The sequence below is a fragment of the Streptomyces sp. NPDC001093 genome (assembly GCF_040298985.1).
Classification (GTDB): domain Bacteria; phylum Actinomycetota; class Actinomycetes; order Streptomycetales; family Streptomycetaceae; genus Streptomyces.
In genome coordinates this window covers 1-46198 of sequence record NZ_JBEPBF010000080.1, presented here as the reverse complement: position 1 = coordinate 46198, position 46198 = coordinate 1, and the positions used below count along the sequence as shown (strand labels likewise).

44 protein-coding genes and 1 pseudogene are annotated in these 46198 nt (G+C 70.2%); 23 read left to right on the top strand and 22 right to left on the bottom strand.

Annotated elements, in window-relative coordinates:
* Positions 1-275 (bottom strand): annotated as a pseudogene (locus tag ABT288_RS31705) (crotonyl-CoA carboxylase/reductase); the annotation flags it as partial.
* A gap of 233 nt (positions 276-508) precedes the next feature.
* On the opposite strand from ABT288_RS31705, the gene ABT288_RS31700 reads away from it, so the two are divergent.
* The 6 genes from ABT288_RS31700 to ABT288_RS31675 all read left to right on the top strand — a co-directional run bounded on the left by ABT288_RS31700 (position 509) and on the right by ABT288_RS31675 (position 7125).
* Positions 509-1270 (top strand): thioesterase II family protein, encoded by a 762-nt coding sequence (locus ABT288_RS31700; protein WP_351615002.1) that lies wholly within the window; start codon positions 509-511, stop codon positions 1268-1270.
* Between the two features lie 99 nt (positions 1271-1369).
* Positions 1370-1630: a hypothetical protein gene (locus ABT288_RS31695; RefSeq protein WP_351614999.1), complete on the top strand. Its 261-nt coding sequence runs from the start codon at positions 1370-1372 to the stop codon at positions 1628-1630.
* Between the two features lie 377 nt (positions 1631-2007).
* Complete coding sequence (locus ABT288_RS31690; protein ID WP_351614996.1) at positions 2008-3228, top strand: cytochrome P450; 1221 nt, start codon at positions 2008-2010, stop codon at positions 3226-3228.
* 38 nt (positions 3229-3266) lie between these two features.
* The gene (locus ABT288_RS31685; RefSeq protein WP_351614993.1) at positions 3267-3455 is read left to right on the top strand and encodes a ferredoxin; all 189 of its coding nucleotides are present in this window, start codon (positions 3267-3269) and stop codon (positions 3453-3455) included.
* A gap of 69 nt (positions 3456-3524) precedes the next feature.
* Positions 3525-5360 carry an asparagine synthase (glutamine-hydrolyzing) gene (gene asnB, locus ABT288_RS31680; RefSeq protein ID WP_351614990.1) on the top strand — a complete coding sequence of 612 codons (1836 nt, stop codon included), beginning with the start codon at positions 3525-3527 and terminating at the stop codon, positions 5358-5360.
* Positions 5361-5538: 178 nt separating this feature from the next.
* Entirely contained in the window at positions 5539-7125 is a 1587-nt protein-coding gene (locus ABT288_RS31675) for an MFS transporter (protein ID WP_351614987.1), read from the top strand.
* A 196-nt stretch (positions 7126-7321) separates the two neighbouring features.
* Here ABT288_RS31675 and ABT288_RS31670 read toward each other — a convergent pair whose 3' ends face one another.
* The 5 genes from ABT288_RS31670 to ABT288_RS31650 all read right to left on the bottom strand — a co-directional run bounded on the left by ABT288_RS31670 (position 7322) and on the right by ABT288_RS31650 (position 11091).
* Entirely contained in the window at positions 7322-8011 is a 690-nt protein-coding gene (locus tag ABT288_RS31670) for a hypothetical protein (protein ID WP_351614984.1), read from the bottom strand.
* A gap of 471 nt (positions 8012-8482) precedes the next feature.
* Entirely contained in the window at positions 8483-9019 is a 537-nt protein-coding gene (locus tag ABT288_RS31665; RefSeq protein ID WP_351614982.1) for a hypothetical protein, read from the bottom strand.
* Entirely contained in the window at positions 8997-10295 is a 1299-nt protein-coding gene (locus ABT288_RS31660) for a hypothetical protein (protein WP_351614979.1), read from the bottom strand. The genes ABT288_RS31665 and ABT288_RS31660 overlap by 23 nt, the downstream gene beginning before the upstream one ends.
* Positions 10295-10600, bottom strand: coding sequence for a DUF6317 family protein (locus tag ABT288_RS31655; RefSeq protein WP_351614976.1), 306 nt, complete (start codon positions 10598-10600; stop codon positions 10295-10297). The genes ABT288_RS31660 and ABT288_RS31655 overlap by 1 nt, the downstream gene beginning before the upstream one ends.
* On the bottom strand, positions 10597-11091 hold the full coding sequence (locus tag ABT288_RS31650) for an SAV_915 family protein (RefSeq protein ID WP_351614973.1): 495 nt from the start codon (positions 11089-11091) through the stop codon (positions 10597-10599). Before ABT288_RS31650 ends, ABT288_RS31655 begins: the two co-directional genes overlap by 4 nt.
* Positions 11092-11447: 356 nt before the next feature.
* On the opposite strand from ABT288_RS31650, the gene ABT288_RS31645 reads away from it, so the two are divergent.
* The 4 genes from ABT288_RS31645 to ABT288_RS31630 all read left to right on the top strand — a co-directional run bounded on the left by ABT288_RS31645 (position 11448) and on the right by ABT288_RS31630 (position 16941).
* On the top strand, positions 11448-13265 hold the full coding sequence (locus ABT288_RS31645) for a gamma-glutamyltransferase family protein (RefSeq protein ID WP_351614971.1): 1818 nt from the start codon (positions 11448-11450) through the stop codon (positions 13263-13265).
* Positions 13266-13356: 91 nt separating this feature from the next.
* Positions 13357-14205: an inositol monophosphatase family protein gene (locus ABT288_RS31640; RefSeq protein WP_351614969.1), complete on the top strand. Its 849-nt coding sequence runs from the start codon at positions 13357-13359 to the stop codon at positions 14203-14205.
* An 805-nt stretch (positions 14206-15010) separates the two neighbouring features.
* Positions 15011-16432, top strand: coding sequence for a phytoene desaturase family protein (locus tag ABT288_RS31635; RefSeq protein ID WP_351614967.1), 1422 nt, complete (start codon positions 15011-15013; stop codon positions 16430-16432).
* On the top strand, positions 16429-16941 hold the full coding sequence (locus ABT288_RS31630) for an O-acetyl-ADP-ribose deacetylase (RefSeq protein ID WP_351614964.1): 513 nt from the start codon (positions 16429-16431) through the stop codon (positions 16939-16941). The genes ABT288_RS31635 and ABT288_RS31630 overlap by 4 nt, the downstream gene beginning before the upstream one ends.
* 36 nt (positions 16942-16977) lie before the next feature.
* Here ABT288_RS31630 and ABT288_RS31625 read toward each other — a convergent pair whose 3' ends face one another.
* Entirely contained in the window at positions 16978-18540 is a 1563-nt protein-coding gene (locus ABT288_RS31625) for an aminotransferase class I/II-fold pyridoxal phosphate-dependent enzyme (RefSeq protein WP_351615010.1), read from the bottom strand.
* Positions 18541-18651: 111 nt separating this feature from the next.
* Positions 18652-19362: a B3/B4 domain-containing protein gene (locus tag ABT288_RS31620; RefSeq protein WP_351614962.1), complete on the bottom strand. Its 711-nt coding sequence runs from the start codon at positions 19360-19362 to the stop codon at positions 18652-18654.
* A 300-nt stretch (positions 19363-19662) separates the two neighbouring features.
* Here ABT288_RS31620 and ABT288_RS31615 point away from each other — a divergent pair, with 300 nt between their 5' ends.
* Complete coding sequence (locus ABT288_RS31615) at positions 19663-20547, top strand: methylenetetrahydrofolate reductase (RefSeq protein ID WP_351614959.1); 885 nt, start codon at positions 19663-19665, stop codon at positions 20545-20547.
* A gap of 11 nt (positions 20548-20558) precedes the next feature.
* Here the strand turns inward: ABT288_RS31615 and ABT288_RS31610 are convergent, their stop codons facing one another.
* The gene (locus ABT288_RS31610; protein WP_351614956.1) at positions 20559-20720 is read right to left on the bottom strand and encodes a hypothetical protein; all 162 of its coding nucleotides are present in this window, start codon (positions 20718-20720) and stop codon (positions 20559-20561) included.
* Here ABT288_RS31610 and ABT288_RS31605 point away from each other — a divergent pair.
* Complete coding sequence (locus ABT288_RS31605; RefSeq protein ID WP_351614954.1) at positions 20719-22230, top strand: AlkA N-terminal domain-containing protein; 1512 nt, start codon at positions 20719-20721, stop codon at positions 22228-22230. The genes ABT288_RS31610 and ABT288_RS31605 overlap by 2 nt on opposite strands.
* A 15-nt stretch (positions 22231-22245) precedes the next feature.
* Positions 22246-22743, top strand: a complete 498-nt coding sequence (locus ABT288_RS31600) for a methylated-DNA--[protein]-cysteine S-methyltransferase (protein ID WP_502972869.1) — start codon at positions 22246-22248, stop codon at positions 22741-22743.
* On the opposite strand, the gene ABT288_RS31595 is transcribed toward ABT288_RS31600, so the two are convergent.
* Both ABT288_RS31595 and ABT288_RS31590 read right to left on the bottom strand, forming a co-directional pair.
* Positions 22740-23477: an SIR2 family NAD-dependent protein deacylase gene (locus ABT288_RS31595; RefSeq protein ID WP_351614951.1), complete on the bottom strand. Its 738-nt coding sequence runs from the start codon at positions 23475-23477 to the stop codon at positions 22740-22742. The genes ABT288_RS31600 and ABT288_RS31595 overlap by 4 nt on opposite strands.
* 663 nt (positions 23478-24140) lie before the next feature.
* Positions 24141-25397: an IS110 family RNA-guided transposase gene (locus ABT288_RS31590; protein WP_502972868.1), complete on the bottom strand. Its 1257-nt coding sequence runs from the start codon at positions 25395-25397 to the stop codon at positions 24141-24143.
* 327 nt (positions 25398-25724) lie between these two features.
* Between ABT288_RS31590 and ABT288_RS31585 the strand changes: the two genes are divergently transcribed.
* On the top strand, positions 25725-26369 hold the full coding sequence (locus ABT288_RS31585; protein ID WP_351614947.1) for a CBS domain-containing protein: 645 nt from the start codon (positions 25725-25727) through the stop codon (positions 26367-26369).
* Between the two features lie 81 nt (positions 26370-26450).
* Here ABT288_RS31585 and ABT288_RS31580 read toward each other — a convergent pair whose 3' ends face one another.
* On the bottom strand, positions 26451-26744 hold the full coding sequence (locus ABT288_RS31580) for a hypothetical protein (RefSeq protein ID WP_351614945.1): 294 nt from the start codon (positions 26742-26744) through the stop codon (positions 26451-26453).
* Between the two features lie 1152 nt (positions 26745-27896).
* Between ABT288_RS31580 and ABT288_RS31570 the strand changes: the two genes are divergently transcribed.
* From ABT288_RS31570 to ABT288_RS31545, 6 genes are all read left to right on the top strand, one after another.
* Positions 27897-28538 carry a trimeric intracellular cation channel family protein gene (locus tag ABT288_RS31570; protein ID WP_351614943.1) on the top strand — a complete coding sequence of 214 codons (642 nt, stop codon included), beginning with the start codon at positions 27897-27899 and terminating at the stop codon, positions 28536-28538.
* A gap of 52 nt (positions 28539-28590) precedes the next feature.
* Entirely contained in the window at positions 28591-29868 is a 1278-nt protein-coding gene (locus ABT288_RS31565; protein ID WP_351614941.1) for an amidohydrolase, read from the top strand.
* 271 nt (positions 29869-30139) lie between these two features.
* Positions 30140-30712 carry an NADPH-dependent FMN reductase gene (locus tag ABT288_RS31560; protein ID WP_055703566.1) on the top strand — a complete coding sequence of 191 codons (573 nt, stop codon included), beginning with the start codon at positions 30140-30142 and terminating at the stop codon, positions 30710-30712.
* A gap of 588 nt (positions 30713-31300) precedes the next feature.
* The gene (locus ABT288_RS31555) at positions 31301-31651 is read left to right on the top strand and encodes a PRC-barrel domain-containing protein (protein ID WP_351614938.1); all 351 of its coding nucleotides are present in this window, start codon (positions 31301-31303) and stop codon (positions 31649-31651) included.
* 74 nt (positions 31652-31725) lie between these two features.
* Complete coding sequence (locus ABT288_RS31550; protein WP_351614935.1) at positions 31726-31896, top strand: hypothetical protein; 171 nt, start codon at positions 31726-31728, stop codon at positions 31894-31896.
* Between the two features lie 399 nt (positions 31897-32295).
* A complete protein-coding gene (locus ABT288_RS31545; RefSeq protein WP_351614932.1) occupies positions 32296-32784 on the top strand; it encodes a YcxB family protein in 489 nt (162 codons plus the stop codon).
* A gap of 799 nt (positions 32785-33583) precedes the next feature.
* Here ABT288_RS31545 and ABT288_RS31540 read toward each other — a convergent pair.
* The gene (locus tag ABT288_RS31540) at positions 33584-34540 is read right to left on the bottom strand and encodes a recombinase family protein (RefSeq protein ID WP_351614926.1); all 957 of its coding nucleotides are present in this window, start codon (positions 34538-34540) and stop codon (positions 33584-33586) included.
* 248 nt (positions 34541-34788) lie between these two features.
* On the opposite strand from ABT288_RS31540, the gene ABT288_RS31535 reads away from it, so the two are divergent.
* Both ABT288_RS31535 and ABT288_RS31530 read left to right on the top strand, forming a co-directional pair.
* Entirely contained in the window at positions 34789-35427 is a 639-nt protein-coding gene (locus ABT288_RS31535) for an ATP-dependent Clp protease proteolytic subunit (protein WP_351614923.1), read from the top strand.
* 1 nt (position 35428) lies between these two features.
* Positions 35429-36031, top strand: a complete 603-nt coding sequence (locus tag ABT288_RS31530) for a ClpP family protease (protein ID WP_351614920.1) — start codon at positions 35429-35431, stop codon at positions 36029-36031.
* An 82-nt stretch (positions 36032-36113) separates the two neighbouring features.
* Here the strand turns inward: ABT288_RS31530 and ABT288_RS31525 are convergent, their stop codons facing one another.
* The 3 genes from ABT288_RS31525 to ABT288_RS31515 form a co-directional block, all read right to left on the bottom strand.
* The gene (locus tag ABT288_RS31525) at positions 36114-36545 is read right to left on the bottom strand and encodes a helix-turn-helix domain-containing protein (RefSeq protein ID WP_351614917.1); all 432 of its coding nucleotides are present in this window, start codon (positions 36543-36545) and stop codon (positions 36114-36116) included.
* 150 nt (positions 36546-36695) lie between these two features.
* Positions 36696-37190, bottom strand: coding sequence for an NUDIX domain-containing protein (locus tag ABT288_RS31520; RefSeq protein ID WP_351614914.1), 495 nt, complete (start codon positions 37188-37190; stop codon positions 36696-36698).
* 28 nt (positions 37191-37218) lie between these two features.
* Entirely contained in the window at positions 37219-38304 is a 1086-nt protein-coding gene (locus tag ABT288_RS31515) for an ADP-ribosylglycohydrolase family protein (protein WP_351614911.1), read from the bottom strand.
* A 183-nt stretch (positions 38305-38487) separates the two neighbouring features.
* Here ABT288_RS31515 and ABT288_RS31510 point away from each other — a divergent pair, with 183 nt between their 5' ends.
* Positions 38488-39606: a glycerate kinase gene (locus tag ABT288_RS31510; protein WP_351615007.1), complete on the top strand. Its 1119-nt coding sequence runs from the start codon at positions 38488-38490 to the stop codon at positions 39604-39606.
* 89 nt (positions 39607-39695) lie between these two features.
* Here ABT288_RS31510 and pssA read toward each other — a convergent pair whose 3' ends face one another.
* The 6 genes from pssA to ABT288_RS31480 form a co-directional block, all read right to left on the bottom strand.
* On the bottom strand, positions 39696-40517 hold the full coding sequence (pssA, locus tag ABT288_RS31505; protein WP_351615004.1) for a CDP-diacylglycerol--serine O-phosphatidyltransferase: 822 nt from the start codon (positions 40515-40517) through the stop codon (positions 39696-39698).
* 22 nt (positions 40518-40539) lie between these two features.
* Entirely contained in the window at positions 40540-41196 is a 657-nt protein-coding gene (locus ABT288_RS31500; protein ID WP_228620641.1) for a phosphatidylserine decarboxylase, read from the bottom strand.
* 169 nt (positions 41197-41365) lie between these two features.
* Positions 41366-42571, bottom strand: a complete 1206-nt coding sequence (locus tag ABT288_RS31495) for an acyl-CoA dehydrogenase family protein (protein ID WP_031168227.1) — start codon at positions 42569-42571, stop codon at positions 41366-41368.
* On the bottom strand, positions 42571-43083 hold the full coding sequence (locus tag ABT288_RS31490; protein ID WP_019757884.1) for a MaoC family dehydratase: 513 nt from the start codon (positions 43081-43083) through the stop codon (positions 42571-42573). The genes ABT288_RS31495 and ABT288_RS31490 overlap by 1 nt, the downstream gene beginning before the upstream one ends.
* Before the next feature lie 15 nt (positions 43084-43098).
* A complete protein-coding gene (locus ABT288_RS31485) occupies positions 43099-44061 on the bottom strand; it encodes an HpcH/HpaI aldolase/citrate lyase family protein (RefSeq protein ID WP_351614908.1) in 963 nt (320 codons plus the stop codon).
* The gene (locus ABT288_RS31480) at positions 44058-46085 is read right to left on the bottom strand and encodes an ethylmalonyl-CoA mutase (protein WP_351614905.1); all 2028 of its coding nucleotides are present in this window, start codon (positions 46083-46085) and stop codon (positions 44058-44060) included. The genes ABT288_RS31485 and ABT288_RS31480 overlap by 4 nt, the downstream gene beginning before the upstream one ends.
* Positions 46086-46198: the final 113 nt, after the last annotated feature.

The following is a 46198-nucleotide window of genomic DNA, read 5'->3' as shown; positions in this document are numbered from 1 at the left end:
GGCAGGGGCTCGAAGATCGAGGTCCACACCGAGTTGTAGTTGACCGAGGAGGCCATGACGGCCACCAGGGCCTCGCCCGGGCCGAGTTCCGGCACCGGGACTTCCATGAGGTGAAGGGACTTGCGCGGGTCCTTCACCTCCGAGTCCAGTCCATCGAACATCCCGATGTCGGCCTTGCGGACGGCGATGCCTCGATAGCTGTCCGGGAGTGGCAGCGCCGCGTAGTCGTTGGACGTCGCCTCCGTGGAGACGATGGCATCGACTATTTCCTTCACGTGGTTTCCTCCGGGGGCGAGTGCGAGGTGGGGCAGTGCACGCCCATCTGGCCAGAGATTAGGCGGGCTCCTCTCTCCCGGAAATCCCCTACCGCCGGCGACCGGATCACCTGTCCCCCCTACCGACCCACCCGGCGAAAGTAGGGGATTGCTGTCGATCCCCCATCCGGGCATCATGTGCAAACGCGAGACTTCGCCCGGTTCACTGTGCAGAACGATTTGGAGTAGGCGGCGTGGCTGGTAACCCCGTTAAAGAAACCGCTTGGGTGCGCAGGTTTCACCCTTCGCCTGAGGCGCGATACCAGCTGCTCTGTTTCCCGCATTCAGGCGGATCCGCCAGCTTCTTCTTTCCGTTCTCGCAGAGGCTGGCCCCGGAAATCGACGTGTGGTCCATGCAGTACCCAGGGCGTCAGGACCGCAGGTCCGAAGCCAATGTCCCGCACATCCACGAGCTGGCCGACCGCGTCGTCGGGGCGGTGGGCCCGCGACTCGACGGCCCCTTCGCCTTGTTCGGGCACAGCATGGGTGCAACGCTCGCCTACGAGGTCGCACTGAGGCTGCAGTCGGGCGGAAAAGGTGCCGAAGCCCTCTTCGTCTCGGGGCGACCCGCCCCCCACCGCAACGTCGACACGGGACTGCACCGGCTCTCGGACGAGGAGATAGCGGAGGACATCCGCGCACTCGACGGCACCGGCTCGGAGATGTTCGGCGACACGGACGTACTCAAGATGTTCCTCCCCGCGATCCGCAGCGACTACCACGCCGCGGAGACGTACGAATACGTACCCGGCCCCGTTCTGAAATGCCCCATCCGCGGCTTCACGGGATTCTCGGATCCACGGGTGGAAGTCGGTGAACTGCACCATTGGGGCGATCACACGGAGGGATCTTTCCGGCTGGATGTCTTCTCCGGAGGTCACTTCTATCTCGTTGACGCCCAGGAGGACATCGCCAGTGAAATCGAGCGCACCCTGTGCGGTGCCGGACACGGTTGAGGAAATGTGGGATTGAGCACGTCCGGGGCAGCCGCAGGGCGTGTCGGGATATTGGGCACGGGTTCGTTCCTGTCGAAGCGTACTGTCGGGAACCAGGAAATGGCGGCCTCAACCGGTGTCACCCCGGAGTGGATCGAACGCGAGACGGGCGTTGTTGAGCGCCGCTACGCGGAAGACGACCAGGCGGCGTCGGATCTGGCGGCAGAGGCCGGCCCCCACGCCCTGGAGAACGCGGGGGTCCGGCCCACCGAGCTGACCTGGATCATCGTCGCCTTCTCCACACCCGACCAGACCAACCCCCTGTCGCCGCCGTGGTTCAGCGTCTGCTCGGCGCCGACCGTGCCGCCGCCTTCGACGTGAACGCCGTGTGCGCGGGAGATTCCTCGGTGGAAGCGTGGCGACGGACAGCCGACTGCTCGACCTCATCGGCATCGAGGCAGGCGGGAGCCGTAAACCGCCCTCCTCCGACACCGTCGCCGGTGGCGGGCACTCTTTCCGCATGCGCGGGCGTGAGGTCCGTGACTACGTGACACGGGAACTCCCGCGCGCCGTTCACGGCTTGCTGACGGACCTGTCCGTCCCACCGGAAGGGATCCGCCGCTTCGTCCCGCCTCCCGCATCAGGCCGATGGAGCGATGCGCACCTGCACATGCCGGTCGCCCGGCACGGCAACACCGGGACGGCTTCCATTGGGCACTCGCTAGTTCGTGCCAGGACACAACGACGTAAGGACTGACGTGGATCGATCGAAGACACTCGCCCCCCTGCCCGCCGAACCCCCGCCGGGCTGCCCCTTCTCCCCGCCGCGGGAATACACGAAACTGCGCATCGAACATCCGGTCAGTCGTGTCTCGCTGCCCGACGGGAGCTGGGCCTGGCTGCTGACGCGCTATGCGGACATCCGCGGCGCTCTGTCGGATCCCCGGTTCAGTTCCGACGTGAACGCTCCGGGATTCCCCCGAAGCGGAATGGTGACCGCCGGCGAAGGCAGCAGCCTCATACGGACCGACCCTCCCGAGCACAGTCGCCGGCGCAGAATGCTGACGCACTCCTTCACCGTGAAGAGCGTGTCCGCGCTGCGCGCTCGCATCCAGCAGATCACCGACCACCTGTGCGACGAGATGGAGGAACAGAAACGCAAGGACGGACCCGACGGGTCCGTGGACCTGGTGAGGTTCCTGGCGCTCCCGCTTCCGTCCCTTGTCATCAGCCTGCTGCTCGGCGTGCCGTACGAAGACCGGGACCTCTTCCAGTCGATCACCGCCACCGTGCTCTCCCGGGTGAACACGGAGGACGAGCGCGCCACGGCCCGCAAGGAACTGCGCGCCTACCTGGGCCACCTCGTCGCCAGCAAGGAGGCGGACCCGGGCGACGACATCCTCAGTGAGCTGGTCCACGAGCGGATGCGCGAAGGCCAGTTGACCCGGGAAGAGGTGACGGGGACCGCCACGCTGCTCTTGATCGCCGGGCACGAGACCACCGCGAACATGATCGGGCTCGGCGCGCTGACACTGATCCGCAATCCCCACGCGGCCGACGAACTGCGCAAGGACCCCTCCTTGATGCCGGGAGCCGTCGAGGAACTGCTGCGTTTCCACAGCATCACGCGCAGCGGGCCGCGGCGGGCCGCGATCGCGGACGTCGAAGTGGGCGGCCAACTCATCAAGGCGGGCGAGGGAATCGTGTGTGCCGTCGCCTCGGCCAATCGCGACCCGGATCACTTCCCCGACGGCGATACGTTCGACATCCGACGCCGGAACGCCCAGCACCACATCGCCTTCGGGTACGGCGTGCACCAGTGCCTCGGCCAGTCCTTGGCGCGTGTCGAGCTGGAGATCTCCCTGAACACGCTGCTGGCCCGCTTTCCGGAGCTGCGTCTGGCGGTGGAATTCGCGGATGTTCCCTTCCGCAGCGACATGTTGGTCTACGGCTGCCACGCACTTCCGGTCACCTGGTGACCGATCAGCGACCAGGGCCTGACCCGAGGAGGAGAACCATGAAAATTTCGATCGAGACGGACAACTGCTGCGGCGCGGGACAGTGCGTCCTGGTCGCGCCGGAGATCTTCGACCAGGACGACGACGGGATCGTGATCCTTCTGGACCCCGCGCCCTCCGACGACGTGCGTGAGGCGGTCGAGGACGCCATCGCCATCTGCCCGGCGGATGTGATCCAGGTGGAATGACACCGGACGGCGGCACCGGTTACCGAGGTTGAACTTGATGCAACTATTTTCGAGGGAAGGTTTGATCCCATGTGCGGTATTGCCGGCTGGGTTTCGTACCGTCGGGATCTGACGCAGCACTCGCAGGTCCTCGACGCCATGACCGAGACCATGGCCTACCGCGGTCCCGACACACGAGGCACGTGGGTGGGCCGGCACGCCGCCCTCGGCCATCGGCGGCTCGCCGTCATCGACCTGCCCGGCGGCGCGCAGCCGATGCGGGTGGACACCGCGGACGGCGAAGTGGTGACGGTCTATTCAGGAGAGACCTACAACTACACCGAACTGCGCGACGAACTCCGCCGCCGCGGGCACCGTTTCACCACGGACTCGGACACCGAGGTCGTGCTTCGCGGCTATGTGGAGTGGGGCGAGGCGATCGGTGAGCACCTGAACGGCATGTTCGCCTTCGCGGTCTGGGACTCGCGCACCGAGAAGCTCGTCATGGTCAGGGACAGGCTGGGCGTCAAGCCGTTCTACTACTACGAGACCGAGGACGGCGTCCTCTTCGGCTCCGAGCCCAAGGCGATCCTGGCGAACCCGCTCTGCTCCGCCGTCGTCGGCCTGGACGGGCTGCGGGAGATGTTCTCCTTCGCCAAGACCCCGGGGCACGCGATCTGGGACGGGATGCGCGAGCTGCGTCCCGGCCATGTCGCCGTGACGGACGTCAACGGGCTGCGGGAGTACCCCTATTGGAGCCTGGAGGCCGGCGACCACACGGACGACCGACAGGCCACCGTCGCGCACGTCAGGGAGTTGCTGGAGGACATTGTCTCCCGGCAGCTCGTCGCGGACGTACCCCGCTGCACGCTGCTCTCCGGCGGTCTCGACTCCTCCGTCATCACCGCCCTGGCGGCCCAGCAGCTAAGGGAGCGGGGCGAGACGGTCCGCACCTTCGCCGTGGACTTCCCGAACCAGGAGGAGAACTTCAAGGCGATCGACCTCGCCCCCACCCGGGACACCCCGTTCGCGCACGCGGTGGCCGAGCACGTGGGGAGCGTCCACCGGGACATCGTGCTCCGCGGCAGCGCGCTGGCCGACCCGGAGGTACGGCGAGCAGCCGTCGGCGCACGGGACTTCCCCAACGGGATCGGCGACCGCGACAACTCCCTCCACCTCCTCTTCAAGGCCGTCCGCGAGCAGTCGACGGTGGCGCTCTCCGGGGAGTCGGCGGACGAGTTGTTCGGGGGCTACCCGTGGTTCCACGACGACAGGTTCCGCTACGCGGACACCTTCCCCTGGCTCGCGGGCAAGGGCTCCCTCTTCGAGGCGGGCGGCCTCCTGGACGACGACCTGTCACGCCGGCTCGACCTGCGCACCTACGTCCAGGACCACTATGTCGACGCCCTGAAGGAGGTCCCGCTGAAGGAGGGCGAGACCGGCCTGGAGAAGCGGATGCGCCAGGTCTCCTATCTGAACGTGACGCGGAAGATGCAGCCCCTGCTCGACCGCAAGGACCGGATGAGCATGGCGGCCGGGCTCGAGGTGCGTGTCCCGTTCTGTGACCACCGTCTCGTGCAGTACGTCTTCAACACCCCGTGGTCGCTGAAGGCGTTCGACGGCAGGGAGAAGAGCCTCCTGCGCGCGGCGACGCGCGACATGCTGCCGCGGTCGGTGGCCGACCGCAAGAAGAGCGGCTACCCCAGCAGCTTCGACCCGCAGTACCTCGCGGCGGTGCAGTCCCAGGTCTCCGACCTGCTCGACCGCGACGACCAGGCGCTGGCACTGTGCAGCCGGGACCGTCTGAGCGAGGCGGTGAAGGCGGACAAGGACACCATCACCCTCCAGCAGCGGACGGTGCTGGAACGCTCGCTCGACCTGGCGACGTGGTTCGATCTGCGGAACCCGACGCTGAAGCTCGACTGATCCGGCCGTCCTCGGGCTGGGCTTGCCCCCGCTGATGGGGTCGAGCCCCGCCTGAACCCTCCCCTTGCTCGTGTACATGCCTGCGACACCGCTTGAGCTCGTCGCGCTCCGCTGTAGTGGCTGGCCGGGAAGGCCGCGAAGCCTTGTTGCACGTTCGTTCACGCACATCCCCGAAGAGTTGCTGACCACACGTGCTTTCGCCGAGCCGGGCCGGTGGGCCATGGGGGTCAGCGCGGACGACGACCGTGCTCGCGACGTGACGTCGGACCTGGTACGCGACTGCGGATTCACGCCTGTGAGCCTCGTGCAGGTGGAAAAGGTGACGACATCGATCCGACAGAAGGAGACCATGCCCAGCGATGCGGCGAGCGCCAAGGCCACTGAAGACGCGGTCGGCCAGAAAACCGATCCAGGCGGCGGGCCCGGCCTGAAGCTCGCTGCTCTCGCGGCCGGGTTTGTCATGGCGACGGTCGACACCACCGTCGTAAACATAGCCGGTACGAAGATCCGGACTTTGTTGCACCTGAACTTTTCCGAGCTCACATGGGTAATCGACGGATATGTACTGACCTTTGCGTCGCTGCTGCTCCTCGCTGGTTCGCTGGCAAATCGCTTTGGGGCCAAGAAGATTTACCTTCAGGGCATGGTGGTATTCGTAGCGGCGTCAGCCGCGTGCGCGGTCGCCTCAAAGGGCCTGGCGCTGATCACCGCGAGAGTGATCCAGGGGGCGGGAGCCGCCCTGTTCATGCCGGCCTCACTGACGCTGCTCACGAACTCCTTCCCTGATCCCAAGCTGCGGACCCGCATGGTGGGTCTGTGGACGGCGATCGTGTCCACGTTCACGGCGCTGGGGCCGGTAATCGGGGGAGTCCTGGTTGGCACGCTCGGCTGGCGCAGCATCTTCGTGTTCAACCTGCCGATCGGTGTCGTAGGTATCTTTTTGACCAGGCGATACATCGCCGCGATCCCGGCGCAGCGGGTCCGGCCCCGGATTCTGGGCAATGCTCTGGGAGTTCTCGGGCTCGTGGCGCTGTCCTTCACGCTGATCGAGGGGCCCTCGTTCGGCTGGTCGTCGGTCCCCGTCCTCCTGTCGGGTGCAGCAGCCGTCGTGTTTCTCGTCGCGTTGGTGGTGCAACAGCGCCGCAGCTCAGCGCCTATCGTTCCGCTCGACCTCTTCCGCGAATCCCGCTTCACCGCAGCCAATCTCGTCGGGTTCCTCATCAACTTCGGGCTCATGGGAGGGATCTTCATGCTCGGTCTCTTCCTGCAGAACGCGCGAGGAGCCTCGCCCTTTCTGGCCGGAGTTCAGATGCTGCCCATGATGGCTGGACCGCTGGTCGGTAACCTGACATTCGCTCGGTACAGCCACCGCTGGGGCGTGCGCCGGCCACTGATCGCCGCCTTGTCCCTCGCGGGCGTGGCGTCCGCGGCGCTCCTCGGTATCAGCGACTCCACGCCGTACTGGATGCTGGCCGCGGCCGTTGGTATCGCCAACTTCGGTATCGGTGTCAGCGCGCCGGCCATGACCTTCGTGCTGATGGAGTCCGCGGGCGCGGAGCACGCGAACATCGCCAGCTCGATGCTCAACACGAACCGTCAGTTCGGTGGACTGGTCGGCGTCGCTGTAATCGGCATCGCTCTGGCACATCCCGACAACTGGTACGTGGGAGCGCGCTCCTCCTTCCTCATAACAGCCGTTTGTTACGGTGCGGCCGCGCTGCTCACACTGAAGTACGTCTCGGCGGCTGGCCGTCGGACGGTGTGACCTGTCTTGGAGCCCAGTCACTCTCGATTCGTCAGCGGGGCCACGTATATGCGCGAAGGAACGGACGTCCGCGACGGCACGAAACAGATCGCGCAGCGCCGGCCCCGAAGCCCAGGGCCGGCACTCCGCACCAGGGCCTGGCCCTCACCCTGCTGGCCGGCCGCGCGGAGGCGAGGGCGCAAGGGAGCCGGGGCCGTCAGCCGGACTGCGACTGACCGCCCCCGAGCGCGCCCACCGCGGCCCGTGCCGCCTGGATGGCCCCCTTGTTGATCTCGTCCGTGCCGGGCGCCTTCTTCGTGTCGAAGTTGCTGCCGTTGTAGGTGACGATCACCAGGGCGTTGGACACCTGGACCATCACCACCCCCTCGCGCGTCTGCTGCTTGTCCTCCGTGGTGAGGTTGACGACGGAGTACGCGCTGTTCCCGAGCCCCGGCACGGCCCCGCCGCCGCTCTTCTCCTTCACCCGCTGCTGGTACTCCTGCGTCGCCTCCTGGCCCGACCCGCTGATCTCGAACGACACGTCGAGCCAGCGGTAGTCGTAGCCCTGCAGCGCGTTCCAGGAGCAGGTGCGGCGCAGCCTGGTGTCCGTCGACGGGATCTCCTTGCCGCTCGTCCTCGCCCCCGGCACCAGGGACTTGACGGTGGCCGCGGGCACGCTGGTGCAGGGGGAGGGCGCGGTGCTGTACGCCTTCGCCGCCGTGGTGGACGACGGGTCGGAGGAGGACGAAGCGGAGGAGGACTGGCTGGACGTCTTCTGGGCCGCCTGGTGCCCGGCGGCCGCCGACGACGCGGCCGGCCCGGACGTCAGCGCCCAGCCGGCACAGGCGAGCACCGCGACCGGCGAGATCCGCGCGGTGAGGGCGAGCGGCAGAGGAAGAGAACGCACGGCGCACTTCTCGAGTGGGGGAGGGGGTACGGAAGGGGTCGGCAGGGTGGGCGTGGGACGACAGTGTCACACGAGTCCCTGTGGGGCGGAAGCGGAATCTCGCAGCGTGCCCGTCCGATCACGGCAGCGCGTTCACGACGTACCGCTCTGCCTGTTTTGTACCTCGCTGCAGAGGGCGCGACCGGCTACGGGCGGACCGGTGGCACGACGGCGCTCGTCTCGCTCGGCGGCACGGAACTCGTCGGGGCGGGCGCGGCCAGGAGCTTCCTGCGGGGGTCCCGGCGCTGCACAGGCCACCCCCACACCACGGCCACGACGGACGCCGCCGCCTGGGCCGGACACCGAAGGCCGGAACCGCGAGCCATGCGGCGGCACCGAGGGCACGCCGCAGCCAGTAGCGCGGACCACGCCGGTACCAGGTGGCGCCCAGCCCCGGCAGAGACGGTGTGCCCAGGGGTGTTTCGCTCGCTGTCACGTTCCGGTGGGGTGCGCATCCAGCCAGCGGCGGGCGCCGACCTCGCTGGGGTACTCGCGGACGGTGAGCATGCCGGCGCTCCAGCCGACGGCGAAACCGGCCAGCGCCGGCAGGACGGGCGCCGCGAGTACCAGCAGACCGCGGCCGACGAAGGCCAGTCCGGTGGTGCGGCGGACCTCCGTGCTCTTGCGGGTGCGGAACTCGTCCGGCTCGGGCGGATCGAGGAGCTGCCCGCGATGCCGACGCCGCTGCACCACCCATCCCCAGGGCAGGGCCACGCAGGCCCCGGCCACCTGCGCCCAGTCCCATACGGGGCGCACGCCCGACGGCAGCACCGTGCGGAACCCCGCGTAGAGCTCGACGGCGGCGAAGCACAGCAGGGCCAGGACGGCCAGCATCAGCACGGCCAGGCGCACCCGCCGCAGCCAGTAGCCGGTGCCGCGCTCGTACCAGCTGGTGCCCAGCCCGTTGAGGGACGGGATCCGGGCGGGCACGCGGGCACCGGGAGCCTCAGAAGATGCTCGTGATGCCATGCCACACGTCCTCTCCGAGTCGTTTGAAGTCGCCCCCGGTCTTGGACAGTACGTGTCCCGTGCCGGTCAGCACGCCGCCGACCACACCGTGATCGTGGATGTCCTCGCTCCAGTGCTCGTGGAGGGAGTGGTCGATGATGCCGGTCGCGCCGATCACGACGGCCCCGCCGACCCCCGCCGCCACGGCGACGGGCACATCGAACGGCGCGGCGGCCACGAGGCCCGCCGTGATGGCCGTACCGGCCGCCAGGCCGGCGATGTTGGCGCCGCCGTCGGTCGCGATCGACCGCTGCCACGACCAGCCCGCGTCATGGTCACCGGACGCCTCCAGCAGCCCGCAGGCGCCGGCCGCGGCGACGTCGAGGACCGGGATCTCCTTCAGGAAGTCCGGCACCTTCTCCAGGCCCTCGCCCGCGCGCAGCAGGTCGGCGGCGTCGGCCAGCTTCACGTTCAGCGCACGGTCGTAGGGGAGTGCGGTGCTGCCGTTCTCGGCGCGGGCGATCGCGTTCTCCAGGTCGTCGACCTTGGTGAGCGCGTCGCGGTAGGCGCTCTTGGCGGGCAGGTCCTTGGGCAGTGCCTCGCCCGCCTTCTGGTACGCCTTGCGCTCCGCCCGGAGTTGCTTCTTGGCCGCCTGTGCCTCGTTCCTGGCGTCGTCGAGCTTCGCGCGGGCCTTCGCGCCACCGGCTCGGGCGTCCTCGGCGTCGTACGCGTACAGGCCGCGGAGGTAGTCGGCGATCGTGACCTTGTCCCCGGTGGACGCCGCGCCGTCCTTCGACGTCACCTGGTCGTACAGCCCCTGCAACTGGTTCGCCGCCGTGAGTCGCGCGTGCTGGGCGGTCTGCAGGATGTGAGCCCGCGCCGCGGTGTACTCGTTCGTCGCGGCGATGGTCCCCTGATCCTGCGCGCTCGGCGGCTTCGCCGTCGTGGGCTGCCTCGGTACGCCCTTGTCGTCCGTCGCCACCCCCTTGCCGGCGGCGATGTGATGGGCGTTGTGCAGGGACCTCTCGCACGTCGACAGCGCGTCGGCGAGGGTTCCCAGGATCTCGCCCGCCTGATGCACCAGCTCGGCGAAACCGCCGGCCGTGATCTGGTCCTCGCTCCACTTGCCGCGGAACGTCTGGGCCGCGTCGCCCTTCCAGCTCGCGTCACCCGCCAGCTTCTCGACGGCATTGCTGAGCGGCTTCACCACGCCGTCGAGCTTGTCCTTGGCGTTCTTGTACGTGTCGGCCATCGTGTGCAGGCCGCTGATGTCGCCGCCCACCCAGCTGTCGCCCATCAGTGCCAGTCCTCCGGGGTGAGGTCCTCGAAGACGCCGTGGACGTCCACGTCGTGCCGGTGGAAGGAGTCACGCGCGTACCCGGCCTTGTCCCCGTGCTCGTCCAGCCGGTCCGCGAGGAGGATGTGCAGGCTCTCGATGAGGTCGGCGACCTCCTTGATCGCGCTGTCCAGCCCCGGGTCACCGCCGCTGACCACCGGCGGCGTCACGTCCGGTTTCAGCTTCCGGTAGTCGTCGGCCTGGTCGTGGAAGGTCTTCGCCAGCGTGGCGAGGTCGTCGTAGATGACCTTGAAGTCGGCCGTCACCGGCGCACCTCCCGCGCGTAGGCGGCCAGGTCCTCCGGCCGCCAGTTGGGTTCCTGGGGCGCGACCCGCGGATCCAGCAGGACGGTGACGCCCTGTTCGTCCATCGCCTCGGCCAGTGGGCCGATCGAGGCGGCGACCCACGGCTGTGCCTCGCCGAGCGCCTCCACCAGCTTGTCCAGTGCGGTGAACGCGAAGGCCACGCTGCCGTGCGCCGGGTGGGCGAACAGCTCGCAGACGATGAACGGCACCCGTGCCGGGCGCCCGCTCGTCCCCGTCGCCGCGACGGACCTCGGATGGGCCGGGACGAACACCGGTGTGTGGTAGGGCGGCACGCCCGGTCTGGGGCGAGGCCGGCCGTCCTCGGCCGCGTTCGGGGGAGGTGCCGCCTCGACGAGGTCCCTCAGATGCGAACGGCGTGGATCCGGTTCCTGCCCCGAGGCAGCGCCTCCCGGCGGATCCGGCTCCACGAAATCGAGCAGGCGTGAACGCATCGGCGCCCCCATCGCCGTCACCTCTTCCCCGTGATTGCGTGGCCGATCGGGCGCGACCACCGTAGCCAGCGGTCAAGGGGGCAAATCCGGCTATGTCGGGGCGGGAATGCGGGCGTACACAGAACCCATACGTCCGCTTGGCCGAGGACAGAACAGCCCTTGACCCACTGCTGAACCAGGGCCGCCTGCGCGGGGTCACGGAGTGCTGCGTGCCCGCCACCGAGGGCCCGCCGACGGTCGCAACCGCTCTCCCGGGCGGCCGTTTCCGGCCGGAGACCGACGGGGATGCATGGGGTTCGGGGCTCGCACGTGCGCCCGGACGGGTCCGCTGATGGCACGCGAACAGTGAGGTGAGGATGCAATTCACGACTCGTCCTACTCTTCAGGGGACATACGGCATGGTGTCCTCCACCCACTGGCTGGCCTCCCAGTCGGCGATGGCGGTCCTGGAGGACGGCGGAAACGCCTTCGACGCCGCCGTGGCCGGCGCCTTCGTGCTGCACGTGGTGGAGCCCCACCTCAACGGGCCGGCCGGCGAGGTGCCGATCCTGCTCGCGCCGGCCGGCGGCGAGGTGCGCGTGCTGTGCGGTCAGGGCGTGGCCCCGGCCGGCGCCACCGTCGCCCACTACCGGGGGCTCGGACTGGACCTCGTACCCGGCACCGGACCGCTCGCGGCCGCCGTGCCCGGTGCCTTCGACGCCTGGCTGCTGCTCCTGCGCGACCACGGCACGAGGGCCCTGGAAGACGTGCTGAAGTACGCCATCGGTTACGCCGAGCACGGGCACGCGCCCGTGGAGAGGCTGGGCGCGACCGTGGAGACCGTACGGGAGCTGTTCGAGACCGAGTGGGCCTCGTCGGCCGAGGTGTACCTGCCCGGCGGCCGGGCGCCCCGGCCCGGTGAGCGCTTCTGCAACCCCGCCCTCGCCGCCACCTGGAAGCGGCTGCTGGCCGAGACCGCGGGCAGCGGGGACCGGGAGGCGCGGATCGACGCCGCGCGCGAGGTGTGGCGCACCGGCTTCATCGCCGAGGCGCTCGTACGGCAGTCCCGGCGGCCCACGCTGGACACCAGCGGCGCACGGCACACCGGCATGCTCACCGAGGCCGACCTCACGGGCTGGTCGGCGAGCTACGAGGCCCCGGTGACCTACGACTGGAACGGCTGGACCGTGTGCAAGGCGGGCCCCTGGAGCCAGGGCCCCGCCCTCCTGCAGCAGCTCGCCCTGCTCCCGCCCGAGCTCCCCGCGTACGGCTCCGCGGAGTACGTCCACCTGCTGATCGAGGGCTGCAAGCTCGCCATGGCCGACCGCGAGGCCTGGTACGGGGACGCGGCCGAGGTGCCGGTCGCCGAGCTGCTCTCGGACGACTACAACGCCGGGCGGCGGGCCCTCATCGGCGCCAAGGCCTCCTTCGAGCTGCGGCCGGGCAGCCCCGGCGGACGCACCCCACGGCTGCCTGCGCAGGGGTACGCGCGCGTGGAGACCGGCGACCGCGGCTTCGACCCGATGGGCGCCGGCGAGCCGACGGTCGCCGAGCTCCCCGGCGAGCCGCGGGTGGCCGCAGACGGCACGACCCGCGGCGACACCTGCCACCTGGACGTCGTCGACCGCTGGGGCAACATGATCGCCGCCACGCCCAGCGGCGGCTGGCTGCAGTCCAACCCCGTCGTGCCCGAGCTGGGCTTCCCGCTCGGCACCCGTCTGCAGATGACCTGGCTGGAGGAGGGCCTGCCGAACTCCCTCACCCCCGGTCGCCGCCCGCGCACCACCCTCACCCCGTCCCTCGCGCTGCGCGAGGGGGTGCCGGTCCTGGCGTTCGGCACACCGGGCGGCGACCAGCAGGACCAGTGGCAGCTGCACTTCTTCCTCGCCGCCGCCCTGCGCGCCCCGGTCCGCGGCGGTCTCGACCTTCAGGGCGCGATCGACGCGCCCAATTGGCACAACGACAGCTTCCCCAGCTCCTTCCACCCGCGCGGTCGCCGCCCCGGCAGCGTGACCGTGGAGTCCCGCGTGGACGCGGAGGTGGTCGAGGAGCTGCGGCGGCGCGGCCACGACGTCACCGTCGGCCCCGCCTGGTCCGAGGGACGCCTGTGCGCGGTGGCCCGCGACCCGGAGACCGGCGTGCTCTCGGCGGCGGCGAACCCGCGGGGCATGCAGGGGTACGCCGTCGGCCGCTGACTGATCATGCGACACCTGTTGTTCATCTGGATTCCACCCGCCGTGCACCGGGTGGGCGGGGATTGTCAGTGGGACGTGCTCTCATGGAGGCATGATCGAAGCAATGACGGAAACCATCGAAGAGTTTCTCGCCCGCTGCTCGGCCGACGTGGAGGAGGCGGTCCGCAAGGCCGCCGTGGCCGAGATCCTGCCCCGTTTCCGCCACCTCGCCGAGCACGAGGTGGACCAGAAGAGCGGCCCCCACGACCTGGTGACGGACGCCGACCGGCTCGCCGAGCTGCGGCTCACCGCGGACCTCGGCGCCCTGCTGCCCGGCTCGGTCGTCGTCGGCGAGGAGGCGGTGCACGCCGACCCGGCGACCTATGCCGCGCTCCAGGGCGACGCACCGGTCTGGATCGTCGACCCGGTCGACGGCACCCGCCAGTTCGTGCACGGCGACGACGGGTTCTGCACCCTGGTCGCCCTGGCCCACCGGGGCGTCGTCCTCGCCTCCTGGACCTACGCCGCGGCGCGTGACCAGCTCGCCACCGCGGTCCGCGGCCAGGGCGCCTTCCTCGACGGCGAGCGGCTGTTCGCGGGCTCGCCCGCGCCCGGCCGGGACCTCGTCGTCGCCACGTCCCACCCGGACTACACCACCGACGAGCAGAAGCACGCGCTGCGCGCCCTGTGGACCGACGGCCTCGCCCCCCGCCCCTGCGCTTCGGCGGGCCTGGAGTATCTCGCCATCGCCCGGGGCGAGTTGGACGCCGTCAGTTTCTCCTGGGAGGCGGCCTGGGACCACGCGGCCGGCCTGCTCCTGGTCGAGGAGGCGGGCGGCACGCACCTCACCCGCGCCGGCGAGCCGTTCCGCGTGACCGGCGGCAACGCACTGCCGTTCACCGCGGCCCGCGACACCGCGACGGCACGCCGGGTGGTGGACCTGCTGCGCACGTCGGCCTGAAACCGGCGAGGCACCCCGTTCCCGCGGGCGCGGGCTGTATCGGAACGCGGCACCGCCGCGTGGGCCGATCGCACTCGCCGACGCCCCCGTGCCGCCCGACCCATCACGGCCACCGGCCCACCTGGCCACCGGGCCACCCGGCCACCCGGCCACCGGCCCACCCGGCCACCGGTCGGGCCGGCCTCCCAGCCCTCCCGGCCCCGGGCTCCCGGGCCTCGGCCTCCCGGCCCCGATCCCCGGCCTCCCGTCCCCGGGTCCCCAGTCCGTGTCCACCCGTCCCCGGGCCCTGGGCTCCCGGCCCCGGCCACCTGGGTCCCTGGCCTCGGTCTCCCGGTCTCTGTCCGCCTGTCCCCGGGCCCTTGGCCCTGGCCGCCTGGGTCCCTGGCCTCGGTCTCCTGGTCCCTGTCCCCGGGCCCCGGGCTCCTGGCCCTGGCCACGTGGGTCCCTGGCCTCGGGCTCACAGTCCGTCTCCACCCGTCCCCGGGCTCCTGGCCCTGGCCGCCTGGGTCCCTGGCTCGGTCTTCCGGTCCCTGTCCGCCCGTCCCTGGGCGCCCGGCCCCGGCCATCCGGGTCTCTGGCCCCGGACCCCCGGACCCGGCCACCCGGCCCCTGCCCCCCGGCTTTGGCTCCCCGAGCCCCGCTCCCCGGGCCCCGCCCCCCGCCTTGGCCCCCGTCCCCGCCCCCAAGCCCCGCCCCCCAAACCCTGCCCCCGGGCCCTTGGCCCCTGGCTCCCGCCCCCCGGCAGTGTCACTCCTCCGGCATATCCTGACCCTGAGTGGCCATCGGCTGACGAAGGGGTCCGAAGGTGCCGTCGATGCTCGATGCGGTTGTGGTGGGTGCGGGACCGAACGGACTGACCGCGGCCGTGGAGCTGGCCCGCCGCGGCTTCTCCGTCGCGCTGTTCGAGGCGAAGTCCACCGTGGGCGGCGGCGCCCGCACCGAGGAACTGACCCTGCCCGGCTTCCGGCACGACCCTTGTTCGGCCGCCCACCCCCTCGGCGTGAACTCACCGGCGTTCCGCGCCCTGCCCCTCGACCGCTACGGCCTTCAGTGGCTGCACTCCGAGCTGCCGATGGCGCATCCCTTCCCCGACGGCACCGCGGCCGTGCTGTCCCGCTCGGTGGCCGAGACGGCCGCCTCCTTCGGACCAAGGGACGCGGGCGCGTACCGCAGACTGGTCGAGCCGTTCCTCGCCCACTGGGACACCCTCGTACGGGACTTCATGTCCCTGCCGCTGACCGCGCTCCCGCGCGACCCCGTCACCCTGGCCCGCTTCGGCCTGGCCGGGCTGCCGCCGTCCACCTGGCTGCTGCGCCGCTTCAAGGACGAGCGGGCCAAGGCCCTGTTCGCCGGCCTGGTCGCCCATGTGATCGCACCGCTGAACGGCCTGGCCACCGGCGCCGTCGGCCTGGTCTTCGCCCTGTCCGCGCACGCCCGCGGCTGGCCGGTGCCCCGCGGCGGCTCCCAGGCCATCTCCGACGCGCTCGCCGCCTACCTGAAGGACCTCGGCGGCGCCGTGCACACCGACTACGAGGTCAAGCGCCTGGACGACCTGCCCCCCGCGCGGGCGTACGTCTTCGACACCTCACCCACCGCGCTGGCCCGCATCGCCGGCTTCGGCGGCCACTACGCGCACTACCGCTACGGCCCGAGCGTCTTCAAGATCGACTACGCGCTGGACGGCCCCGTGCCCTGGACCGCACCCGAGGCCCGCACCGCCACGACCGTGCAGATCGGCGCGAGCAAGGACGAGATCTCCACCGCCCTGCGCGCCGCCTCCCGCGAGGGCCGTGCCCCCGCCCGGCCGTTCCTGATCACCGTGCAGCCCGGCATCGTCGACCCGACCCGCGCCCCCGAGGGCAAACAGGTCTTCTGGGCGTACGGCCATGTCCCGAGCGGCTGGTCCGGCGATCTCACCGACGCCATGGAACGCCAACTGGAGCGCTTCGCCCCCGGGTTCCGCGACCGCGTCCTCGCCCGCGCCGTCGCCGGCCCCGCCGAACTGGCCGCCCACAACGCCAACTACGTCGGCGGCGACATCGCCTGCGGCGCGGCGTCCGGACTCCAGCTGCTGCTGCGCCCCAGACTGTCCCTGTTCCCGTACCACACCCCCCATCCGGCCGTCTTCATCTGCTCCTCGGCCACGCCGCCGGGGCCCGGCGTGCACGGCATGTCGGGGCACAACGCGGCCAAGGCCGTATGGCGAAGACTGAGGCAGCAGACATGACCACCATCACGCTCGTCCAGGGAGACATCACCCGGCAGAGCGCCGACGCGATCGTCAACGCGGCCAACTCCTCCCTCCTCGGCGGCGGAGGAGTCGACGGCGCGATCCACCGGCGCGGCGGCCCCGCCATCCTTCAGGAGTGCCGCGCCCTGCGCGCCTCCCGGTACGGCAAGGGCCTGCCCACCGGCCAGGCGGTCGCCACCACGGCCGGTGAACTCGACGCCCGCTGGGTCATCCACACGGTGGGCCCGGTGTACAGCCAGAGCGAGGACCGCTCCGGCCTGCTCGCCTCCTGCTACCGGGAGTCGCTCAAGGTCGCCGACGAACTCGGCGCCCGCACGGTCGCGTTCCCGGCCGTCTCCACGGGCGTGTACCGGTGGCCGATGGAGGACGCGGCGCGGATCGCCGTGAACACCGTGCGGAACACACCGACGTCGTCCGTCGAAGAGGTGTGCTTCGTCCTCTTCGACGAGCGAGCGTACGACGCGTTCGCCGGCCAAGTCGGCTGACCCGCACCGGGGCTGGTCCCGGCGCGGACCCCTCCGTCAGGACAGTGCGCGCAGCGTCCGGCCGAGGACGGCCACGCCCTGCGCGATGGCTCCCGGCGCGGTCGCCGCGTAGCCGAGGACCAGCCCCTGTGGGCCGGGCAACTGCCGGTGCCAGGACAGCGGTTGGCGCTTCACGCCCCGGGCCAGCGCGGCGGCGGCGAGTTCCGTGTCGGGCACGTCCGCGGTGTACGTGACCGTCAGGTGCAGGCCCGCCGCGGCGCCGTGCACGGTTCCGCCGGGCAGATGCCCGGCGAGCGCGGCGATCATCGCGTCGCGGCGGTCGCGGTGCCGCCGCCGCACCAGCCGTAGGTGCCGCTCCAGCGCCCCGGACTCCATCAGCCCGGCGAGCACCAGCTGCGGCAGCACCGCGTTGCCCAGATCGTTGAACCGCTTGGCGTCGACCAGGTCCGAGCGATAGCGGGACGGCGCCAGCAGCCAGCCGATGCGCAGTGCCGGGGCGAGCAGCTTCGACACGCTGCCCATGTAGCACACCCGGTCGGCCAGCAGCGCCCGCAGCGCCGGGACCGGCGGACGGTCGTAGCGGTGCTCGGCGTCGTAGTCGTCCTCCAGGATCAGCCCGCCGTCCCGGGCCCAGGCCAGCAGCTCACGCCGGCGCTCGCCGCTGGTCACCACGCCGGTCGGGAACTGGTGGGCGGGCGTGAGCAGCACCGCGCGGGCGCCGGTCGCGCGCAGCGCGTCCACCCGCACCCCGTCCGCGTCGACCGGCACCGGCGGGGTCGTCAGGCCCCCGTTGTGCAGGTGCTGACGGGCGCCGAGCGAGCCCGGGTCCTCCACCGCGACGGCGTCGATGCTGTCGCCCCGCAGCACCGGGTGCAGCAGCGTGAGCGCCTGGGCGGTGCCCGCGACGATCAGCACCTCGTCCGGCTCCACCCGCACGCCCCGCATCCGCGCCAGCCACCCGGCGACGGCCAGCCGCAGCGCCGGAGCGCCGCGGGGGTCGCCGTAGCCGAGGTGTTCGGCGGACAGCTCCGCGAGGACGGCACGCTCGGCGCGCAGCCAGGCGGTACGCGGGAAGGTGGTGAGGTCCGGCTTCCCCGGAGTGAGGTCGACGGCGGCCGGGGCGTTGCGCAGCGCGTCGAAGACGTCGGCACCGGGGGCGTGGCGGAAGGGCGCCGCGGGCGGCCCACCGGAGGGCAGCGTGCCGGGGGCGCGCCGGGACGGTGTGCCCGGTGGGTACGGCGACCCGGTCCCGGGCGGGGTTGTGCCGGGCGCCCCGGATGTGCCGGGGAGCGGCCCGCGGAGCGGGGCCCGCACCGGCCCGCTCGGCGCCTCACTCCTGTTCCCGCTCCGGTATCCGGACCCGGCGCCCGCCGGACGGAACGGTGCCGCGACCACCACCGTGCCCCCGCGCCTGCGGCCCTCCACATGGCCGTCCTCGGCGAGCCGGCGGTACGCCTCCGTGATCACCCCGCGCGAGACGCGCAGCTCGGCGGCCAGCACCCGGGTGGGCGGGAGCCTGCTGCCGACCGCCAGCCGGCCGTCCGCTATCGCCTCCCGCAGCCGGCCGGCCAGCCACTCGGCCTTCCCGCCGACGGGCACGTCACCGGCCGCCAGCTGCAGGAAGTCCGAGCCCCGGCCCGTGAGTTCGCCGATCACGGCACACGCACCTCGCTCCTCGTCCACCCCGCCGATGCTGTCACGCACCCGCGCTCAGCCGCCGAACGCGCATTCCGGTACGGCCCGGGTGACCAGGGCCGACTCCGCGACGGCTCCGGCGGCTCCCCAGTGCGCCGCCACCTCCTCCTCGACCGTCCTCAGCAGCTCGGGCACGCTCTCCGCCCCGCCGTCGTGCATCGCCTCCGCCACCACCAGCACCCGCCGGGTGTGCTGGCCGACCGCCGAGTGGCCGCTCTGCCGGTGGGTCCAGCGCCGGGCGTGCGCGCGGCCCGCGGAGTCGACGAAGGTCACCTCGCCGGGCGCGGGATGCTCCACGCCCCCGCCGAACGCCGTGTACGTCTCGTCGCCGCCGGCCGGGCGCACCTCCAGCAGCGGCCCGGCGATCCGGTCCACGTCCAGGACCGCCACCGGGATCGCGTACGCCACCGACAGCGCGTTGCACAGGTCTACCAGCGGATGGATGCGCGGCAGTGTCCCCTCCTTGCGCAGCCGCCGCAGCAGCGACTCCGAGGCACACCGGTACTGCGTGGGCTTCACTCCCATCCGGCTGAACGTCCGCCGCCAGGCCAGCACCTCGGGGAACTCGCCCTCGGTGGCGCCGCCCAGCCGGGCCAGGGCGCGTGCGGTGTACTCAGCCGCGCGCGGCCCGGTGTCCACGCCGGGGCCGACGCCGCTGACGTACAGCGCGCCGGAGGCCAGTTCGGGGAACGCGGCCCAGATGGTGTCCGCGTGCCGGAATCGCATGGTCAGGGACCTCCTCGGGTTCGGGAGCACCACTCTGCCGCTGTCATGGTCCCCTTGCCAGGGCCAAAGCAGGCCCGCGTCACCGGTCCATAACCGCGGCACGTGCACCGGAACCGGCCCGGGAGCGACAGACGACGTACGGGCGCGCGTCGCGCAAGCCCGCGCCGTGAAAGGAATCCGCCCCGTACATGCGCGGCCCTCCCGAGCGGCGGCCCGCCCCGGCCGACCCCGGGCAAAGACCCCCGTCGCCCGCGTGACATCATCGGCCGGGGTCCTGCACGCCGTCGTACGAGGAGCACGATGAACCCCGCTCTCACCGTCACCCCGGCGGTCGGTGCCGCACTGCTGGACGACTTCTCGCTGGAGATGACCGGCAAGGACGTGGCCCGCCTGGAGGAGGCGCACGGCGGCATCCCGCGGGGCACCCGGATCAACATCACCTTCCTCGCCGGGGAGGACCTCGGCATGCGGCTGGCGGCCGCCCGCGCGGTCAAGCGGCTCGGCTTCGTCCCCGTCCCGCACATCTCCGCCCGCAGGCTGCCCTCCCGCGCCGCCCTGGAGGAGTTCCTGTCCGGGCTGGCCGAGGACGGCACCGCCGAGAACGTCTTCGTCGTCGGCGGCGACCCCGCCCGCCCCGAGGGCCCCTACGCGGACGCCCTCGCCGTCCTGCGCACCGGCCTGCTCCAGCGTTATGGCGTCCGGCACATCGGCATCAGCGGCTACCCCGAGGGTCACCCCGCGATTGCCGACGGCACCCTGTGGTCCGCGCTCACCGACAAGGCGGCCGCCATCGGGGCGCACCGGTTCGGCGGCGATGTCATCACCCAGTTCGGCTTCGACGTCGACCCCGTCCTCAGCTGGCTGGAGGCCGCCCGCGTCCGGGGCGTGCACCTGCCCGTCCGCATCGGCGTGCCCGGACCGGCGGGCGCACGCCGGCTGCTCGGCTACGCCACCCGGTTCGGCGTCGCCACCAGCGCCTCCGTCGCCCGCAAGTACGGCTTCTCGCTGACCAACCTCATGGGTACGACCGGCCCAGACCGCTTCCTGCACGCGCTCGCCCACCGCTACGACCCCGAACGGCACGGCGCGGTGAAGGTGCACTTCTACACGTTCGGCGGGCTCCGCACCACCGCCGAGTGGATCGACGCGTTCCGCCAGACCACCCTCAGGACGTCCGCCCGGTGAGACGGCGGGGGTCAGGTCCCCGTCGTCGGCGGGGCCCAGCCGGTGCGGGTGTGCTGGGCCGCCCAGGGGCCCAGCCCGAACACCGCGGCGATCGGCACCTCAGCAGGCCGGCGAACGCTGGTGTCGGATTTCCGCCAGCGGTCGCCGCACCGGGTGGCGGATGCTGGACGCATGCAGACAGCGACGCACCTCGACCGGGAGCACTGCGTACGCGCCGTGCAGTCCAAGGACGCGCGGTTCGACGGGTGGTTCTTCACGGCCGTCCTGACCACCCGGATCTACTGCCGGCCCAGCTGTCCCGTCGTGCCGCCCAAGCCGGAGAACATGACGTTCTACCCGAGCGCGGCCGCCTGCCAGCAGGCCGGGTTCCGGGCCTGCAAGCGCTGCCGCCCGGACACCAGCCCCGGCTCCCCGGAGTGGAACCAGCGCGCCGACCTGGTGGCCCGCGCCATGCGGCTCATCGCCGACGGGGTCGTGGACCGCGAGGGCGTGCCCGGACTCGCCGACCGGCTCGGCTACAGCACCCGCCAGGTGGAGCGGCAGCTGCTCGCCGAACTCGGCGCGGGCCCCCTCGCGCTCGCCCGCGCCCAGCGCGCCCAGACCGCACGGCTGCTCATCGAGACCACCCCGCTGCCCATGGCGGAGATCGCCTTCGCGGCCGGCTTCTCCTCCATCCGCACCTTCAACGACACCGTCCGCGAGGTCTTCGCCCTGACCCCGAGCGAGCTGCGCGCCCGTGCGCCGCGGTCCGGGGCCGGCACGCCGGGCGTGCTGAGCCTGCGGCTGCCGTTCCGTGCCCCGCTCAACCCGTCCAACCTCTTCGGCCACCTCGCCGCCACCGCCGTACCCGGCGTCGAGGAATGGCTCCCCCACGGCCTGAACGGCGTGGGAGGTACCCCCACCGGCGCGTACCGGCGCACGCTGCGCCTGCCGTACGGCCACGGGATCGTCTCGCTCACGCCGTGCCCCGACCACATCGCCTGCCGCCTCACCCTCAGCGATCTGCGCGACCTGCCCGTGGCGATCAGCCGCTGCCGCCGCATGCTCGACCTGGACGCCGACCCCGTCGCCGTCGACGACCGGCTGCGCACCGACCCGCTGCTCGCGCCGCTGGTCGACAAGGCGCCCGGCCGCAGGGTGCCGCGCACGGTCGACGAAGCCGAGTTCGCCGTGCGCGCCGTACTCGGGCAGCAGGTCTCCACGGCCGCCGCCCGTACCCACGCGGCCCGCCTGGTCACCGCGCACGGCAAGCCCCTCGACGACCCCGAGGGCGGCCTCACCCACCTCTTCCCCTCTCCCGAAGCCCTCGCCGCCGTGGACCCCGAGACCCTGGCGATGCCCCGCACGCGGCGCACCACCTTCACCACCCTGGTCCGCGAACTCGCCGACGGCACACTCCACTTGGGAGTCGAGTCCGACTGGGCGGAAGCCCGCGCCCGTCTCCTCTCCCTGCCCGGCTTCGGGCCGTGGACGGTCGACGTCATCGCCATGCGCGCCCTCGGCGACCCCGACGCCTTCCTCCCCACGGACCTCGGCATCCGGCGCGCGGCGCGGGAGCTGGGCCTTCCCTCCACCCCCGCCGCGCTCACCACCCGCGCCGAGGCATGGCGGCCCTGGCGGGCGTATGCCGTGCAGTACCTGTGGGCGACCGACGGTCACCCGATCAACTTCCTGCCCGTGTAAGAAGGTTCCCCCGTGATGTCCCACACCGTGATCGACAGCCCGTACGGCCCGCTCACCCTGGTCGCCGACGCCGACGGCACCCTGTGCGGCCTCTACATGGCCGGCCAGCGACACCGCCCGCCCGAGGAGAACTTCGGCCCCCGGGACGACAGCCTGCCCTCCTTCGCCGCGGCGCGGGAGCAGCTGACGTCCTACTTCGCGGGCGAGTTGAAGCAGTTCACCCTCGAACTCGCCCTGCAGGGAACCCCGTTCCAGCGCAGTGTCTGGGAACAGCTCACCCGTATCCCCTACGGCGAGACCCGCACCTACGGCCGGCTCGCCGACGCCCTCGGCAGCCCCCAGGCCTCCCGCGCGGTCGGCCTCGCCAACGGCCGCAACCCCGTCGGCATCATCGTCCCCTGCCACCGCGTGATCGGCTCCGACGGCAGCCTCACCGGCTACGGCGGCGGCCTGGACCGCAAACGCCGCCTCCTGGACTTCGAACGTGCGGCCGCTGTCGGGCACGGGTCCTAAGGGGCGCCCTCGGCGCTGAACCGGTGCAGCAGTTCGGGCAGGGCGGTGCCGATGGGCTCGCGGATCACCTCGTCGGCGCGGTCGTCGTACGGTGTCGGCTCGGCGTTGACGATGATGAGCCGGGCTCCGTTGTCGGCGGCGACCCCGACCAGGCCGGCGGCGGGCTGCACCTGCAGGCTGCTGCCGACGGCGACGAACACGGTGCACGCCTTGGTGATCGACACCGCCTCGCCCAGGACGACCGGGTCCAGCCGCTCGCCGAACATCACGGTCGCGGACTTGAGGATGCCCCCGCACGCCAGACAGGCCGGGTCGTCCTCACCTGCCTCGACGCGGGCGAGAGCGTCCTCCATCGGTCCGCGCGCGTGGCACCGGGTGCACACGACACTGCGTGCGCTGCCGTGCAGTTCGAGCACTTTGCGGGCGGGCATGCCGGCGAGCTGATGCAGTCCGTCTACGTTCTGCGTGATGACCCGGACCGGGATGCCGGACTGCTCCAGCTCGGCGACGGCTCGGTGCGCGGCGTTCGGCTGGGCGTGGAGCGCGCGGTTCTTCCGACGCATCTGCCAGGACCGCCGACGGATCTCCGGATCGCCCATGTAGGGCTCGTACGTGACGAGCTTCTCGGCTTCCGGATCCCGCCGCCACAGCCCGTTCGGACCCCGATAATCAGGGATCCCTGAATCGGTGGAGATGCCTGCGCCACTGAGTATGGCCACGAGAGGGCTGTTCATGGACCGAGAGTAGGACGCCTGCATCGCCGGGGCGAACGGGTATCGGGTGAGCCCCTTGGTCGTCGGTGGTGCTGGTCGACGAGATCGACTGCGCTGTCTGCCCGCAGATGGATACTTGGGTACAAGTAGGCCCGACCGGCAAGAAGTTGCTGCCGCTGACGGTCAAGAACGCAGGTCAAGCGCCCGCCTCGAGTGATCACGCGCACTGACGTGAGCGAGGCACTCGATCGGGTGATGGAGGCGCTGGCGGGGGCAAGCGAGGAGGAGGTAGCGGCTGCGCTGACTGCTGCCGGCTCTTCTGGTCGTCGCCGCTCGGCCCCGAAGCGCAGTCTTCGCACGCCCTTGCCGGAGCCTGCGGGTTCCTCGAATGTCTGCTCAGAGGTGGAATCGGTCTGAGCTCGCTACGGCTGAGTTACGACATTCTTCGCTAGTTTCAAGACACCCGGCTACGCTCCTGCCTTCGGCCCGCTCCGCCCGCGCTGTGCCGACGCGCGTCCACATGCGGATAGGGCCAGTGGCCATGAGTCGGGCACCGCATAGTGCGGCTTCGCGGTCGAGGCGATGCCTCTGGCGGGGGGCGGCCGGCACAGGGATGGCGGGGGCGCCGTTCTCCACTGCGGGCCCGTAGTGGCGTGCGCGGGGGGGGTGCCCCTATGGGTTTCGTCAGCCCGTGGGGGCGGGTTGGGGGTCGTAGAAGGTGCCGTCGCGGAGCATCGCGAAGAGCACGTCGGCTCGGCGTCTTGCGAGGCAGAGGAGGGCTTGGGTGTGGTGCTTTCCCTGGGCGATCTTCTTGTCGTAGTAGGCGCGGGAGGCCGGGTCGGTCAGGGCCGCGAATGCGGAGAGGAAGAAGGCTCGTTTGAGCTGCTTGTTTCCTCTCCGGGAGGGTTGTTCTCCGCGGATCGAGGATCCGGAGCTTCGGGTCGCCGGGGCGAGCCCGACGTAGGCCGCGAGGTGGGCGGCGGACGGAAAACTGCTGCCATCGCCGACGTCGATGAGGATCCTGGCTCCGGTCCTGACCCCGATCCCGGGCATGGAGGTCAGGACCTTGGAAAGAGGGTGGGCCTCCAGCAGTTCCTCGATCCGGGCGGCGAGGAGTTTGCGCTGGTCGAGCACCGATTTCAGCTGATTGGCGAGGCTGGGGACGATCAGCGCGGCCGCGTCTGTGCCGGGAACGACGACGGTCTGTTCGTCGAGCGCGGTGAAGACGTCGTCGACCAGGCGCTCGGCCATCCGCGGGGCTTTGGCCCGTATCAGATTGACCAGCCTGCGGCGTCCGGCCTTTCTCAACTGGGCGGGCGAGCCGAACTGGTCGAGCATCAGCAGCACGGCCGGGTGCTGGATGCGTGGGCCCAGGACTCGCTCCAGCGAGGGATGGATCTGGGTGAGCAGGCCGCGCAGCCGGTTGCTGATGCGGGTCGCCTCGCCGGCGAGGTCGTCGTCGAAGCCCGCGATCATCTCCAGCTCGGCGACGGTCTCGTCTTCCAGCTCGAGGGCGCGGAGCGTGTGCGGCATGGCGCGGGCGGCGTCCGCGATGATGAACGCGTCGCGGGCATCCGTCTTGGCTTCGCCGGGGTAGAGATCGGCGATCCGCCGCATGGTCAGGCCCGGCAGATAGGCCACCTGGCAGCCGGCATCCCGGGCGACGGCCAGGGGCAGGGCGCCGATGGAGGCGGGCTGGTCGACGACCACGAGCACGGTGCCGTGGTTGGCCTGCAGCTTCTCGAAGAGTTCCCGCAGCTTGGGTTCGCTGTTGGGTAGCCGCTTGTCGAAGGCTTTCTTCCCTGCCGGGGTGACGGCGGTGGCGTGGTGTTCGCCCTTGCCGACGTCCAGGCCGAGGAAGGCGCCGATGTCACTGGTGTCGATCACGTGCGTCCTCCGGTCGAGCGTCCCGGCCTCACCTGCGGCACCAGCTGCCGGCATCCACATTACGAAGAGCCTCCCAAGTCCCTGGCGGGAACCGGTGGTCATGCCCCTAATCAGCGGTCTGCCAGTGCCTCCGGGACCGGTGACACCACCCCCCAGATCATGGTCAACAGGGGGGACCAGTCATTCCGGGCCCGGAGGCCGGGAACCCCATTGCGGGGCCGATCAAGAAGGAAATGGGGGGATCGCTGGCCCTCCCCGCCAGGTCGAACGCACTGGTCACCGGAGCGGGGCGGTGTTGTCATGGGTAGGGAGACGGGCCTGGACGAGCGGCCGCGAAGGCCGGGGCGCCGCGCCGTCGCGAAGCGGAGGAGGCTGGATGCCATGCTGCACCGCCGCACGGTCGGCGACGTGATGACCGAAGAAGTCATCACCCTCCACACCGACACACCGTTCCACGAGATCGCCTCCCTGCTGGACGCGAACGACATCGCCGCGGCCCCGGTCATCGATGACGAGGGCGTCCCCATCGGCGTCGTGTCCGCGTCCGACGTGCTGCGGCACGAGACCGGCATGCCCGATCCGCAGGGGCGGGACGGGAATGACGAGCGCGCGTGGGGCAAGGCTCGGGCCCGGACCGCGGGCGCGCTCATGAGCAGCCCTGTCTTCACCGCCCGTGCCGACTGGACGATCCCCCGGGCCGCGCGGGAACTCCACAGGCGGCACGTCAAGCAACTGCCGGTCGTCGGCGACCACGGGCTTCTGACCGGCATCGTCAGCCGTAGCGACCTACTGACCGCCTTCATCCGCTCCGACGTTGAAATCCGCGGCGAGGTCGAGCGGGACGTCCTGGGGCGCATCCTCAGCCTGGAAGAGGGCACCGTAGCGGTCGAGGTCCGGGACGGTGCCGTTACCCTGCGGGGTCACGTCCCGGAATCGCGTCTTGTGCCGGTGGTCGTGGGCCTGTGCCAGGGCGTCGACGGTGTCGTCGCCGTGGATGCCCACCTCGCGGCCGCCCGGGCGGACTAGGGCCTGCCCAGCGGATCATGTGACCATCGACTCGACGACCGGGCCGGTATCCCGGCAGTGCGCGGATCCGGCCGCGATTGGTCACTTTCCGTCGACGCCGGGCTGGATCTCCAGCGTGAAGACCGCGTCCTCGGGGCCAGTGCCTTCTTCGCCCGCCCACACGATCACGCGCACGTGCTGCTCGCTGATGCCGTTTACCTTCCACTCGGTCACAAGGTCGGAGACGACGAGGGCGGCGACGTATTTGGCATCCTCGCTCCGGGACTCGGTGGTGACTCTTCCCCGCCACCGGTGGGAAGGGCCGCCGTGGGGGCGCCAGCCGTGCGAGCCGTGTGGCTCCTCCACTCGGTACGCCCACACCCTCTCGGTGCCCATGGCACCGATCCTGTCACCAAGGAGCCCTCATGCGCCGGATCGGATCGACGCCCGCCGAGCGGGGCAGTGCGACGGGGCGGTCCTGTCCGGACCTCATCGAGGCCGACGACGGGGACTTCCTCGTGATCGGGAAGCTCGCCTGGCTCAGCTTCCGCGACGGCACGGCGGGTCGTCGCCGCAGGGGGCGGCTTCTACGCGGCCGACTGCTGCCACCACCAGCAGTGCCTCGACAAGAATCCTCCCGAGCACTGCGGGCTGGGCGAGATCGGCGTCTCGTGCCCGATCGGCGTGCGGCGTCTGCCCGCAGATGGATACTTGGGTACAAGTAGGCCCGACTTGCAAGAAGTTGCTGCCGCTGACGGTCAAGAACGCTGGTCAGGCGCCCGCTTCGAGTGGTCACGAGCACTGACGTGAGCGAGGCACTCGATCGGGTGATGGAGGCGCTGGCGGGGGCGAGTGAGGACGAGGTGGCGGCTGCGCTGGCTGCGGCCGGCGCTTCGGTCCCTCGCTCGTCAGCGCCGTTGGCGCCCTCCCGCACTCCGCTGCCGAGCCCAAGGCGCGCCTCGCGGATCGTCTCCGAGGTGGAGTGGGTTTGAGGTCCGTACCAGCTTGTCGAACCTCCGCCGAACTGGCCGGCAACAGCGCGTAGGAGGTCTCGTTGGCGGGTTGCTGAAGCTGCCAAGCTCGGCAAGGTTGAGGAGCCAAGCAGAAGATCGGATACCGGCCGCCGTCGTGGAGAATTCGCAGGCGGTCATCCTCGCAGTCGGCGATGACACCGGGGCGGTCCCTCGAACGTGACCCGCATGCCGCCGTGCACGGTCAGTCCGTAGCTGGTGCGGATGCGCTCGTTTGAGGGGCCGGCTGGAATCCCAGTCGATCCGTTGGGCCGTCTGGGTGCCTGGTGTGGAAATGATGGCCGCTCGTTGAAACCGACCACTCCCTGCTCGGGGGTGACCTGCTCAGTCGATCTCCTCACCCATACGGCACCTGACCTGTGAGCGGACGCCACAGTCGCAGTCCGGCTGGCCAGTGGTTGGAGAAGCTGCCTCGCATGCCATGCCCGGCGGGCACGTAGCGCCTTTGGCTGCTTCGATGGCGGAAGTGTGAAGGGAGACGCTGGTGTCTGTGGCCCGGTCGTTGTCGCCTGAGAGCGTGACCGAGCTGACCCGGGCGCTGGACCTGAGCGGGGTGTTCGCCAACGGCACGCTCGGCGGGGTGCTGGCCCGGGCCAGTCGTCTGGATCTGTTCGGCTTCCTGGTCATCGGCATCGTCTCCGGCCTGGGCGGTGGAATCCTCCGCGACACCCTGTTGCAGCACGGCACGCCCGTGGCCTTGACCGACTACACCTATCTCACGGTCGCCACTGCCGGCACCCTGCTGGCTTTCGTAGCCGATCTGAGCCGCCACACGTCCGGTTGGGCCTTCAACCTCCTGGATGCCTCGGCGCTGAGCGTCTGGGCGGTCGCCGGGGCGCAGAAGACGCTCGCTGTCGGCCTGGGCTGGCTGCCGGCCGTGCTCCTGGGCACCATCACAGCGGTCGGCGGCGGGGCGATCCGGGACCTGCTGCTCGCGCGGACCCCTTCCGTCTTCGGCGGCACGCCGTTGTACGCGACCGTCGCGATCGTGGTGAGCGCGGTGATGGTGGTCTGCAGCCGGTTCGGCGCATCCACCGTAGGCGTACTGGCCGGAATCACGGTTGGCATCTCGCTGCGGCTGGCCGCATTCCACTGGGGCTGGAAGCTGCCGGGCAGCCGCGACTGGCGGCCGGGGTCGACCAAGGACCGGGATCCCTGACATGAACGGGCGCTGCGATCACCCACCGATAGGGAGGAAGGAGTACACAGCCATGACGCCCAAGGACACCGCGGATGCTGTCCTGGCCGGGCTCGGTGACATCCGCTCCGAGCTTGAAAAGGTCTACAAGGACCTGCACGCCCACCCCGAGCTGGGACACCAGGAGCACCGCACCGCGACCCAGGTGGCGGAACGCCTGAGAAACTGTGGCTACCAGGTGCACAAGGGGATCGGCGGCACCGGTGTGATCGGTGTGCTGGCCAACGGAGAGGGCCCGACCGTTTTGCTGCGGGCCGACATGGACGCTCTGCCGGTCCTTGAGGAGACCGGTCTGACCTACGCCAGCACAGCCGAAGCCACGGACGCTTCCGGCCGCCGGGTGCCCGTGGCGCATGCCTGCGGTCACGACATGCACGTCACCTGCCTGTTGGGGGCTGCGCGGCTCATGGCCGCCGCGACGGGGGCGTGGCAGGGCACGCTGGTGGCCTTGTTCCAGCCTGCCGAGGAGCCGGGGGACGGTGCTGACCGGATGCTCGCCGACGGGCTGACCGACCGTGTTCCTCGCCCGGACGTCGCCTTCGCCCAGCATGTGCTTCCCTATCCGGCTGGGCAGGTCGGCACGCGCGCCGGGTCCTTTCTCTCCGCGGCGGACAATGTGAAGATCACTGTCCATGGCCGGGGCGCTCACGGCTCGGCACCCCAGGCCGCCATCGACCCCGTGGTGATCGCCTCGATGATCGTCGTCCGGCTCCAGACCATTGTCTCGCGCGAGCTGGCCGCCACCCAGCCGGTCGTGGTCACGGTGGGCTCCGTCCAGGCGGGCTCGAGCGGCAACGTGATTCCGGAGTCGGCCGAACTGCTGGTGAACGTGCGCACGTACGACGACGAGACCCGGCGGGCCGTCCTGGCAGCCGTGCGGCGCATCGTCCATGCCGAGTGTGACGCCTCCGGGGCGATTCGCGCGCCGCAGATCGAGGAGGGCACCCGCTTTCCGCCGACTGTCAACGACGACGTGGTGACCCGCGAGGTCTCCGCCGCTTTCGCCGCGATGTTCGGAGAGCGCGCGGTCACTGTCGAGCTGCAGAGCGCTAGCGAGGACTTCAGTCGGATCCCGGACGCCTTCGGCGCCCCGTACACCTACTGGGCCCTGGGCTGTGTGGATCCGGACGCCTACCAGGCCGCCCGGCAACGCGGCACCGTGGCCCAGGACATCTCCGTCAACCACAGCCCCCGCTTCGCACCGGTCCTGCAGCCCACACTGGACACCGGCGTCCAGGCCCTCGTCACAGCCGCACTCACCCACCTCGGGGAACCGACTCGCACGAGCTGATGAGCTTCCGGCCGGTTCGCCTCTGATCCGCAGCACAGCAGCAATCGACCGCCTCGCGGCGCCCGCGCGGGTTGCACGGCTGTGGTTCTCGACGCCCACTGTGCCGGCGCCGAAGAACGCGGGCGGGCCACGGTGGACGCACGCAGTCACCTGGACGGACCTGTCAGCACGCGCTCCACTCCCGACCGTGGTTTCGTTCCTTGCACAACTCCCTGCCCGTCCGAGCGGGCGATACGAAAGAGCGTAATACGCGCATTGAATCGAGGAACAGATGACGACGTACCGGGTCGGCTACTTCGTGGGAAGTCTGGCGACTCACTCCATCAATCGGACGCTCTCGAAGGCTCTGATCCGGCTGGCCCCGGCTGATTTGGAATTCTTTGAGATTCCGATCAAGGATCTTCCCCTCTATAGTTACGACTACGACAGCGACTACCCTGCCGAGGGTAAGGCGCTCAAGGATGCCATCGCCTCCGCAGACGCCCTCCTATTTGTGACCCCTGAGTACAACCGATCGATTCCGGGTGCCCTCAAAAACGCCATCGACTGGGCCAGTCGCCCCTGGGGGAGCAACTCATTCGCGCACAAGCCCTCCGCTGTGATCGGAGCGTCGCCGGGTGCCCTCGGCACTGCCCTCGCCCAGCAGAGTCTGCGCGGTGTCCTAAGCTTCTGCGACTCGCCGCAAATGAATGCACCGGAGGCCTATGTCAGATTCAAGCCCGATGTTTTCACCAGTAACGGTGAAGTCGTCGACGAGCATACGGAACGCTTCCTCCGAGATTTCATGGAGGAATTCCGGGATCACGTTGTCCGGGTTCTTACTGTGCTCCCGCGAAAACCCTGAGGCTTGCAGATTTGTATTCGTTACGATCGGCAAGAGGCAGTGCGAAAGGTTTATGCGGGTCGGCCAGGGATAAACGAAGAGCGCTTCTACCTGTATCCCATGAAACGTGTAGTAGTCGTTCTGGATAACGAAGAAAAACTATCGGTTGAAGCCGTAAGGGACTACGACGTCTTTCGCGCCCTGCGCCCTGGTATTCCCGGCGCTGGCAAAGGAGGCGGACATGGGGCATGCGGCCGCCGACCTGGATGATCTGACCGCCTTCCTGGCCCGCCTCAGCTCGAAGCGTCAATGTTCGGTGGGTCAGGCCTGCCGAGCAGCGCCGCGGTGAATCCTCACAGTCGTTCGTACAGTGGCGCGCTCCACCTGGACGCCATGAGCCACGCCTGCTCCACGGTGTGTGGGTCGACGGCGAACGGGATGGGAGCTGGGGTGAGTGGTGGGTTGGCCGGGAGGCGACGGCCTGCGATCAGGCGTTCTCGACAGCATGCACCAGCGGTCAGAGTACGATGAAAAGGTGTAAACCTCGCGCAGTCACCTCTCCGATCGGATGCAGTGCCTGCGGGAGGCGCGGGCCGCAAGGAGCAGGGCATGATCCATTCAGCCGATATCCGCGAGTGGCGCAACCGGGACGTGATCGATCCCAAGGGACACAAGATCGGAGCCCTGGAAGCGGTCTACGTGGACACCACCACCGACGCGCCGACCATGGCCACCGTCCGTACCGGCCTGCCGACTCGACACCGACTGGTCTTCGTGCCCCTCGACGAAGCAACGCTGGGCCCCGGCTACGTGAAGGTGGCGCACGGGAGAGGGCTGGTGAGGAAGGCGCCGTCCATAGGCATGGATGACGTCCTGCCGGTCGAGCGGGAAGAAGAGGTCTTCAAACACTACGAGAGGCCTTACGAGCGCGGTAAGGGGCGCCGCCTCGCACGCCGCTGACCGGCCTCCATCGCAAGAGCGCCGAAGCCTGACCAAATCGCTGGTCACAGCGGAGGCTTGAGGATGTGCTCACCATGGCGCTTTTCCTGTTCCTGATCCTCGTGGCCATCGTCCTGGGAATCATCGGCACGGTGGCGGCGGGGCTGTCCTACCTCCTGATCATCGGCATCGTGGTCTTCGTGGCAGACCTGGTCCTATTCGGTGTGCGCTGGTCCCGGCGCTCTCACCGACACTTCGTCCGGTGATGCGACCCAGTACGGGCGACAAACGCAAAGCGAGCGAGCCCGTCGTGGCACTCCTCCTGCGCACCGGGTACGTGCCCCTCGCGTGCCCGAGAGAGCGGGAAACCACGGGGAACACCGGGCAGTAACGGTAGCCGGACAAGAGAGTGGCCCCTGACCAAACACTCAGGTCAGGGGCCGTTCTCACTGCTCATCGCGCGGAGGCGGTGGGATTTGAATCCACGGTGACATCGCTGCCACGACGGTTTTCGAGGCTGCAGTTGGATCGCGAGTAGAGGCTCTTCCAGTAGTCCAGTACTGAGGTTCGATAGGATCCCGCGATCTTCGTACCGGGGAGGGATCATGGCCAAGGGCGGCAGGACCGAAGGTAGCGACAGCAGCGCGGAAACCTCTGACGATGTCGTGGACCAACAGTCCGCGGTCCAGCTGGTGTACCGGCCGCAGCCTGCCGACACACGGGTCGGCCTGCGGGTCCGCGACCGGGTCAAGCGGACCAAGCTGGTGCTGCGGGGCGTGCTCCTCGCGTTGGGGATAGGGTTCTGGCTGATCACTATCGACGTGATCTCGACCGGTCTGCTCTTGTTCGTCGTCCTGTGGATGTGGGGCTACCCACGGCTGCACGTCGCCTACATACAGCGGATCATCGGATGGCAAGGTGAGTACCGCGCCACCGTGTCTGCGGCCGGGATCACCTGCCGCAGCGACCACAGCACGCTGGTCCAGAAGTGGTCCGTCTACCAGGGCTACCGGGAGACGACGGACCACTTCGTCCTGCTCAGCCGTGACCCCAACATCATGTGGCTCGAAGTCCTGCCCAAGCGGGGCGTGCATGAGGCCGAGGACCTCGACCGGCTTCGGGCCATCCTGGACCAACACACCACCCGCGTGTGACGGACGTGGAGGGCGCCCCGCGCCGGCGGTCGACGGCCGGGCCTGCCGCTGGGGTGTGGCGTACATCAGCGAAGTACAGCAATCGCCGCAACCGCAGCCGACCAACCCCACCCACGAGCGAACGTCTGATCAGCCGGGCAGACTTCAGCGACCGCCCCCGCCCATAGTTCGCATCGAGGGGCAGCGTCGCGCTACGCCTGCACGTGGCGCCGTTCTCAACCGATGAACGGCGCCCCACAGGCTTGACCTGGTCATTGAGACTCCGCCGCCCGCGTGGATAGCCGCTCGTGACGGGGGCGGGGTCGGCGCGGTCACCAGTCACTGCGCTGGGGCCTTCGCGGGGGCTAACCGTCGGTATGTGTCCCTGAGCAAGGTCGAGCTCTGCGTGGACACGAGGGGCCACGCGTCCTCGACTGTGTGTGAGGCGAGCCGAGGAACGCCGGCCGAGGGAGCGATGCAGGCGGCGACAGGAGGTGGGCGACCACCGTCGGCTCGGCAAAGGTGCGGATGTGGGAAGCTACCTGCCGGCAGATGGATACTTGGGTACAAGTAGGCCCGACCGGCAAGGAGTTGCTGCCGCTGACGGTCAAGAACGCAGGTCAATCGCCCGCTTCGAGTGGTCACGAGCACTGACGTGAGCGAGGCACTCGATCGGGTGATGGAGGAGAAGGAGTACGTCGTGGCTGGGGCGGTCGGCTCCGCGACTTTAGCCAGCCACTTTGGCGCGAGCCTCGAAGATCATGGCCCAAACGTCGTGCTTCACCGGGCAGGTCCACAGACTGCCCGACGCGCCGGAAGCTTACGGGGCCATGATCACTCGCGCCAAAGCAGCGTCACCCCAAAGCCGTTCCACCGACCGCGCGCTCTCGTGCCCACTCCGGATTTCCCGGCACACCCGACGCACGGGGGGTGTGTGGGCCTGGCGGAGAACCTGCTTCCTCCTTGCTCCACCGGTTGCCCAGCACCGTCGTGCTTGTTCCAGTCGGCCGCGATCGTTCGCGGGGAGGCCCCCGTGAGAACACGCTCGACGGCTTTGCGGAGCGCGGCTGCTTCCTTGGGTTCGAGCGTGCGCCTGTCGTCCTTGTAGCCGAAGGGGCCGGGTGCTCCCTGTGGGGATCCCTGCTTGCTGCAGGGCGCGGTGCTTGCGCCGGACGCGCCGGGCCGTGTCGGCGCTCGATTTGTTGGCCACGGTAACGAGCAGGCGTGCGACTGTCCGGCCGTTGTCCGTGAGGAGATCAAGGGTGCCGGTGATGTCGATGATCGGGCGGCGGAAGTTCTCCACCACTTCGATGGCGTCTTCGAGGTGGCGGTTGTCGCGCGTCAGACGGTCGATGTCGTAGACGATGAGACCGTCCAGGCGTTGACCGTCCGGTGTTGTGCCGCGCTTGAGGTCCTCCAACGCCCCTTCGAACACCGGCCGGATCACTCGATAGGCGACCGTGCCATCAGGTTGCCGTACGCGCTTGCGCTTCCACGCCGATGTGTCGGGTTCCTCGTACGTGTAGACATGCCGGCCCCCGCGACTCTCGACGAACCGGCGGCCGTCCTTCTCCCGTTCCTCGCGGCTCTTGATGTCCCTGCCCGTCGCCGGACGCCACTTCGGGCCGTCTTCGGACGAGCCGACCGACGGCGTTGCGCTCGGAGCCGAGGAGGGCAGTTCGTCGGCGTCCGGTTCCAGGGACAGCCGAACCAGCACCGCCCAGTTCTGCCCGTCCAGGTCGCCCCAGTGCGCCCGCTGAACTAAGTCTTGGGTCATGGCGCGAGGTTACTTCTGCCCATGCTCTGCTCGGTGGAGATCCCTGCGCCGCTGAGGATGGCGACGAGTGGCCTGTTCATGGGGCGAGCGTAGGACGCTTGCCTGCTCGGAGCGAGCGGATATCGGGGCACGGCTGCGCCCTCGTCTCTGCCCGTGGCGAATCTGCGGCGGGCAGAGAAACCGCATCCCGGGGTCTCCCGAGGCCAACAGTGGAGTCGACGGCATCCCCGCCTCGACAAGGAGACCAGATGACTCCACTCACCACACTCCCGCCCCGCGCGGAGGAGGGCGACACACCGCCCAGCCGCTTCGACGACCATCTCGCGGCACAACTGCTCGCCCAGCGGATCGTCCTGCTCGGCACACAGGTCGACGACGTGTCGGCCAACCGGGTGTGCGCGCAGCTCCTGCTGCTGTCGGCGGAGGACCCGCGCACCGACATCAGCCTGTACATCAACAGCCCCGGCGGGTCGGTCACCGCGGGTCTCGCCATCTACGACACCATGCGGCTCATCCCGAACGACGTCTCGACGCTGGCGATGGGGTTCGCCGCCAGCATGGGCCAGTTCCTGCTCACCGTGGGGGCGCCCGGCAAGCGGTTCGCGCTGCCGAACGCGCGGATCATGATGCACCAGCCGTCCGCGGGCATCGGTGGCACCGCCGCGGACATCGAGATCCAGGCGGAGAACCTCCAGTTCACCAAGCAGGCCATCGAGCGGATCACCGCCGAGCACACCGGGCAGAGCGAGGAGACGATCGCGCGGGACGGCGACCGGGACCGCTGGTTCACGGCCGAGCAGGCCAGGGAGTACGGGATCGTGGACCGGGTGGTGGAGTCGCTCACCGACATCCGCCCGGCCACGTCGCGCCGACGGATGGGGTTGTGACATGGGGTCGTACACGGTTCCTTACGTCATCGAGCGGACCGCGCAGGGTGAGCGGTCCTACGACGTCTTCAGCCGGTTGCTGAACGAGCGGATCATCTTCCTCGGGACCGAGATCGACGACGGGGTCGCCAATGTGGTCATCGCGCAACTCCTGCATCTGGAGTCGGCGAACCCGGAGCACGAGATCTCGATCTATCTCAACTCGCCCGGTGGATCGTTCACTTCGCTGATGGCGATCTACGACACGATGACGTTCGTGCAGGCGCCCATCTCCACGTTCTGCGTCGGTCAGGCGGCGTCGACGGCGGCGGTGCTGCTGGCCGGCGGAGATCCCGGGCGACGGTTCGTGCTCCAGCACGCGCGGGTGCTGCTCGGCCAGCCGGCCAGCGGCGGCCGGCAGGGGACGGTCTCCGACCTCAGCCTCGCGGCCAAGGAGATGGTCCGTATCCGCTCGCAGGTGGAGGAGGTCCTGTCCCGGCACACACATCACGACGTGGCGACGCTGCGCGCGGACATGGACCGGGACAAGGTGCTCACCGCCGAGGAGGCCGTCGCCTACGGGCTCGCCGACGAGGTGCTGAGCCGACGGCTCGCGTTCGTCTGACCCGGGCCTTCGACCGTGGCCGAAGCGGGCGAGCCGGCCGGTACGGCGGTGGTGTGCCCCGTCGTACCGGCCGCCGGTCCGGTCAGGCCGCGAGGCAGAGGCCGTCGTACCGCGCCGTGGGCGACGTGCGGCCCGGGCCCACCCGGCTCCGGGTGTACCGGGCCAGCTCGTCCTGGGTGAGCGAGAGCAGGTCGGCGAGGCCGAGCCCGAGGGCGCGGGCGGCGGCCGCCAGTACCTCGGAGGAGGCCTCCTTGCGTCCGCGCTCCAGCTCCGACAGGTACGGCATCGAGATCCGGGCCGCCTCCGCGACGTCCTTCAGCGTGCGCTCCTGGGCGAGTCGCTCGCGCCGCAGCACATCGCCGACGAGGTCGCGCCACAGGGGTTCCCTCGGCGCGGGTGTCGGTGGGGCTCCCTCCGGTCGTTGCGGGGCGCGGGTCGCCCCACCGGAACCGGGCGGCGAGGTGTGCGGGCGCAGCGGGATGACGCGGGCTTCGTTCGGCGCATGAGTGCTCACCCCTTCAGCCTAGGGATCCGGGGCGCGGGGGGAAGGCAACGGCGTTCTGCCCTGGGTGAAGCCGTGCGGCAGGACCGGGGTGCTGTACCAAGTCATCGGTCATGGCGCGAGGTTGCTTCTGTCCATGCTCTGCTCAGGGGTCCGGGCCGGTCAGGCCACGCGGTGGCCGTTCTCCAGTTCCGCGGTGCCGGAGCCGTCCGCGAGGATGTCCAGGGCGGTCAGGACCCGGCGGCCGAGGGCACCGGGGAGGTGGTCGGTGATCTCCTCGCGCGGTACCAGGCGCCAGGACAGCAGCTCCTCCTCCTGGAGGCGGATCGCCTTCAGGTCGGCCTCCGTCAGGACACCGCCGTCGTACAGGTACGCCACCAGCGGGGGCCGGCCCGCGCCGTGCACCCAGTCCACCGCCAGCAGCCGGCCCGGCTCCCGGTCGAGGCCGATCTCCTCCAGCGTCTCGCGGCGCGCGCCCTGGCGCGGGGTCTCCCCGTCGTCCGACTCGATCGTGCCGCCCGGAAGCGCCCAGCCCTCGCGGTAGTTGGGCTCTACCAGCAGCACGCGCCCCTCGGCGTCCCGGAAGAGCGCGGCCGCGCCGGCGAGGACTCGGGGCAGGCTCGCGATGTACGCGGCGAAGTCAGGAGTCGTGGTCATTGGGGAAGGGTAACCAGGCGCCGGGCGGCTACGGGCCGGCCGTCGCCAGGCGCAGGGTGCGTTCGGCCAGCGCACTGATCCGTACGCCGTCGAAGCCGAACACCGCGCTCCGTACCGTGTCCTGCAGCGGGTCCTTCCACTGGGCCGGGATCGCGGCCGCGCCGGTGAGCACCCCGGCCACCGAGCCGGCCGTGGCCCCGTTGGAGTCGGTGTCCAGGCCGCCGCGCACGGTCAGGGCGATGGTCCGGGTGAAGTCGCCCTCGCCGTACAGCAGTCCGGCGGTGAGGACGGCGGCGTTCGGGACGGTGTGGATCCAGCCGAGTCCGGCGGTCTCCGCGGCCAGCGTGGCCAGGGTCTCCTCCCAGGGCAGCCGCGTCTCGTGCAGGGTCATGACCCGCCGTACGGTACGGGCGAGCCGGCTGCTCGCCGGGATCACGCCGAGTGCCGTGTCGAGTGCGTCCCGCACGGCGGGGGCGGTGAAGGCCGCCGCGATCAGCGCCGCCGCCCACATGGCGCCGTACACGCCGTTGCCGGTGTGCGACAGCACCGCGTCCCGCCGGGCCAGGCCGGCGGCGCCGGCCGGGTCGCCGGGGCGGGTCCAGCCGTGGACGTCGGCGCGGATCAGCGCGCCGATCCACTCCTGGTACGGGTTGTCGTACGTCGCCGTCAGCGGTGGTTTCAGCCCGTTCGCGAGATTGCGGTAGGCCGCCCGTTCCGCGGTGAAGGTCTGCAGATACGGCAGCCGCAGCAGCCACAGCTCGCCGACCTGCTCGGTGCTGAAGCCGAAGCCGTACGTCTCCAGCAGGTGCAGGCCGAGGATCGCGTAGTCGACGTCGTCGTCGCGCACACTGCCGTGGATCCGGCCGCGCACGCAGTCCCGCCACTCCGGGCGCAGTACGGCGGTCTCGTCCGGGTCGGCGGGCTCGGGCAGGTAGTCGGTGAGCGGCAGCGCCTCGGCCTTGCGGAGGTAGCGGTCGATGCGCTCGCGGGTCCACACCTCGCCCTGCTCCACCGGCTTGCCGAGCATGTTGCCCGCGATCCGGCCGAGCCAGCCGCCGTGGATGCGGTCGGCGAGGGCGGGGAGGCCGGCGGGCTGCGGGCGCGGGCTGGTCATGGCTGGGGTCTACCCGTTTTCCCCAGGGTCTTCCCAGCCGCTGCCCAGCCTTCGGTCGGGGCATGACGAGGGGGGTCTCCTGCGGTTAAGGTCGCAGCGGCGCGACTGGCCCCGACGTGCGCGGGGCCCGGAGAGCAAGGGGAAAGCAAGGTGGCGGACGCTGCAGTGAACGAGACCCGTCGGGTGCTCATCGCCGCGGACAAGTTCAAGGGCTCGCTGACGGCCGTGCAGGTCGCCGAGCGGGTGACGGCCGGGCTGCGCCGGGTCGTGCCGGGTGTTCACGTCGAGGCGCTGCCCGTTGCCGACGGCGGCGACGGGACCGTGGACGCGGCGGTCGCGGCCGGTTTCGAGCGCCGGGAGGTACGGGTCGCCGGGCCGCTGGGCCAGGAGGTGACCGCCGCGTTCGCGCTGCGCGGGGAGACCGCGGTGGTGGAGATGGCGGAGGCGAGCGGCCTCCAGCGCCTGCCGGCCGGGGTCTTCGCGCCCCTGACGGCCTCCACGTACGGCTCCGGCGAGCTGCTGCGGGCCGCGCTGGACGCGGGCGCCCGGACGATCGTGTTCGGCGTCGGCGGCAGCGCCACGACGGACGGCGGCGCGGGCATGCTGTCCGCGCTGGGCGCGCGCTTCCTGGACGAGAGCGGCGAGCCGGTGGCGCCGGGCGGCGGCGGGCTGGCGGAGCTCGCCCGCACCGACCTGTCCGGCCTGGACCCGCGCCTGTCCTCGGTGGAGCTGGTGCTGGCCAGCGACGTCGACAATCCGCTGACCGGGCCGAAGGGCGCGCCGGCGGTGTACGGCCCGCAGAAGGGCGCCTCGCCGGAGGACGTGGAGACCCTGGACGCGGCCCTCGCCCACTTCGCCAAGGTGCTGGAGGCCGAGGTGGGGCCGCGCGCTGCGGAGTACGCGGCGTCGCCGGGCGCGGGAGCGGCGGGCGGCATCGGCTATGGCGCGCTGCTGCTGGGCGCCCGTTTCCGGGCCGGTATCGAGGTCATGCTGGACGTGCTGGGCTTCGCGCCCGCGCTGGAGCGGGCCTCGCTGGTGATCACCGGTGAGGGGTCGCTGGACGAGCAGACGCTGCACGGGAAGGCGCCGGCGGGGGTGGCCGCGGCGGCTCGCTCCGCGGGGAGGACCGTGGTGGCGGTGTGCGGTCGGCTCGCTCTGTCGCCGGAGGCGTTGCTGCGGGCGGGGATCGAGAGGGCGTACCCGTTGACCTCCGTCGAGCCGGACGTGGCCAGGTGCATCGCGGATGCCGGGCCGATTCTGGAGGGGGTCGCCGTGCGCATCGCCGAGGACTACCTGGGCTGAGGTCCCTGGGGGCGGAGCCCCCAGGTCGCCCACACAAGCGAAAGGGCCCCGGACCAGCCAACGGTCCGGGGCCCCTCGTACAAGCGCCGCTACGGCAACTGCGCCGCCCGCGCCTCCCGGCGGTTGTCGCGGAAGTTGTTCACCCGCCGAGCCGTGGCGAACAGCGGAATCACCGCGCCCATGACCAGCTGCAGCGCACATCCCGTCTGCAGCAGCAGCTGCCCGCTGGGCGCGTCGAAGGCCCAGGCCGCCAGCAGGCCCATCGACAGCACGATCCAGGCCAGCATGGCCCCGGCCAGGCGCCCCCTGGGCTTCGGGTACTCCACCCGGCTCACCATCAGCCACGCCGTACCCAGGATCGCCAGCAGCGTCGCCACGAAGGGCAGCTCCAGCAGCACGATGGAGACGACCGTCAGCGCGCCGAACGGGCTGGGCATGCCCTGGAACATGCCGTCCTTCATGGTCACGCAGGAGAAGCGCGCCAGACGCAGTACGACGGCCAGGAGCACCACGATTGCCCCGAGCGCCGCCATTCTCTGGTGCGCGTCGTCCGCGACCATGCCGTAGACGAGGACGAAGTACGCGGGCGCGAGCCCGAAGCTGATCAGGTCGGAGAGGTTGTCCAGCTCGGCGCCCATGGGGGAGGAGCGCAGCTTGCGGGCCACCAGTCCGTCGAACAGGTCGAAGACGGCCGCGCAGAGCATCAGGATGACGGCCGTGGCGGCGCTGTGCCGGGCCATGCCCGCGGACGCGTCGTTCCCCGTCAGGTGCGGGATCAGGATGCCGGTGGTCGTGAAGTACACCGCCATGAACCCGCACGTGGCGTTGCCCAGGGTGAGGGTGTCCGCTATCGACAGACGGAGAGAGAGGGGCATCTCCTCCTCTTCGTCCACTTCGTCGGCCTCGGGCACCCAGCCCGCCTGGGTCTCCGGATCAATCACGGTCAATGCGAGTCACCCCAGCCACGGTCTTCTGTCCGACCTCGACCGCGACCTCCACGCCCTCGGGCAGGTAGAGGTCGACACGCGAGCCGAAGCGGATCAGACCGATACGGTCGCCCTGCTCGACCTTCGTGCCCGCGGGGATGTAGGGCACGATGCGGCGGGCGACCGCGCCGGCGATCTGGATCATCTCGATGTCGCCGAGTTCGGTGTCGAAATGCCAGACTACGCGCTCGTTGTTCTCGCTCTCCTTGTTGAAAGCCGGAACAAAGCCGCCGGGGATGTGCTCGACGGACGTCACCGTGCCCGCGAGGGGCGCGCGGTTGACGTGGACGTTCAGCGGGCTCATGAAGATCGCGACGCGGGTGCGTCCGTCCTTCCACGGCATGATGCTCTGCACCACGCCGTCGGCGGGCGAGATCACCCGGCCGGAGCCGATCTCGCGCTCGGGGTCGCGGAAGAACCACAGCATGCCCGCGGCGAGCGCGGTGGCGGGCACGGCCACGGCCTTGGCCGCGCCGGAGCGACGGGCGCGGGCCAGGCTGAGGGCTGCGGTGGCGACGGTCGGGAGAAGCCACGGCGATGCTCCGCGCGCGAGGCGTACGCCGGCTCGGCTGTCGCGAGGTGCAGAGGTTTGGCTGTGGGGCATGGATGACCTTCGTAGCGGATGATGCCGCGCAAGACGGGGGACGGCGGCTTTCCCGGGATCGTACCGGTCGCGGGCTACAACTGGGCAAGCCAGGCTGCCGAGTCGACGGCCGAAGAACATCTACGGGGTGTGATCTTCTTCTCGAAGAAAACACCCCGTATCAGGACAATCAGCCCTGGAACCGATACTCTTCGAGCAGCCTGCGGCCGATGATCATTTTCTGGATCTCGGCGGTACCTTCACCGATGAGCAGCATCGGGGCCTCCCGGTAGAGGCGCTCGATCTCGTACTCCTTGGAGAAGCCGTAGCCGCCGTGGATCCGGAAGGCGTCCTCCACGACCTCCTTGCAGTACTCGGAGGCCAGGTACTTCGCCATGCCCGCCTCGAGATCGTTTCGCTCTCCCGAGTCCTTTTTGCGCGCGGCGTTGACCATCATCGCATGCGCGGCCTCGACCTTGGTCGCCATCTCCGCCAGCTTGAACTGGATGGCCTGGTGCTGGGCGATCGGCTTGCCGAAGGTGTGCCGCTGCTGGGCGTACTGGACGCCGAGCTCGAAGGCGCGCTGGGCGACGCCGCAGCCACGCGCCGCCACGTTGACCCGGCCGACCTCGACGCCGTCCATCATTTGGTAAAAACCTCGGCCGGTGACGCCGCCGAGCACCCGATCGGCGGGCAGCCGCAGGCCGTCCATGATCAACTCGGTGGTGTCGACGCCCTTGTAGCCCATCTTCTCGATCTTGCCGGGGATGGTCAGACCCGGTCGGACCTCGCCGAAGCCCGGCTCCTTCTCGATCAGGAAGGTGGTCATCGACTTGTGCGGCGCCGTGCCCTCGGGGTGTCCTTCGTCACTGCGGACCAGGACGGCCACGAGCGAGGACGTGCCGCCGTTCGTCAGCCACATCTTCTGGCCGTTCAGGACGTACTCGTCGCCGTCCTTGACCGCCTTCGAGGTGATCGCCGACACATCGGAGCCCAGGCCCGGCTCCGACATCGAGAAGGCGCCCCGGATGTCGCCGGCCGCCATCCTCGGCAGGAAGTGGTCCTTCTGCTCCTGCGTGCCGTGCTGCTTGAGCATGTACGCGACGATGAAGTGGGTGTTGATGATGCCGGACACCGACATCCAGCCGCGGGCGATCTCCTCCACGCACAGCGCGTAGGTCAGGAGCGACTCGCCCAGACCCCCGTACTCCTCGGGGATCATCAGACCGAACAGGCCGAGTTCCTTCAGGCCGTCCACGATCTGCTGCGGGTACTCGTCGCGGTGCTCCAGCTCGGTCGCGACAGGAATGATCTCCTTGTCGACAAAGTCCCGGACGGTGGAGAGGATCTCCTGCTGGACGTCGGTCAGACCGGCGGTCTGGGCGAGACGGGCCATTACTTCTCCTGCTGCTTCAGCTCCGGGCGGCCCGGCTGCTCGCCGCCGCGCTCCTTGATGTACGTCTCGGTCGGCACCATCACCTTGCGGCGGAAGACGCAGACGAGCGTGCCGTCCTGCTTGTAGCCCTTGGTCTCGACGTAGACGATGCCGCGGTCGTTCTTCGACTTCGACGGCCACTTGTCGAGCACGGTCGTCTCGCCGTAGATCGTGTCGCCGTGGAAGGTCGGCGCCACGTGCTTGAGCGACTCGATCTCCAGGTTGGCGATCGCCTTGCCGGAGATGTCCGGCACGGACATGCCGAGCAGCAGCGAGTAGATGTAGTTCCCGACGACGACGTTCTTGCCGAAGTCCGTCGTCTTCTCCGCATAGTTGGTGTCCATGTGGAGCGGGTGGTGGTTCATGGTGAGGAGACAGAACAGGTGGTCGTCGTACTCCGTGACCGTCTTGCCCGGCCAGTGCTTGTACGTCGCCCCGACCTCGAACTCCTCGTAGGTGCGTCCGAACTGCATCGTGCTCAGGGCTCCTTAGCCGGCGGGGATCTCGAACTTGCTGGTGCGCTGCATGCCGGCGGCCCGGCCCTTGCCGGAGATGACCAGGGCCATCTTGCGGCTGGCCTCGTCGATCATCTCGTCGCCGAGCATCGCGGAGCCCTTCTTGCCGCCCGCCTCGGACGTGTAGTAGTCGTACGCGTCCAGGATGAGCTCGGCGTGGTCGTAGTCCTCCTGGGAGGGCGAGAAGATCTCGTTGGACGCCTCGACCTGGCCCGGGTGCAGCACCCACTTGCCGTCGAAGCCGAGCGCGGCGGCGCGCTGGGCGACCGCGCGGTAGCCGTCGATGTTGCGGATCTGCAGGTAGGGGCCGTCGATCGCCTGGAGGTTGTTGGCGCGGGCGGCCATCAGGATCTTCATCAGGATGTAGTGGTAGGCGTCCGCCGGGTAGCCGGGCGGCTGCTCGCCCACGACGAGGGACTTCATGTTGATGGAGGCCATGAAGTCGGCCGGGCCGAAGATGATCGTCTCGACGCGCGGGGAGGCCTGCGCGATCTCGTTGACGTTGTTCAGGCCCTGCGCGTTCTCGATCTGCGCCTCGATGCCGATCCGGCCGACCTCGAAGCCCATCGTCTTCTCGATCTGGGTCAGCAGCAGGTCCAGCGCGACGACCTGCTGGGCGTTCTGCACCTTCGGCAGCATGATGCAGTCCAGGTTCGGGCCCGCGCCCTCGACGACCGTGACGACATCGCGGTACGTCCACTCGGTCGTCCAGTCGTTGACGCGTACGACGCGCGTCTTGCCCGTCCAGTCGCCCTCGTTGAGGAACTTGACGATGGTGTGCCGCGCCTCGGGCTTGGCGAGCGGCGCGCAGGCGTCCTCCAGGTCCAGGAAGACCTGGTCCGCCGGGAGGCCCTGCGCCTTCTCCAGGAAGCGCGGGTTGCTGCCCGGTACGGCCAGGCAGGAGCGCCGCGGGCGAAGGCGGTTGACGGTCGTCATGCGGGGACCTCCAGAGGGTCGAGCTTGTTCGCTTTCCGGATCTCGTCGACGATTCGGCCGATGATTCCGGTGATGTCGAAGTCCTTCGGGGTGAAGACGGCAGCCACTCCGGCGGCCCTGAGCTGCTCGGCGTCACCATTCGGGATGATGCCACCGGCGATCACCGGTATATCTGTGGCACCGGCCACACGCAGCCGTTGGAGCACGTCCGGCACCAGCTGGGCGTGCGAGCCGGACAGGATCGACAGGCCGACCGCGTGGACGTCCTCGGCGAGGGCGGCGTCCACGATCTGCTCGGGCGTCAGCCGGATGCCCTGGTAGACCACCTCGAAGCCGGCGTCACGCGCGCGTACGGCGATCTGCTCGGCGCCGTTGGAGTGCCCGTCCAGGCCCGGCTTGCCGACCAGGAACCGCAGCTTGCCCACGCCCAGCTCACGGGCGGTGGCGTCCACCTTGGCGCGCACCTCGGCGAGCGCGGAGCCCGGCTCGGCGGTGACGGCCACCGGCGCGGAGGAGACCCCGGTGGGCGCCCGGTACTCGCCGAACACCTCACGCAGGGCGCCGGCCCACTCGCCGGTCGTGACCCCGGCGCGGGCGCACTCCAGCGTGGCCTCCATCAGGTTCTGGGTGCCCTTGGCGGCCTCCTTCAGCCGCTCCAGGGCCTTGCAGGGCCGCGGGTGGTTGAAGGGCGGCTGGTAACGAGTGTCGCGCCAGTTCTGCAGCGAGGCGATGACCCGGGCCTCGACCGCCGGGTCGACCGTCATGATCGCGGTGTCCAGGTCGGCCGTCAGCGGGTTCGGCTCGGTGCCCTCGAAGGCGTTGACGCCGATGATCTTCTCCTCGCCGGACTCGATCCGGGCCCGGCGTTCGGCGTGCGAGGAGACCAGCTGGGACTTCAGGTAGCCGGACTCCACGGCGGCCATCGCGCCGCCCATCTCCTGGATGCGGTCGATCTCCGCGAGGGCGTCCGCGACCAGCTGGTCCACCTTCGCCTCGATCACCTTCGAGCCCTCGAAGATGTCCTCGTACTCCAGCAGGTCGCTCTCGTAGGCGAGCACCTGCTGGATGCGCAGGCTCCACTGCTGGTCCCACGGCCGGGGCAGACCGAGGGCCTCGTTCCAGGCGGGCAGCTGCACGGCACGCGCGCGTGCGTCCTTGGACAGCGTCACGGCCAGCATCTCCAGCACGATCCGCTGGACGTTGTTCTCCGGCTGAGCCTCGGTCAGGCCGAGGGAGTTGACCTGGACGCCGTAGCGGAAGCGGCGCTGCTTGGGGTCCTCGATGCCGTACCGCTCGCGCGTGACCTCGTCCCAGATGCGGCCGAACGCGCGCATCTTGCACATCTCCTCGATGAAGCGGACGCCCGCGTTCACGAAGAAGGAGATGCGGGCGACCACGTCACCCATGCGCTCCTGCGGCACCTGGCCGGAGTCGCGGACGGCGTCGAGGACGGCGATCGCGGTGGACATCGCGTACGCGATCTCCTGCACCGGCGTGGCCCCGGCCTCCTGCAGGTGGTAGCTGCAGATGTTGATCGGGTTCCACTTCGGGATGTGGGAGACCGTGTACGCGATCATGTCCGTCGTCAGCCGGAGCGACGGCCCCGGCGGGAACACATGAGTGCCCCGGGACAGGTACTCCTTGACGATGTCGTTCTGGGTCGTGCCCTGGAGCTTGGTGATGTCCGCGCCCTGCTCCTCGGCGACGACCTGGTAGAGCGCCAGCAGCCACATGGCGGTGGCGTTGATCGTCATCGAGGTGTTCATCTGCTCCAGGGGGATGTCCTGGAACAGCCGGCGCATGTCGCCCAGATGGGCCACGGGCACGCCCACCCGGCCGACCTCGCCGCGGGCGAGGATGTGGTCGGGGTCGTAGCCGGTCTGCGTCGGCAGGTCGAACGCCACCGACAGACCGGTCTGGCCCTTGGCGAGGTTGCGCCGGTACAGCTCGTTGGACGCCTCCGCCGTCGAGTGGCCGGCGTACGTCCGCATGAGCCACGGACGGTCCTTCTGACGCTCTGTCATCTATGGCTCTCAGACGTTCCGGAAGCGGTTGATGGCGTCGAGGTGCTTGGCGCGCATCTCCTCGTCGCGCACGCCGAGGCCTTCCTCGGGGGCGAGGCAGAGCACGCCGACCT

Coding starts and splice junctions, on each gene's coding strand:
- ABT288_RS31565 (WP_351614941.1), top strand. CDS start 28,591: ATGACGCCCAAGGACACCGCGGATGCTGTCCTGGCCGGGCTCGGTGAC.
- ABT288_RS31500 (WP_228620641.1), bottom strand. CDS start 41,196: ATGCCCCACAGCCAAACCTCTGCACCTCGCGACAGCCGAGCCGGCGTA.
- ABT288_RS31610 (WP_351614956.1), bottom strand. CDS start 20,720: ATGCGTCCAGCATCCGCCACCCGGTGCGGCGACCGCTGGCGGAAATCC.
- ABT288_RS31485 (WP_351614908.1), bottom strand. CDS start 44,061: ATGACGACCGTCAACCGCCTTCGCCCGCGGCGCTCCTGCCTGGCCGTA.
- ABT288_RS31650 (WP_351614973.1), bottom strand. CDS start 11,091: ATGCGTTCACGCCTGCTCGATTTCGTGGAGCCGGATCCGCCGGGAGGC.
- ABT288_RS31685 (WP_351614993.1), top strand. CDS start 3,267: ATGAAAATTTCGATCGAGACGGACAACTGCTGCGGCGCGGGACAGTGC.
- ABT288_RS31640 (WP_351614969.1), top strand. CDS start 13,357: ATGATCGAAGCAATGACGGAAACCATCGAAGAGTTTCTCGCCCGCTGC.
- ABT288_RS31555 (WP_351614938.1), top strand. CDS start 31,301: ATGATCCATTCAGCCGATATCCGCGAGTGGCGCAACCGGGACGTGATC.
- ABT288_RS31600 (WP_502972869.1), top strand. CDS start 22,246: ATGTCCCACACCGTGATCGACAGCCCGTACGGCCCGCTCACCCTGGTC.
- ABT288_RS31540 (WP_351614926.1), bottom strand. CDS start 34,540: ATGACCCAAGACTTAGTTCAGCGGGCGCACTGGGGCGACCTGGACGGG.
- ABT288_RS31480 (WP_351614905.1), bottom strand. CDS start 46,085: ATGACAGAGCGTCAGAAGGACCGTCCGTGGCTCATGCGGACGTACGCC.
- ABT288_RS31495 (WP_031168227.1), bottom strand. CDS start 42,571: ATGGCCCGTCTCGCCCAGACCGCCGGTCTGACCGACGTCCAGCAGGAG.
- ABT288_RS31695 (WP_351614999.1), top strand. CDS start 1,370: ATGGCGGCCTCAACCGGTGTCACCCCGGAGTGGATCGAACGCGAGACG.
- ABT288_RS31645 (WP_351614971.1), top strand. CDS start 11,448: ATGCAATTCACGACTCGTCCTACTCTTCAGGGGACATACGGCATGGTG.
- ABT288_RS31535 (WP_351614923.1), top strand. CDS start 34,789: ATGACTCCACTCACCACACTCCCGCCCCGCGCGGAGGAGGGCGACACA.
- ABT288_RS31595 (WP_351614951.1), bottom strand. CDS start 23,477: ATGAACAGCCCTCTCGTGGCCATACTCAGTGGCGCAGGCATCTCCACC.
- ABT288_RS31620 (WP_351614962.1), bottom strand. CDS start 19,362: ATGCGATTCCGGCACGCGGACACCATCTGGGCCGCGTTCCCCGAACTG.
- ABT288_RS31515 (WP_351614911.1), bottom strand. CDS start 38,304: ATGACCAGCCCGCGCCCGCAGCCCGCCGGCCTCCCCGCCCTCGCCGAC.
- ABT288_RS31630 (WP_351614964.1), top strand. CDS start 16,429: ATGACCACCATCACGCTCGTCCAGGGAGACATCACCCGGCAGAGCGCC.
- ABT288_RS31490 (WP_019757884.1), bottom strand. CDS start 43,083: ATGCAGTTCGGACGCACCTACGAGGAGTTCGAGGTCGGGGCGACGTAC.
- ABT288_RS31605 (WP_351614954.1), top strand. CDS start 20,719: ATGCAGACAGCGACGCACCTCGACCGGGAGCACTGCGTACGCGCCGTG.
- ABT288_RS31665 (WP_351614982.1), bottom strand. CDS start 9,019: ATGGCATCACGAGCATCTTCTGAGGCTCCCGGTGCCCGCGTGCCCGCC.
- ABT288_RS31580 (WP_351614945.1), bottom strand. CDS start 26,744: ATGGGCACCGAGAGGGTGTGGGCGTACCGAGTGGAGGAGCCACACGGC.
- ABT288_RS31590 (WP_502972868.1), bottom strand. CDS start 25,397: ATGCCGGCAGCTGGTGCCGCAGGTGAGGCCGGGACGCTCGACCGGAGG.
- ABT288_RS31615 (WP_351614959.1), top strand. CDS start 19,663: ATGAACCCCGCTCTCACCGTCACCCCGGCGGTCGGTGCCGCACTGCTG.
- ABT288_RS31520 (WP_351614914.1), bottom strand. CDS start 37,190: ATGACCACGACTCCTGACTTCGCCGCGTACATCGCGAGCCTGCCCCGA.
- ABT288_RS31660 (WP_351614979.1), bottom strand. CDS start 10,295: ATGGGCGACAGCTGGGTGGGCGGCGACATCAGCGGCCTGCACACGATG.
- asnB (WP_351614990.1), top strand. CDS start 3,525: ATGTGCGGTATTGCCGGCTGGGTTTCGTACCGTCGGGATCTGACGCAG.
- ABT288_RS31530 (WP_351614920.1), top strand. CDS start 35,429: ATGGGGTCGTACACGGTTCCTTACGTCATCGAGCGGACCGCGCAGGGT.
- ABT288_RS31585 (WP_351614947.1), top strand. CDS start 25,725: ATGCTGCACCGCCGCACGGTCGGCGACGTGATGACCGAAGAAGTCATC.
- ABT288_RS31560 (WP_055703566.1), top strand. CDS start 30,140: ATGACGACGTACCGGGTCGGCTACTTCGTGGGAAGTCTGGCGACTCAC.
- ABT288_RS31550 (WP_351614935.1), top strand. CDS start 31,726: ATGGCGCTTTTCCTGTTCCTGATCCTCGTGGCCATCGTCCTGGGAATC.